This is a genomic window from Bradyrhizobium sp. 956_D2_N1_4, assembly GCF_052076025.1.
GTDB lineage: Bacteria > Pseudomonadota > Alphaproteobacteria > Rhizobiales > Xanthobacteraceae > Bradyrhizobium > Bradyrhizobium barranii.
Genome location: NZ_CP197237.1, coordinates 1322204 through 1379741, shown reverse-complemented (window position 1 = coordinate 1379741; position 57538 = coordinate 1322204). Strand labels below are relative to the sequence as shown.

The 57538-nt window shown below is 64.7% G+C and carries 49 protein-coding genes, 2 pseudogenes and 1 riboswitch (2 of these 52 cut by a window edge); of the genes and pseudogenes, 24 read left to right on the top strand and 27 right to left on the bottom strand.

What is annotated here, in order from left to right; all coding sequences use genetic code 11:
* The 5 genes from AB7535_RS06385 to AB7535_RS06365 all read left to right on the top strand — a co-directional run.
* Positions 1-2036, top strand: the 3' portion of a protein-coding gene (locus AB7535_RS06385) for an AIDA repeat-containing protein (protein ID WP_354112444.1). Its footprint begins 1126 nt before the window's first position; only the last 2036 of its 3162 coding nucleotides appear in the window; its start codon lies off the left edge, out of view; it ends in the stop codon at positions 2034-2036.
* 245 nt (positions 2037-2281) lie between these two features.
* Positions 2282-4480, top strand: a complete 2199-nt coding sequence (locus AB7535_RS06380; protein WP_085402748.1) for a type I secretion system permease/ATPase — start codon at positions 2282-2284, stop codon at positions 4478-4480.
* The gene (locus AB7535_RS06375) at positions 4467-5888 is read left to right on the top strand and encodes an HlyD family type I secretion periplasmic adaptor subunit (RefSeq protein WP_085402747.1); all 1422 of its coding nucleotides are present in this window, start codon (positions 4467-4469) and stop codon (positions 5886-5888) included. The genes AB7535_RS06380 and AB7535_RS06375 overlap by 14 nt, the downstream gene beginning before the upstream one ends.
* A gap of 133 nt (positions 5889-6021) precedes the next feature.
* Positions 6022-8562 carry an arylsulfatase gene (locus AB7535_RS06370; RefSeq protein WP_354112443.1) on the top strand — a complete coding sequence of 847 codons (2541 nt, stop codon included), beginning with the start codon at positions 6022-6024 and terminating at the stop codon, positions 8560-8562.
* On the top strand, positions 8559-8909 hold the full coding sequence (locus AB7535_RS06365; RefSeq protein WP_085402745.1) for a hypothetical protein: 351 nt from the start codon (positions 8559-8561) through the stop codon (positions 8907-8909). The genes AB7535_RS06370 and AB7535_RS06365 overlap by 4 nt, the downstream gene beginning before the upstream one ends.
* Before the next feature lie 84 nt (positions 8910-8993).
* Here AB7535_RS06365 and AB7535_RS06360 read toward each other — a convergent pair whose 3' ends face one another.
* The 12 genes from AB7535_RS06360 to AB7535_RS06305 form a co-directional block, all read right to left on the bottom strand.
* The gene (locus AB7535_RS06360; protein ID WP_063986547.1) at positions 8994-9674 is read right to left on the bottom strand and encodes a response regulator transcription factor; all 681 of its coding nucleotides are present in this window, start codon (positions 9672-9674) and stop codon (positions 8994-8996) included.
* Positions 9675-9948: 274 nt separating this feature from the next.
* Complete coding sequence (locus AB7535_RS06355) at positions 9949-11526, bottom strand: Do family serine endopeptidase (protein WP_028149896.1); 1578 nt, start codon at positions 11524-11526, stop codon at positions 9949-9951.
* A gap of 219 nt (positions 11527-11745) precedes the next feature.
* On the bottom strand, positions 11746-13089 hold the full coding sequence (locus AB7535_RS06350) for a methyl-accepting chemotaxis protein (RefSeq protein ID WP_085402744.1): 1344 nt from the start codon (positions 13087-13089) through the stop codon (positions 11746-11748).
* Between the two features lie 108 nt (positions 13090-13197).
* Positions 13198-13680 carry a cytochrome c-type biogenesis protein gene (locus AB7535_RS06345; RefSeq protein WP_135214846.1) on the bottom strand — a complete coding sequence of 161 codons (483 nt, stop codon included), beginning with the start codon at positions 13678-13680 and terminating at the stop codon, positions 13198-13200.
* 4 nt (positions 13681-13684) lie between these two features.
* Positions 13685-15664: a heme lyase CcmF/NrfE family subunit gene (locus AB7535_RS06340; protein WP_085402742.1), complete on the bottom strand. Its 1980-nt coding sequence runs from the start codon at positions 15662-15664 to the stop codon at positions 13685-13687.
* A complete protein-coding gene (gene ccmE / locus AB7535_RS06335; protein ID WP_085402741.1) occupies positions 15661-16170 on the bottom strand; it encodes a cytochrome c maturation protein CcmE in 510 nt (169 codons plus the stop codon). Before ccmE ends, AB7535_RS06340 begins: the two co-directional genes overlap by 4 nt.
* A 37-nt stretch (positions 16171-16207) precedes the next feature.
* Positions 16208-17317, bottom strand: a complete 1110-nt coding sequence (gene ccmI / locus AB7535_RS06330; protein ID WP_085402787.1) for a c-type cytochrome biogenesis protein CcmI — start codon at positions 17315-17317, stop codon at positions 16208-16210.
* 131 nt (positions 17318-17448) lie between these two features.
* Complete coding sequence (locus AB7535_RS06325) at positions 17449-17718, bottom strand: hypothetical protein (protein WP_085402740.1); 270 nt, start codon at positions 17716-17718, stop codon at positions 17449-17451.
* A 99-nt stretch (positions 17719-17817) separates the two neighbouring features.
* Positions 17818-19221 (bottom strand): hypothetical protein, encoded by a 1404-nt coding sequence (locus AB7535_RS06320; RefSeq protein WP_085402739.1) that lies wholly within the window; start codon positions 19219-19221, stop codon positions 17818-17820.
* 161 nt (positions 19222-19382) lie between these two features.
* Complete coding sequence (locus AB7535_RS06315) at positions 19383-20759, bottom strand: sensor histidine kinase (protein ID WP_085402738.1); 1377 nt, start codon at positions 20757-20759, stop codon at positions 19383-19385.
* A 92-nt stretch (positions 20760-20851) separates the two neighbouring features.
* Positions 20852-21526, bottom strand: coding sequence for a response regulator transcription factor (locus AB7535_RS06310; RefSeq protein ID WP_014496705.1), 675 nt, complete (start codon positions 21524-21526; stop codon positions 20852-20854).
* A 235-nt stretch (positions 21527-21761) separates the two neighbouring features.
* Positions 21762-21917: a hypothetical protein gene (locus AB7535_RS06305; protein ID WP_166351390.1), complete on the bottom strand. Its 156-nt coding sequence runs from the start codon at positions 21915-21917 to the stop codon at positions 21762-21764.
* A gap of 235 nt (positions 21918-22152) precedes the next feature.
* Here AB7535_RS06305 and ku point away from each other — a divergent pair, with 235 nt between their 5' ends.
* The 8 genes and pseudogenes from ku to AB7535_RS06265 all read left to right on the top strand — a co-directional run bounded on the left by ku (position 22153) and on the right by AB7535_RS06265 (position 31163).
* Positions 22153-23139 carry a non-homologous end joining protein Ku gene (ku, locus tag AB7535_RS06300; RefSeq protein ID WP_085402737.1) on the top strand — a complete coding sequence of 329 codons (987 nt, stop codon included), beginning with the start codon at positions 22153-22155 and terminating at the stop codon, positions 23137-23139.
* A gap of 60 nt (positions 23140-23199) precedes the next feature.
* Positions 23200-23436 (top strand): hypothetical protein, encoded by a 237-nt coding sequence (locus tag AB7535_RS06295; RefSeq protein WP_085402736.1) that lies wholly within the window; start codon positions 23200-23202, stop codon positions 23434-23436.
* A 198-nt stretch (positions 23437-23634) separates the two neighbouring features.
* A complete protein-coding gene (locus tag AB7535_RS06290; protein ID WP_085402735.1) occupies positions 23635-23820 on the top strand; it encodes a hypothetical protein in 186 nt (61 codons plus the stop codon).
* Between the two features lie 217 nt (positions 23821-24037).
* Positions 24038-24202 carry a Flp family type IVb pilin gene (locus AB7535_RS06285; protein WP_014496710.1) on the top strand — a complete coding sequence of 55 codons (165 nt, stop codon included), beginning with the start codon at positions 24038-24040 and terminating at the stop codon, positions 24200-24202.
* Between the two features lie 350 nt (positions 24203-24552).
* The gene (locus AB7535_RS06280; protein ID WP_085402734.1) at positions 24553-24987 is read left to right on the top strand and encodes a hypothetical protein; all 435 of its coding nucleotides are present in this window, start codon (positions 24553-24555) and stop codon (positions 24985-24987) included.
* A 191-nt stretch (positions 24988-25178) separates the two neighbouring features.
* A pseudogene (locus AB7535_RS06275) lies at positions 25179-26822 on the top strand (thiamine pyrophosphate-requiring protein); the annotation flags it as partial.
* A gap of 102 nt (positions 26823-26924) precedes the next feature.
* Complete coding sequence (locus tag AB7535_RS06270; protein WP_085402732.1) at positions 26925-29441, top strand: GAF domain-containing protein; 2517 nt, start codon at positions 26925-26927, stop codon at positions 29439-29441.
* Positions 29442-29462: 21 nt separating this feature from the next.
* Positions 29463-31163: an alpha/beta hydrolase gene (locus tag AB7535_RS06265; protein WP_085402731.1), complete on the top strand. Its 1701-nt coding sequence runs from the start codon at positions 29463-29465 to the stop codon at positions 31161-31163.
* Between the two features lie 3 nt (positions 31164-31166).
* Here AB7535_RS06265 and AB7535_RS06260 read toward each other — a convergent pair whose 3' ends face one another.
* Complete coding sequence (locus AB7535_RS06260) at positions 31167-32750, bottom strand: MDR family MFS transporter (protein ID WP_085402730.1); 1584 nt, start codon at positions 32748-32750, stop codon at positions 31167-31169.
* A 156-nt stretch (positions 32751-32906) separates the two neighbouring features.
* Complete coding sequence (locus AB7535_RS06255; protein WP_085402729.1) at positions 32907-33422, bottom strand: YcgN family cysteine cluster protein; 516 nt, start codon at positions 33420-33422, stop codon at positions 32907-32909.
* Between the two features lie 292 nt (positions 33423-33714).
* Here AB7535_RS06255 and AB7535_RS06250 point away from each other — a divergent pair, with 292 nt between their 5' ends.
* The 3 genes from AB7535_RS06250 to AB7535_RS06240 are packed head-to-tail and all read left to right on the top strand — an operon-like array spanning position 33715 to position 37169.
* Complete coding sequence (locus AB7535_RS06250) at positions 33715-36000, top strand: transglycosylase domain-containing protein (RefSeq protein ID WP_135214850.1); 2286 nt, start codon at positions 33715-33717, stop codon at positions 35998-36000.
* A gap of 9 nt (positions 36001-36009) precedes the next feature.
* Positions 36010-36588, top strand: coding sequence for a DUF1214 domain-containing protein (locus tag AB7535_RS06245; protein WP_028149914.1), 579 nt, complete (start codon positions 36010-36012; stop codon positions 36586-36588).
* Entirely contained in the window at positions 36585-37169 is a 585-nt protein-coding gene (locus AB7535_RS06240) for a DUF1254 domain-containing protein (RefSeq protein ID WP_063984559.1), read from the top strand. Before AB7535_RS06245 ends, AB7535_RS06240 begins: the two co-directional genes overlap by 4 nt.
* A gap of 347 nt (positions 37170-37516) precedes the next feature.
* On the opposite strand, the gene AB7535_RS06235 is transcribed toward AB7535_RS06240, so the two are convergent.
* On the bottom strand, positions 37517-38209 hold the full coding sequence (locus tag AB7535_RS06235) for a glutathione S-transferase family protein (RefSeq protein WP_439037243.1): 693 nt from the start codon (positions 38207-38209) through the stop codon (positions 37517-37519).
* Here AB7535_RS06235 and AB7535_RS06230 point away from each other — a divergent pair.
* Positions 38196-38408: a hypothetical protein gene (locus AB7535_RS06230; protein ID WP_161495875.1), complete on the top strand. Its 213-nt coding sequence runs from the start codon at positions 38196-38198 to the stop codon at positions 38406-38408. The two genes, AB7535_RS06235 and AB7535_RS06230, sit on opposite strands and share 14 nt — an antisense overlap.
* 206 nt (positions 38409-38614) lie before the next feature.
* On the top strand, positions 38615-39553 hold the full coding sequence (locus AB7535_RS06225; protein ID WP_085402726.1) for a transcriptional regulator GcvA: 939 nt from the start codon (positions 38615-38617) through the stop codon (positions 39551-39553).
* Positions 39554-39626: 73 nt separating this feature from the next.
* Here the strand turns inward: AB7535_RS06225 and AB7535_RS06220 are convergent, their stop codons facing one another.
* From AB7535_RS06220 to AB7535_RS06210, 3 genes are all read right to left on the bottom strand, one after another.
* Positions 39627-40373 (bottom strand): sulfite exporter TauE/SafE family protein, encoded by a 747-nt coding sequence (locus AB7535_RS06220; RefSeq protein WP_085402725.1) that lies wholly within the window; start codon positions 40371-40373, stop codon positions 39627-39629.
* Positions 40374-40502: 129 nt separating this feature from the next.
* Positions 40503-41099, bottom strand: a complete 597-nt coding sequence (locus AB7535_RS06215; RefSeq protein ID WP_085402724.1) for a superoxide dismutase — start codon at positions 41097-41099, stop codon at positions 40503-40505.
* 27 nt (positions 41100-41126) lie between these two features.
* Positions 41127-42023, bottom strand: coding sequence for a DUF1259 domain-containing protein (locus AB7535_RS06210; protein WP_085402723.1), 897 nt, complete (start codon positions 42021-42023; stop codon positions 41127-41129).
* A gap of 712 nt (positions 42024-42735) precedes the next feature.
* Here AB7535_RS06210 and AB7535_RS06205 point away from each other — a divergent pair.
* A complete protein-coding gene (locus tag AB7535_RS06205) occupies positions 42736-43518 on the top strand; it encodes a sulfite exporter TauE/SafE family protein (RefSeq protein WP_049831723.1) in 783 nt (260 codons plus the stop codon).
* Positions 43519-43525: 7 nt separating this feature from the next.
* On the opposite strand, the pseudogene AB7535_RS06200 reads toward AB7535_RS06205, so the two are convergent.
* The 5 genes and pseudogenes from AB7535_RS06200 to AB7535_RS06180 all read right to left on the bottom strand — a co-directional run bounded on the left by AB7535_RS06200 (position 43526) and on the right by AB7535_RS06180 (position 47974).
* Positions 43526-44699, bottom strand: a pseudogene (locus AB7535_RS06200) (MFS transporter).
* 28 nt (positions 44700-44727) lie between these two features.
* On the bottom strand, positions 44728-45948 hold the full coding sequence (locus AB7535_RS06195) for an MFS transporter (RefSeq protein WP_167768055.1): 1221 nt from the start codon (positions 45946-45948) through the stop codon (positions 44728-44730).
* A complete protein-coding gene (locus AB7535_RS06190; RefSeq protein ID WP_085402722.1) occupies positions 45945-47315 on the bottom strand; it encodes an NAD(P)-binding domain-containing protein in 1371 nt (456 codons plus the stop codon). Before AB7535_RS06190 ends, AB7535_RS06195 begins: the two co-directional genes overlap by 4 nt.
* Positions 47316-47365: 50 nt before the next feature.
* A complete protein-coding gene (locus AB7535_RS06185; RefSeq protein ID WP_085402786.1) occupies positions 47366-47683 on the bottom strand; it encodes an ArsR/SmtB family transcription factor in 318 nt (105 codons plus the stop codon).
* A gap of 90 nt (positions 47684-47773) precedes the next feature.
* Positions 47774-47974, bottom strand: coding sequence for a GDCCVxC domain-containing (seleno)protein (locus tag AB7535_RS06180; RefSeq protein ID WP_080586512.1), 201 nt, complete (start codon positions 47972-47974; stop codon positions 47774-47776).
* Positions 47975-48072: 98 nt separating this feature from the next.
* Between AB7535_RS06180 and AB7535_RS06175 the strand changes: the two genes are divergently transcribed.
* From AB7535_RS06175 to arsC, 4 genes are read left to right on the top strand one after another with little or no spacing between them, the layout of a single operon-like run.
* Positions 48073-48435: an ArsR/SmtB family transcription factor gene (locus AB7535_RS06175; protein WP_063984569.1), complete on the top strand. Its 363-nt coding sequence runs from the start codon at positions 48073-48075 to the stop codon at positions 48433-48435.
* Positions 48428-48955 carry an arsenate reductase ArsC gene (locus AB7535_RS06170; RefSeq protein WP_085402721.1) on the top strand — a complete coding sequence of 176 codons (528 nt, stop codon included), beginning with the start codon at positions 48428-48430 and terminating at the stop codon, positions 48953-48955. Before AB7535_RS06175 ends, AB7535_RS06170 begins: the two co-directional genes overlap by 8 nt.
* Complete coding sequence (locus tag AB7535_RS06165) at positions 48955-49656, top strand: aquaporin (protein WP_085402720.1); 702 nt, start codon at positions 48955-48957, stop codon at positions 49654-49656. Before AB7535_RS06170 ends, AB7535_RS06165 begins: the two co-directional genes overlap by 1 nt.
* Positions 49653-50072, top strand: a complete 420-nt coding sequence (arsC, locus tag AB7535_RS06160; RefSeq protein ID WP_071915639.1) for an arsenate reductase (glutaredoxin) — start codon at positions 49653-49655, stop codon at positions 50070-50072. Before AB7535_RS06165 ends, arsC begins: the two co-directional genes overlap by 4 nt.
* 80 nt (positions 50073-50152) lie before the next feature.
* Here the strand turns inward: arsC and AB7535_RS06155 are convergent, their stop codons facing one another.
* The 4 genes from AB7535_RS06155 to AB7535_RS06140 all read right to left on the bottom strand — a co-directional run bounded on the left by AB7535_RS06155 (position 50153) and on the right by AB7535_RS06140 (position 55698).
* Positions 50153-53323 (bottom strand): efflux RND transporter permease subunit, encoded by a 3171-nt coding sequence (locus AB7535_RS06155; protein ID WP_439037242.1) that lies wholly within the window; start codon positions 53321-53323, stop codon positions 50153-50155.
* Complete coding sequence (locus AB7535_RS06150) at positions 53320-54753, bottom strand: efflux RND transporter periplasmic adaptor subunit (RefSeq protein ID WP_085402718.1); 1434 nt, start codon at positions 54751-54753, stop codon at positions 53320-53322. Before AB7535_RS06150 ends, AB7535_RS06155 begins: the two co-directional genes overlap by 4 nt.
* 84 nt (positions 54754-54837) lie before the next feature.
* Positions 54838-55230: a FixH family protein gene (locus tag AB7535_RS06145; protein WP_085402717.1), complete on the bottom strand. Its 393-nt coding sequence runs from the start codon at positions 55228-55230 to the stop codon at positions 54838-54840.
* 102 nt (positions 55231-55332) lie between these two features.
* Positions 55333-55698 (bottom strand): hypothetical protein, encoded by a 366-nt coding sequence (locus AB7535_RS06140; RefSeq protein ID WP_085402716.1) that lies wholly within the window; start codon positions 55696-55698, stop codon positions 55333-55335.
* A gap of 231 nt (positions 55699-55929) precedes the next feature.
* A riboswitch (cobalamin riboswitch) is annotated at positions 55930-56137 on the top strand.
* Between the two features lie 200 nt (positions 56138-56337).
* Here AB7535_RS06140 and AB7535_RS06135 point away from each other — a divergent pair.
* Positions 56338-57538 carry the 5' portion of a TonB-dependent receptor gene (locus AB7535_RS06135; RefSeq protein WP_244623169.1) on the top strand. The gene runs 1148 nt beyond the window's last position, so the window shows 1201 of its 2349 coding nt (coding positions 1-1201); its start codon is at positions 56338-56340; its stop codon lies off the right edge, out of view.

The window sequence follows — 57538 nt, the reverse complement described above, 5'->3', positions numbered from 1 at the left end:
GCCAGACGCTTGGTGACAACTCCTCCTACGGCATCACCGCGCAGGTCTTCAACCTCTCGAACGCCCCGACCGCACCGACCATCGTGTCGGTCACCGATGACGTCTCGCCCAACAGCGGCGCGCTCGCCAACGGCGCCAGCACCAACGACACCAACCTGACGGTCCGCATCGCAACCGGCAGCAACTTTGCCGGCGACGTCGTGCAGCTGTTCGACGGCCAGACCGCGATCGGCTCGGCAGTCACGCTCTCGCTAGCCGACATCGCGCGCGGCTACGTCGACATCCAGACCGGCGTGCTCGGCAACGCGGCCCACGCCATCACTGCGAAGGTCACCGATACGACCGGCGCCGTGAGCGATGCCGCCTCCGCGATCAACGTGACCGTGGACACGGTTGCCCCGGCCGTCGGCGTCACCGGCGTGACGCTCGACACTGCCAACCTGCCCACCTTCACGGTGAGCGGCACCACCGAAGCCGGCCTTCTGGTCTCGGTCTACGACGGTGCGACCCTGGTCGGCACCACCACGGCTGGCGCCAACGGCTCCTGGAGCCTCGCCGGCCTGACGCTGGTGGAAGGCGCCAACAACCTGACCGCCAAGACCATCGATGCAGCCGGCAACGCCGGCACCTCGACCGTCTTCGCGGCGCCGACGCTGGTCTCGACCGGCGCGGTTTCGGTCACGGGCGCATCGACGACCTCGCAGGGCTATGTCGTGCTCGGTGACGGCACTCTCGATGTCGTCACCGGCGGTAACGTCTCCGGCCAGATCACGATCGGCAATGGCGGCGTCGTCGACGTCCTCAACGGCGCGACCACTGAGCATACCGACATCCGTAGCGGCGGCGTGCAGTACGACTACGGCACCGCGAACGATACCATTGTTCACGCGGGCGGCCAGCAGCACGTCTACTTCGGCGGCAGCGCGAACGGTTCGACCGTCGAGGCCGGCGGCTACCAGGACGTCTACTCGAACTCGACCGTCACCAACGTCAGCCTCAGCGGCAACCAGCAGGTGCTGGCGGGCGGAACGGCCATCGACACCACGGTCTATAGCGGCGGCTACCAGTATGTCGGCGATGGCGGCACCAGCGCCGGCACGCTGGTCAAAACCGGCGGCTTCCAATACATCGATGCCGGCGGGTCGGCCAGCGACACCGTGATCGACGGCGGCTTCCAGTATGTCGACGGCACGGCAACCGGTGGCTCGGTCGGTGGCGGCAACTCGCTGGGCGGCGGCGTCGCGACCGGTGTGACCGTCAAGAACGGCGGCGCGCAGCACGTCTACCACGGCGGCAGCGCGACCGGCACGATCGTTGCGGCTGGCGGCTTCCAGGACGTCTACCATGCCACCGTCTCCGGCACGAACCTCAGCGGCAACCAGCAGGTGCTGGACGGCGGCATCGCCGCGAACACCGTGATCGAGAACGGCGGCAATTCGTACATTGGCGCGGGCGGATCGGTGACGGCGACGACGGTCAACGGCGGCGGCCTGCTCTATGTCGACGCCGGCGGCTCGGCCGCGTCCACGACGATCAACGGCGGAGTCGGGTTCGTGATCGGAACGGCGTCCAACACGACGCTCAACAGCGGCGAACTCGACGTCGCAGGCACCGCCGACAACACCCACCTTGCGGGCGGGGTCGAGCATGTCTTCGCCGGAGGCGTCCAGAACGGCGTCGACTTCGCCGGCTCGGCTGCAACGTTGACGCTCGAGAACGCTTCCGGCCTGACCGGCACGGTGTCGAACTTCGAACTCGGCGACACGATCGACCTGCTCAACACGTCGGTCTCGTCGTTCACCTTCGACGGTACGACACTGACGCTCGCCACGAACTCGGGCAGCCACACCTACCAGTTCGCGGGCGTTCAGTCCGGCACCGAGCTCAACGTCACCGACGACGGCCACGGCGGATCGGCGATCTCGCTGTCCCTGCTGGTGCAGCAGTCGGCGAGCATCGTCCCGGACGCCGGCGAGAGCAGCCTCGTGCCTTCGGACACGACGCAGCAGCAGCCCACGCTGGCCAGCCACGGCTGATCGGCCAATACGATCTGCGCACCGGGGTCCCGCCCCGGTGCGTCATGCGATCGCGGCGGGAGGTCAACTTGCCTCCCGCCGTCCCGCATCCCGCCGCAGAACGCCAAATCCGACCGTTATGTGAGCGGTCCGACATAGTTATCAAACCGTAACATAGCCGCGTTAGCTATCGGCCGCCCTGCCGACCGGCGGGACCCCCGTCCGTGAAATCGTCCGGACCCGATGACCGCGGATATTTGCTTCCAATGAGCCCGAACGAGACCATTTCACGCGACCCGGCCGCCAAAGAGCAGCCGAAGGAGCCGCCGGTGCAGGCCGTGCCGAAGCCGCCGGCCGACCCCGGCCTGACCGCGCTCGTCATGATGCTCCAATTCCTCGGTGTGCCCGCCGAGCCGGAGCAGCTCCGCCATCAGCTCGGCGTCACCGTGATCGGCACCACCGAGATGCTGCGCTGTACCAGGCAGTTCAACATCAAGGCGCGCGTGGTGAAGACGAGCTGGGACCGGCTCGACAAGACGCCGCTGCCCGCCATCGTCCCCTTGCGCGACGGCGGCTTCCTGATCCTGGGCAAGGCCGGCGACGGCAAGGCCATCGTGCAATATCCGGGCTCGCCGCGGCCGCAGATGCTGACCAAGGCGCAGTTCGAGGTGCTCTGGGACGGCCGCATCGTGCTGATGACCAAGCGCGCCGGCCTCGCCGATCTGTCGCGGCGCTTCGACATCACCTGGTTCATGGGCGCGGTCAACCGCTATCGCGGCCTGCTCGGCGAAGTGCTGCTCGCCTCGTTCTTCCTCCAGATCTTCGCGCTGGTGTCGCCGCTGTTCTTCCAGGTGGTGATCGACAAGGTGCTGGTGCATCGCAGCCTCGGCACGCTGGATGTGCTGGTCGCAGGCATCGTCGCGATCTCGATCTTCGAGGTCGTGCTCGGCGCGCTCCGCACCTACCTGTTCTCGCACACGACCAACCGCATCGACGTCGAGCTCGGCGCGCGGCTGTTCCACCACCTGCTGGCGCTGCCGCTGTCCTATTTCCAGGCGCGGCGGGTCGGCGACACCGTCGCGCGGGTGCGCGAGCTGGAGAATTTGCGCAACTTCATCACCGGCTCGGCGCTGACGCTGGTGATCGACCTGTTCTTCACCTTCGTCTTCCTCGGCCTGATGGCGTTCTACTCGCCGCTGCTGACCGCGATCGTGCTGGCGTCGTTCCCGCTCTACATCGTCATCTCGGCCGGCGCCACGCCGCTGTTCCGCTACCGTCTCGACGAGAAGTTCAAGCGCGGCGCGGAGAACCAGTCGTTCCTTGTCGAGAGCGTCACCGGCGTCGAGACCTTGAAGGCGATGGCGGTCGAGCCGCAGATGCAGAAGCGCTGGGAAGAGCAGCTTGCCGGCTACGTCGCCTCGAGCTTTCGCGTGGTCAATCTCGGCAATGTTGCAAGCCAGGCCGTTCAGTTCGTCAGCAAGATCAACATGGCGATCCTGCTCTATTTCGGCGCCAAGCTGGTCATCGACGGTAACCTCACGGTCGGCGAGCTCGTCGCCTTCAACATGCTGTCGGGACGTGTCACCGCACCGGTGCTGCGGCTCGCCCAGCTCTGGCAGGATTTCCACCAGGCGCGGCTGTCGGTCGAGCGGCTCGGCGACATCCTCAACACCGTGCCCGAGCCGACCCATCGCCCGGGGCGCGCGGCGTTGCCTGCCATCCGTGGCGACATCACCTTCGAGCATGTCGGCTTCCGCTATCGCGTCGACGGACCGCAGATCCTGAGCGACATCACCCTGAAGATTCCGGCCGGCCAGATCGTCGGCATCGTCGGCACCTCCGGCTCCGGCAAGAGCACGCTCGGAAAACTGATCCAGCGGCTCTATCTCCCCGAGAGCGGCCGCGTGCTGGTCGACGGCAACGACCTTGCGGCGGTCGACCCGACCTGGCTGCGCCGGCAGGTCGGCGTCGTGCTGCAGGAGAACATGCTGTTCAACCGCTCGGTGCGCGACAACATTGCGCTGGCCGACCCCGCGCTGCCGATGGAGCGCGTCGTGGCCGCGGCAAAGCTCGCCGGCGCACACGATTTCATCCTCGAACTCCAGGATGGCTACGACACCGTCATCGGCGAGCGCGGCAGCACGCTGTCCGGCGGCCAGCGCCAGCGCATCGCGATCGCACGCGCGCTGACGACCAATCCGCGCGTTCTCATCTTCGACGAAGCAACGAGCGCGCTCGACTATGAAAGCGAGCGCATCATCCAGCACAACATGCGCGAGATCACGGCGGGCCGTACCGTTCTGATCATCGCCCACCGTCTGTCGACCGTGCGTACCGCGGACCGCATCATCACCGTGGAGCGTGGCCGTATCGTCGAGGACGGTTCGCACGACCAGCTGATCCGCAGCGGCGGCCGCTACGCCACGCTGCATCGTGTCCAGGCAGGCATCCATGAAGTCGGCTAAGGCGATGATGGCCTCGCTGCGCAGCCCGACGCGCACGCGCGACGAGCTGGCGTTCCTCCCCGCGGCGCTCGAGATCGTCGAGACCCCGCCTTCGCCGATCGGCCGCGCCATCTCCGCGTCGATCTCGGCGGTGTTTCTGATCGCGCTGGTGTGGGCCAGCATCGGCACGGTCGACATCATCGCGACCGCGACCGGCAAGATCGTCCCCGACGGCCGCACCAAGGTGATCCAGCCGTTCGAGACCGCGGTCGTGCGCGCCATCCACGTGCAGGACGGTCAGCGCGTCAAGGCCGGCGACCTCCTGATCGAGCTCGATCCCACCATGAGTCAGGCCGAGCTCGGCCATCTCCAGAGCGATCTGCTGGCGAGCGAGCTCGACATCGCACGTCTGCACGCCGCGCTTGCCGGCGGCGATCCAGCCAAATTCATCGCGCCCGCGCGCGCGACCTCCGATCAGATCCGCACCGCAAAGCGTTTCCTGGCCTCGCAGGCCGCCGAGCAGGCGTCCAAGATCACCTCGCTCGAATGGCAGGGCACGCAGAAGAAAGCGGAGCGTTCGACCAGCGAGGCCACGATCGGCAAGATCAGCGCGCTCATTCCCATCATGCAGCAGCGGGTCGATGTACGAAAATATCTCGTCGACCGCGAGTTCGGCTCCAAACTGCAATACCTCACGGAAACGCAGGACCTGGTCGCGCAACAGCAGGAATTGCTGGTCCAGAAGAGCCACTATGCCGAGGCGGATGCCGCCGTTGGAGGCATCGAGGAGACGCTGCGGCGCACCGAGGCGGAATATCAGCGCGGCCTGTTCGACGAGCTTGCGAAAGCCGAGCAGAAGGCGGCTGGCCTGCGCCAGGACATCGTCAAGGCCGAGCAGCGCACCAGCCTGCTCCGCCTTGCCGCGCAGGAGGACGGCATCGTCCAGCAGCTCGCCGTGCACTCGGTCGGCGGCGTGGTGACGCCGGCTCAGACGCTGATGGTGGTGGTGCCCACCAGCGGTGGCCTCGAGATCGAGGCGATGATCTCGAACCGCGACATCGGCTTCGTCAACCCCGGCGAGGACGCCGCGATCAAGGTCGACACCTTCAGCTTCACCCGCTACGGCCTGCGCCAGGGCAAGGTGCTCAGCGTCTCCCAGGACGCCATCGTCCGCCAGAAACCGCCGGAAAAGCCCGGCGACACGCCGGCCGGCACCGACACATCATCCAGTGAACCCAAGGGCCAGGAGCTGGTTTACTCCGCCCGCGTCTCGCTCGACCGCTCGCAAATGGACATCGACGGCCGCACCGTCAACCTCGCGCCCGGCATGGCCGTAACCGTCGAGATCAAGACCGGCACAAGGAAGATCATCAGCTATCTGGTGTCGCCGCTGATCCGGTATGGGCAGGAGAGCTTGCGGGAGCGGTGAGACGGCGGCGAATCCGGCGGAATGGTATCGGGATCTCTGGCCCAGCCCAACCGGCACATTTGACCTAAATCAAGCAGGTATCGGTTAGCGGTGACAGCCTCAACCCGCCAAATGGACTGCGGGAGGTCGGAATATGAAAATCCGTTGCCGCACCCTTGCGACCACAGCAAGTGTTCTCGCCCTCGGTTGCATCTCCGCGTCGGCTCAGCAGGTCACGGGTACCCCAGGCTCGCCCGCAGCCACGACGACAATTGACGGCAAGCTGCTTCCGCCGCCGCCTCCAGAATTCGGAGGGGTCATCAACGAGAGAGCCTCGGAGTCGAAGGCGTGGTGGGCACCGCGTGTCGTACCGCCGAAGGGCGCGCCCAATGTGTTGCTCATCATGACCGACGACCAGGGTTTCGGAGCGCCGAGCACCTTCGGCGGCGTTGTCCCCACGCCCGCGATGGATCGTATCGCTGCGCAGGGCCTGCGCTACACCAATTTTCATTCCACCTCGCTGTGCTCACCGACGCGGGCGGCGCTCATCACCGGCCGCAATCATCATTCGGTCGGCTTCGGAGTCGTCGGCGAAATATCGACGGGGTTCCCAGGTTACGACTCGATCATTCCGATCGAGAAGGGCACCATCGGCACCACCCTGAAGGCGAACGGGTACGCCACCTCGTGGTTCGGCAAGAACCATAACACGCCCTCATATCAATCGAGCCAGGCGGGGCCATTCAATCAATGGCCCAATGGCATGGGCTTCGAGTATTTCTATGGTTTTGTCGGCGGCGATGCCAGTCAGTGGCAACCGAATCTGTTCCGCAACACCACAGCGATTTATCCATTCCAGGACAATCCCAGCTGGAACCTGACGACCGCGATGGCCGACGAAGCCATCCAGCACGTGAAACAGCTCAAGGAGATCGCGCCCGACAAGCCGTTCTTCGTTTATTACGTGCCCGGCGGCACGCATGCGCCGCATCATCCGACGCCGGACTGGATCAAGAAGATCAGCGACATGCACCTGTTCGACCAAGGCTGGAACAAGCTGCGGGAGACGATCTTCGCCAACCAGAAGCGGTTGGGCATCATGCCCGACCACGCCAAGCTGACGCCATGGCCGAAGGAATTGCCGCAATGGGATTCTATCGGCGAGTTGGAGAAGAAGCTCTTCATCAAGCAGGCAGATGTCTATGGCGCCTACCTTGCCTACACCGACCATGAGATCGGCCGCGTCATTCAAGCCGTCGAAGACCTCGGAGAGCTCAACAACACGTTGATTATCTATATCGGCGGCGACAACGGCGCGAGTGCCGAAGGCATGATCAACGGTACGCCCAACGAGTTCACGACCTTCAATGGTGTCCCGGTGCCGGTGAAGGCTCAGTACCTCTGGTATCCGTTCTGGGGCTCGGACAAGACTTTCCCGCATTTTGCCGCGCCCTGGGCGTGGGCGATGGACACTCCATTCAAGTGGGTCAAGCAAGTGCCGTCGCATTTTGGCGGGACCGCCCAAGGCGTCGCCATGTCCTGGCCTGGCCATATCAACGATGTGGGAGGTATCCGTCGCCAATTCCATCACGTCATCGATATTGCTCCGACCATCCTCGAAGCAACCGGCATTTCGCAACCTGACACGATCGACGGTATCAAACAGAGCCCCATGGAAGGGGTGAGTATGGCGTACACATGGGACAAGGCGAACGCCAATGCCAAGACGACGCACACGACCCAATATTTCGAGATGCTCGGCAATCGCTCCATCTATCACGATGGGTGGGTGGCGGCCACGACGCCGATCACGCTTCCATGGGAGCTAAGCAGCGCGCCCCCGCCCGATGTGATCACGGGATACAAGTGGGAGCTCTATAACGTCCAGGAAGACCCCACCCAGTTCAATGATCTGGCCGCCAAAATGCCGGAGAAGGTCAAGGAGCTGCAAGCCGTCTTTGATGTCGAGGCGAAGAAGTACAACGTGCTCCCGCTCGATAACACGACGCTCGCGCGTTGGAATACGCCGCGCCCAAGCCTAACGGCCGGGCAGACGGTATTCACCTATTCGGGCGAACTGACCGGTGTGCCGGCTAGCGCCGCGCCGAGCATCCTCAACAAGTCCTATGCCATCACCGCCGAGGTTGAGATTCCCAACGGCGGCGCTGAAGGGATGATCGTCACCGAAGGCGGACGTTTCGGCGGCTACGGGCTGCTTCTGAGCAAGGGTGTGGCGGGCCTTCGGCGGGGTAAGCCCGTGTTCCTCTACAACCTGCTCAACCTCAAGCGCACGGTCTGGTCGGGACCGGAGTTGAGCGCGGGCAAGCACACCATCGTCTTCGACTTCAAGTCGGATGGGCCGGGATTGGGCAAGGGCGGTACAGGCGTACTTTCAGTGGATGGCAAAGAAGTAGACCGGAAATCCATAGAACACGGTACGCCGATCACGTTCCCCGAGGACGAGACCTTCGACGTCGGCCAGGACACCCGCACCGGGGTCGCGATGCTCGAGTATCGCTACGATCCTCCGTTCAAGTTCACGGGCAAGATCAACAAGCTGACGTTCAAGCTCGGACCTGAGTTGAAGGACCCGGCGCAAGCCAAGGCAGAACTTGGACCTATGCCGGCGCCGGAGCCGGATCCCATTGAAGAGTCGAAGTCTCAAAAGCCACCCGCGAACGTTGGGAAGAAATGAAAGGCGCATTGGCGTTCGCCGCCATCAGCGAAGCTGCAACGGGATTGGCGCTGTTGATCGCGCCGTCGCTGGTTGGCCAGTTGTTGCTGGGCGAGCAGCTTTCCGGTGTCGCAACGCCGGTCGCGCGTGTCGCCGGCATTGCGCTGATTGCCTTGGGGATCGCCTGTTGGCCGGGGTGGCCGCCACTGCCGGGCATGTTGATCTACAACGGAGCCATCACCCTATATTTGGCCTACCTCGGTTTCGCAGGTGGATTGAGCGGCGTCCTTCTGTGGCCGGCAGTCGTCCTTCATCTAATCCTGACCACGCTCTTGATGCGCGGCGGCTCGCAAAGCCGCGACCGCTGAATTTCTCATCGACCCCGCCGTTTCCGGGGAAGCTTCAAAATTCTTCTGGCTCAGTGCCTTGCGTATTGAAGAGTATCCAAAGCTTTAACGTATCCCATCCCGGATCATGTATCCGGCGCCGCGGATCGTGTGCAGCAGCGGCCGCTCAAAACCCTTGTCGATCTTGGAGCGCAGCCGCGAAATGTGCACGTCGATCACGTTGGTCTGCGGATCGAAATGGTAGTCCCAGACGTTCTCCAGCAGCATGGTGCGCGTCACCACCTGGCCGGCATGCTTCATGAGGTATTCGAGCAGGCGGAATTCGCGCGGCTGGAGCGTCAGCTCGTCCTTGCCGCGGGCGACGCGATGGGACAGCCGGTCGAGCTCGAGATCGCCGACGCGGTAGAGCGTGTCCTCGGCCGGACCGCCGCGGCGCCGTGACAGCACTTCGACCCGGGCCAGCAGCTCGGCAAAGGAATAAGGCTTCGGCAGATAGTCGTCGCCGCCGGCGCGCAGACCCTTGATGCGATCGTCGACCTGCCCGAGCGCGGAGAGAATCAGCACCGGCGACGAGTCGCCCTTGTCGCGCAACGCGCCGATCAGGGACAGGCCGTCACGCTTGGGCAGCATGCGGTCGACCACCAGCACGTCGTAATCGCCGCTCTCGGCCATGGCGAGGCCTTCCTCACCGTCGGCGGCGTGGTCGGCAATGTGTCCGACTTCACGAAACGCCTTCACGAGATAGTCGGCGGATTCGCGGTCGTCTTCGATGATGAGGAGGCGCATCGTGCGTTCGGCGGCGGTCAAGGGGGTCAACCTTCTCTGAACATGGCGCGAGCGGCAATCGCATGCAAGCCAAGCAAACGGGACTTGGGTAGGCAAAAAGGCGGGCGGTGAAGCTGGGGGGACCTCACCGCCCTAGGCCTTCCGACGGAGGGGGGCGTAATTCCACCGGAAGGTAGGCTGGGGGAGCGGGCCTTACGCTGCTCCCCCGAAGGGCGTCGGCGGCGGGGGCGACTGATGCCGGCGACACCCCTCATCTCGTAGACCTCCTGAAGGCTTAGCCCTTGGCGATGGGCACGGCGACGAAGCGCGACTGGCCGCCGCTCTTCACGCGCATCAGGACGCTGTTCTTGTTGTCGGTCCGCGCCGTGTTGATGGCGTCGCGGACTTCGCCGGCGGTGCTCACGCTCTTGCCGCCGACTTCGAGAATGACGTCGCCTTCCTTGAAGCCGCGTTCGGCCGCGGCGCTCTTCGGATCGACTTCGGTGACCACGACACCTTCCTTGCCGGCGCCAGCCACTGAGTCGGCGGGCGCGACGGTCATGCCGAGCTTGGGCACGTCGGTGCCACGGCTCGCACCCTTGCCGCTATCCTTGTCGGTGTCGGCCTTGGCCTCGATCGTGTTCGGCAGCTGGCCGAGGGTGAGGTTCACGACCTTGTCCTGGCCCTTGTGCAGCACGTTGAGCTTCACGGTCGCGCCGGGCGCCATGCCGCCGATGGTGCGGGCAAGCTCACGGGCATCCTTGACGGATTCACCGTTGACCGAGGTGATCACGTCACCGGACTCGATGCCGGCCTTGGCCGCCGGACCGTTCGCCTGCGGCTCAGCAACCAGCGCGCCTTCGGCCTTCTTCATGCCGAGGCTGTCGGCGATGTCGGAGGTGACAGGCTGGATCTGGACGCCGATCCAGCCGCGGCTGACCGAGCCCTTGTCCTTGAGCTGGGCCACCACGCTCTTCACGGTGCTCGCGGGAATCGAGAACGCGATGCCGACGCTGCCGCCGGAGGGCGAGTAGATCGCGGTATTGACGCCCATCACCTCGCCGTTGGTGTCGAAAGCGGGACCACCGGAATTGCCCTTGTTCACGGGCGCATCGATCTGGATGAAATCGTCATAGGGACCGTTGCCGATGTCGCGGCCGCTGGCCGACACGATGCCCGCAGTCACGGTACCGCCGAGGCCGAAGGGATTGCCGACCGCGAGCACCCAGTCGCCGATCCGCGGCTTGCTGTCGGCGAGCTTGGCGAACGGGAAGTTCGAGCTGCCCTCGACCTTGATGAGGGCGAGGTCAGTGCGCTGGTCGGTGCCGATCACCTTGGCTGTATAGGTCTTGCCGTCGTCGGTCGTGACCTCGACCTTGTCGGCGCCGTCGACCACGTGGTTGTTGGTCACGGCAAAACCGTCGGCGGAGATGAAGAAGCCGGAGCCCTGGCCCTGCACAACGCGGCCGCGGCCACCCTTCTGGCCCGGGAAACCATCCGGACCGCCGAAGCGGCGGAAGAAGCGCTCCATCGGCGAGCCCGGCTGGAACGGCGAGGAGGAATCATCGCCATCGTCGTTGCTCGCGGTCTTCTCCTTGATATTGACCTTCACCGAGATCACCGACGGTTTCACGCGCTCGACGATGTCGGCGAATCCGACCGGACGCTCAACCTTCCGGACCTCGTTGTTGACCTGCGCATGCGCCGGGCTGGAGAACAGCTCGCTCGGCGAGGTCGACGGGCTGAAGCCGTGGACGGCAATCCCGAGGCCAGCGACGACCGAAGCCATCAGCGCGATCCTGCGCGCGGAGAAAACCGACCGGCGGGGCGGCCGGTAGGACGGAAGGTTCGTGAGGTCGGGACGGTCGGTCATGCAGGAATCTCCAAGGCCTTGAATTCTTTCGGTGCCGGATGGCAGCACGTTACGGACATGAAGATGGGGGCTCCCGCCTTACCGTGCGCTGGCGGCGGGGTTAAACTTTTGTAATGAAGGGTCGCGCCGTTGCGGCAGTTTATCGCACGCCGAAAGTCGTGGCCTTACAGGAACTTAATCGAGTTCCCCTGACGAGCGTAGACCACGCCTTTGGCGAGATCAGCTCGCCCTCACGCTGACGATGAATTCGTCGACTTCACGCTTCAGGGTTTCGGCCTGCTGCGACAGATCGACGGCGGAATCGCGCGCTTCGGCCGCCATGCGGCCGGTCTCCGCCGACGTCGAGGTGATCTGGACGATGTGGTTGGAGACGTCCAGCGTTCCATGCGCGGCATCCTGCGCGCTGCGGGTGATGTCCTGCGTGGCGTTGCGCTGCTGGGCGGTGTCGACCTCGATGCCCGACATGATCGACGAGATCTCCGACAGCGTCTTCGAGATGCCGTCGATCGCGCCGCGCGTCTCCGCGGTGATGCCCTGGATGCTGGCGACGTGCGAGGTGATCTCCTCCGTCGCCTTGCTGGTCTGGTGCGCGAGGCTCTTCACTTCGGAGGCAACCACGGCAAAACCCTTGCCGGCGTCCCCTGCCCGCGCCGCCTCGATGGTGGCGTTGAGCGCCAGCAGGTTGGTCTGCGAGGCGATCGCCTGCACGAGCTGCACGACCTCGCCGATCTTGTCGGCGGCATCCGACAGCGTGTGGATGGTGTCGCGGCTCTTCTCGGCCTGCGTCGCCGCGCCTTCGGCACGCTGCGTCGCGTCGGTGACGCGGCGGCTGATCGTGCCGATCGAGTTCGTCATCTCCTCGGCCGAGCCCGCGACGATCTGCACGCTGGCGCTGGCGTGGTTCGCCGCGCTCGCGACCGCATTGGCCTTGGAGCTGGTGTCGTTGGCCGTCCGTGACAGCGTTTCGGCATTGCTCTTCAGGTGCGCGGCCGAGGACGCCACGCTGTCGACCACGCTGGCAACGAGATCGTTGAAGCGCTTGATCCGGGCGTCCAGGAATTTCGACCGCTCGGCCTGATGCTGCGCTTCGTGTAATTGCTGCTCGGTGAGGCGCCGCCGCTCCAAGCCGTTTGTCTTGAACACTTCCAGTGCACCGGCGAGCAGGCCGATCTCGTTGGTAACGCCGAGGCCCGGAACAGGCGTCTCGAATTTCTGATCGGCGACCTCACGCATGGCGTGCACAATCGCCGCCAGCGGATTGAGGATGCCGTTGCGCACAGCGAACCAGGTAGTGAGGCAGATCGCGACAGCGACCACCGTGATCACGCCGCAGGCGATCAGGAAATAGGAGAATGCCGCCTGCGCCTGCTGGTAGATCAGCATTGCATGCTCGCGCGCGGGGCCGCTCAGCGCGGCGAAATCCGACGACAGGCTGGTGATCTCGTTGTTGAGGTAGAGCACCGCGACGAAGCCGGTGCCGCCGCCGATGCCCAGCAGGAACAATAATGCAGCGACGACGGCGCCGATCAGGAAGCGGATCGTCAGATTGCTGTTCGTGAACATCGCTGAGGACTCAAAAATCTGGAATTGAATTTCGCGACAAGCTTCCAGACAAAGGTCAACAGAGCATGAAACACGCTGTGGCAGACGGCCTACGTATCATTACGTAGCCTAGGACGACTTCGTCTCGTCCGACATCAAGGCGGCGAGCTGCGACTCTTCATCCGCAGTGAGCGGCGGAGCTGGTAGGTCTGCACCGCTTCGCGCGCGCCGGCGGATTTGCAGCCAGAGCGCCAGGCCGCCGCTGATCAGCAGCAGCGGCGCGAGCAGCCACAACAGCATGGTCTGCCGCTCGAAGCGCGGCTTGAGCAGCACGAACTCGCCATAGCGCGCGACCAGGAAGTCGAGCACCTGCGAATTGCTGTCGCCGGCAGCGATCCGCTCGCGCACCAGCAGCCGCAAATCGCGCGCCAGCGGCGCGTCGGAATCGTCGATCGACTGGTTCTGGCAGACCATGCAGCGCAGCTCGCGCGACAAGTCGCGGGCGCGTGCCTCCTTCACGGGATCCGACATGATCTCGTCGGGCTGCACGGCGTGGGCGGCGGGCAAAGCCAGCAGCATGAGCGCAACGATCGTGACCATCATCCGCCGCATCGGATCACTCCGCCGGCTGAAGGCGCTGCTTGGCCCGCGCCGGCTTCGGTGCGCCGACCCGCAGGCGCCGGTCGGACAGCGACAGCATGCCGCCAAAGGCCATGAGCACCGGTCCCCACCAGATCAGCAGCACCAGCGGCTTGTGATAGATGCGCACCGCAATGGCGCCATCGGCAGTCGCGTCGCCGAGGGAAACGTAGAGCTGGCTCGCGCCGCGCGTCAGCAATGCGGCCTCGGTGGTCGAGGACCCGCGCGTCGTGAAGTTGCGCTTGGACGGCGTCATGACGCTGATCTTCTCACCGTCGCGGCTGACGTTGAACTCGGCGATCATCTCGCGGAAGTTCGGCCCCTGACGCTGGGACAGGCCGTCGAGCTTGAGATCATAGCCGGCGACGTGTGCAACGTCGTTCTGCTTCATGGTCGCGATATACTCGCTGTTCCAGGTGGTCTCGCAGACGATCCCGATCAGCGCGACGCCGAGGCCCGCATGGGCAAACACAGAACCCCAGGCCGAACGCGGCAGGCCGCGGGCCCGGTGCAGCGTCGTTGCGAACGGCAGGCGGAACAAACCGGTCCGTTCGGACAGATCGGTCACGGCACCGGCGATGACGAAGACTCCAAGCCCAATTGCCAATGGTGCCAGCGCACTGCCACCACGGGTCCAGGCCCAGACGATGGCGATCACAACGAGCGCGGCAACGCCCGCCGCAAGCAGCCGCTGGGTGACGCCGAGCAGATCGCCGCGCTTCCACGCCAGCATCGGCCCGAACGGCACCGCGAGCAGCAGCAACGCGAATAGCGGGGCGAAGGTGAGATTGTAGAAGGGCGCGCCGACCGATATCTTGAAGTCGAGCGCTTCCGTCGCCAGCGGATAGAGCGTGCCGAACAGCACGACCGCGCAGGCCACGCTGAGCAGAAGATTGTTCAACACCAGCGCGCCCTCGCGCGAGATCGGCGCGAACAGGCCGCCCTGCTTCAACGAGGTCGCGCGCGCTGCAAACAGCGAGAGGCTGCCGCCGATGAACAGGCAGAGGATCAGCAGAATGAACACGCCGCGCGTCGGATCGGTGGCAAAAGCGTGCACGGAGGTGATGACGCCCGAACGCACCAGGAAGGTGCCGAGCAGCGACAGCGAGAAGGTCAGGATCGACAGCAGGATGGTCCAGACCTTCAGCGCGTTGCGCTTCTCCATCACCAGCGCCGAGTGCAGCAGCGCCGTGCCGGCGAGCCACGGCATCAGCGAGGCGTTCTCGACCGGATCCCAGAACCACCAGCCGCCCCAGCCGAGCTCGTAATAGGCCCAGTACGACCCCATCGCGATGCCGAGGGTCAGGAAGATCCAGGCCACCAGCGTCCACGGCCGCACCCAGCGCGCCCAGGCCGCGTCGATCCGCCCCTCCATCAGCGCCGCGATGGCGAAGGAGAACGAGATCGAGAAGCCGACATAGCCGAGATAGAGCATCGGCGGATGCACGGCGAGGCCGATGTCCTGGAGCACCGGATTGAGATCGCGTCCCTCGATCGGCGGATTGGCGATGCGCAGGAACGGGTTCGATGTCACCAGGATGAAGAGATAGAAGGCGCTGGCGATCCAGGCCTGCACGGCCAGCACATGCGCGCGCAGCGACAGCGGCAGATTGTTACCGAAGGCGGCGACCATTCCGCCGAACAGCGCCAGGATCGACACCCACAGCAGCATCGAGCCTTCATGGTTCCCCCACACGCCGGTGATCTTGTAGATCAGCGGCTTCATCGAATGGGAGTTCTCGTAGACGTTGGCGACGGAGAAATCCGAGTTCACGTGAAGCATCACGAGCGCGATGAACGACGCACCGACGAACAGGAGTTGCGCCAGCGCGGCGGAGCGCGCCACGTTCATCAGCGCGGCATCGCGCAGACGCGCACCGATCAGCGGCACGATGGACTGGATCAGCGCCAGGCCGAGGGCCAGCACCAGCGCGTAGTGTCCGGATTCCGCGATCAACGCACTGCTCCCTGCGAGTTGCCCTGCGCGGTCGTCGCCGCGGGTTTGACGCTATCAGAAGCCTTGGCGCCGTAATCGTCCTTCCAATGCCCCTGCTTCTTCAGGGCATCGGCGACTTCCTTGGGCATGTAGGTCTCGTCGTGCTTGGCAAGCACGGTGTCGGCCTTGAACACGCCATTGGCGTCGAGCGCGCCTTCGGCCACCACGCCCTGCCCTTCACGGAACAGGTCGGGCAGGATGCCCTTGTAGGCGACCGGCAGCTTGGCGCCGCCATCGGCAACCTCGAAGGTCACGGCGAGATTATCGCCGCGCTGGAGCGAGCCGGGCTGCACTAGGCCGCCGAGACGAAACCGCTTGCCGGGCTCGACGTGCTTTTCGGCGACCATCGTCGGCGTCGAGAAGAACACGATGGAGTCGCGCAGAGCGTTGAGCACCAGCGCGGCTGCAAGCGCGAGCACCGCGAGGGAGCCGCCGATGATGGTCATACGTCGCTGCTTGCGCGTCATCGCGTATCCGTTCTCCGCTCGCCTCGTCCCGACATCGTCATCCGTCGAGCCCGAGAGTCTTGAGGCCTTCGTTGAGCTGGCGCAGCCGCGCGGCATCGTTGGCGACAGCCTGTCGGGCGTCGGTCGAAGCGCCCATTGCCCTGTCACGATCGCCCATCACGAGATAGGCGCGCACCAGGCGCAGCCAACCCTCGACATCATCGCCGTTCTGCTTCAGCCGGGTGGCCAGGCGTTCGACCATGCCGCGCACCATCGCGTTGCGATCGCCCTCGTTCATGTCCTTGGAGGCTGCGATCGTCTCGTCAGACAGCGCCGGCATCGTAGCGCCACCGCCGCCGACCCGCGCCAGCGAGGTCTGCACCAGAGGGCGCCACGGCGCATCCGCCGGCGCTTTCGCCAGCAGTGCGCGCCAGATGTTGGCGGCATCGTCCTTGCGGCCATCCTGCTCGGCGGCAAGCCCGAGGAAATAGTTCGCCTTGGGATCGTCCGCGTTCAGGCCATGCGCGCGCTCGAATTCGGTCTTGGCCTCGGCAGTCACCACGCCGCCGGCAGCAGCCGCGATCGCCTCGCCTAGATCGGCCCGGCGCTCCGAACTCTCGCCATTGTAGGTAAGCGAGTTGCGATAGGCGCGCACCGCATCGTCGAAGCGGCCGAGCCGCACCAGCACCGGCGCGAGCACGTTCCAGCCGCGCCCGTCGGTCGGATTCTTTTCCAGATGCTGCTCGACCTGCACGACGAGATTCTCGAGCGCCATGCCGGACCCGGCCCCGCGCTCCCGCTGCGCCAGGGGAAAGTCCTGGAGCCTGGGCGAGCCGAGCGGCATGTAGACGCCGATCGCAATGAGCGGCAGGCCGGCAAGCGCCAGCACAGCCGCCGCGCGGCGCCATTTGAGGCTCGATGTCGGTTCCGATACAGGCTCGCTCCCGGCCGCGGCAAGCAGCCTGCGGCTGATCTCGACACGTGCGGCCTCGGCTTCCGGCGCGGCGATCAGTCCTGCGGCGAGATCACGCTCGATCTCGGCCAGCTGGTCCTTGTAAACCGCGACCTCGCTCCCCTGATTTTGCGCGCGTCCGCTGCGGCCGAGCGGCAGAAGCACGGCGAAAATCGCCGCGACCGTCATCAGCGCGAACACGAACCATAGCGTCATCAGGCAAGCTTCCGGCGGCGCGCGAACCGCGCCCATAGGTGGCTTTACACCACGGCCGGACGATGCGGCAATTGACAATTGTCAATTCGGCGCGACCGCACACAGTCCCGAAACTGTGAAAATCCAACGGCTTAACGGATCTCGAAGTCCGCGCTTTGAGCGGCGTCCTCGCCGTGCCCGTTGAAGGCCCTCAGGAAGTATGTTCCCGGCTCGATTGCTTCAGGCAATCTGATGCGCAACGCCCCGACGGGAACGGTCGATGCGACCCTGGTGACGGTCTCAGGCAGTTGGCGGCCGCTTGCCTTCTCGATCAGCACCACCTTCGCGCCAACCATCAGCCTTTGGTATTTGGCGACAATGACGCGGTTTTCAATTTCGATGGAGCTGATAAGGGGTTTCATGCGCCCACAGATAGAAATTCCAAAATCTTGCACGGCGACCGTAGGGCCCGCCACCGGCACCGTCAACCACAAATTGTGATCACAAAAAAATGCGCTTGATCAGCTTGCCCGCGACGATTTGCGCTCGCCCGTGGCCGCGTTCTCTGCGGCGCGGCTCATCAGCGACGCGTAATCATCGCCGAACAGCACCTGGCAGAAGCGGATCGCGGCCTGCACCTGCTGCTGCCGATAGGTGCGGACCTTGTGATCGGCCGCTCGCAGCGACTGCACCAACTGCTCGGTCGAGCGTTCGACATATTGCTGGAGATCGGAATAGGTGCGCAACGTCACCTCGTTGATCGCAAGCTCGCTCGCGTAGTTGCGGCAGGTCGCGACGAAATCGATCAGCGCCGCGGTTTCCTCGACCTCGGTGCTGTCGATCCGCGCCCCCGGCGGAATGTCCTTCTCGGCGCGCTGGCGCAGGATGCGGCGAACGCGGCCGGGAACGCTGTCGATCTCCGATTGCAGCGCATTGGAGATGTCGGCCCGGATCGAGGTCAGCTGCTTGCCCCAGACGGAATCGTTGCGCAGATCGAGCTCCGTGCGAAGACCGCGCACGCCGTCATGCAGCGCCTTGAGATTGTCGGCGACGTTCTCGAAATGGCCGCGCTTGATGTCCATGCGCAGGATCGCGGCAACGCAGGACAAATCATGCAGGGCGATCGTGACGGCCACACCGTAGGGCGTGGCCGCGACGCGGATCTCGTCGTCGGACGCGGCAATCTTGATGGCGAGGCGGATGATCTGCCACGGCGCGGTCATCCGCTGCACGACCATCGACAGCGCGAAGGCCAGCATCTGCGGCGTCTGGAGCGCGGGGATGTTGAGTGTGGACGTCACAGATGCGATCTGGGCTTCGCCGAAGGTACGCAGGAAGCGCGGCAGCTTCTCGTTCAGCGTAGCGATGGCTTCCCGGACCTGAAGCACCGCTCCGATCGAATAGAGGTCCTCGATCACGTTGGGCGGGCCGACACGGGCGAGCGCGCGCGACTTGTCGCCGCCGCCGGGACCCGTCAACCCGAAGATGGCATCCGCGGCCACGGCCTGGAGCCTCGCCGCGAGGGCTTCGACCTGCCCTGCACTGTCTGAAGCCGGCATGCGCGCCAGCGCCGCCTCGAATTCGTTGACCTTGTCGGGGGCGCCATCGCGGCCGAGCCATTGCCAGATCGGATGCAATGAGGAGCGACGGATCTGGCCGACCCTGACAGGGGCGCCCGTCTCGACCAGGAACGGTTCCAGCACCTGGAACAACAGCCGCGACAGATCGTCCGTGCGCGGCGGCGCAGCCTCGTCGACTTCGGTCTTGCGGACGATCTTGCGCAGCTGCTCTAGCACGAGCGTCGCCACCGCCGTGTCCTGGCCGCGCTCGAGCGCGCGCTCGAACTCCCGCATCAGCAGCGCCTGCGACTGCGGCGGGAGCTGCGCGAGATATTCCCTCAGCCGCTCGATCGATGTCTGGCTCATGCGCCCGGGTGATGCACGATAAAATGGCAGACGTGGGATGCGTCCTGCGCGATCATAGATGGGGCCCACTTAAGAAGCCGTTTAGGAAGTCGCTCCGAAATAGCTCCGGTTTGGTCCGGATCGGTACCGGACCAGCCAAATAGTCGTGCCGGAACAAAGGATTATATTCCGGGGAGGACCAGCTCCGCCCGCAGGCCACCGGTCGGGGCGCCCGCGAGCGAGAGGCTGCCGCCATAGAGCGCGGCGAGGTCGGTCACGATGGACAGGCCGAGCCCCGAGCCGGGCTTGGACTCGTCGAGCCGCTGGCCGCGCCGGGAGACCTGGGCGCGCTCGGCCTCCGACAGGCCGCGGCCATCGTCGTCGACGATGATCCGCAGGCGCGGGCCGGCGCCCGTCTGGTGCGGCGCTTCCACCAGAACCTCGATGAAGACCTGCGAGGCCGCCCATTTGCAGGCATTGTCGACGAGATTGCCGACCATCTCCTCCAGATCTTGCCGCTCGCCGCGAAATTTTGCGGACGGATCGGCCTTGGCCTCGACCACGATGTCGCGATCGCGATGGATCTTCTCCATGGTCCGCCGCAGCGCCTCGATGACGGGCGCGACCTCCGTCACGGTCGCCACCACCGAGACGCGCGCCGCGATGCGCGCGCGCTCCAGATGATGGGCGAGCTGGTCGCGCATCACGTCCGCCTGCTCCATCACCTTGGCTGCGAACGGCTCGGTGGCGTGCGTGCCGGCCTCATTCACGATCACCGAGAGCGGCGTCTTGATCGCATGGGCGAGATTGCCGACATGGGTGCGCGCGCGCTCGACGATCTCGCGATTGGCATCGATCAGCGCGTTGGTCTCGCGCGCCAACGGCGCGATCTCGACCGGGAATTCACCTTCGAGCCGCTCCGCCCGCCCCGAGCGGATGTCGGCGATAGATTCCGAGATGCGCTTGAGCGGCGCAAGACCGAACCTCACCTGGAACACCGTGGTCAGCAGCAGCACGATGCCGAGCGCGGTGAAGGTGCCGCCGAGGTAGTAGTCGAAGCTCCGCGTCTCGTCGAAAATCTCGGTGTCGTCGCCGGCGACGCTGACCAGATATTTGCCGTCCGCGCCGAGATCGACCGGCCGCTCCACCATGCGGAGATTCTGTCCCTCCGGCCCGTCGACATAGGCGAGGCGAATGCCGGCGGCGGTGAGCTCGGTGCCCTGCTCCTCCAGCTTCGGCAGCTTCTTGTCCCAGAGCGAGCGCGACGAGCGCACCTCCGGCTTCTCGGTATCGGTCCGCGTGATCTGCCAGTACCAGCCCGACAGCGGCAGCTCGAACAGGGGCTCGCCGAGCGACTGGAACTGACGATCCGGCGGCTCGTCGGGGGTTGCGACCTCGGCGATGAGGGTGCGCAGATAGAGATTGAGCCGGCGGTCGAAGGCGCGCTCGGTGGCGCTCTTGTAGACCGACGACAGCACCACCCCGGTGATGGCCAGGATCACCACGAGCCACGCCGTCGCCGACAGGAACAGGCGATTGGCAAGCGAGCTAGCGGCCATCGGAAGGATCCCGGCAGGCGCAGGGGGGCGGGGCGTCGGACGTCATGACCGGACCAAGGCCCCTGTTCGGCCGGCCGTCAAGTCCTGACGCCTCAAGCGCCGGGAGCAGGCGGCGGGGTCAGGAGATAGCCGAGGCCGCGGACGGTCTGGATGATGTCGACGTCGAGCTTCTTGCGGATGCGGCCGACGAAAACCTCGATGGTGTTGGAGTCGCGGTCGAAGTCCTGGTCGTAGAGGTGCTCGACCAGCTCGGTGCGGGACACGACGCGCCCCGAATGGTGCATCAGGTAGGCCAGAAGCCGATATTCGTGCGAGGTCATCTTGACGGGATTGCCGGAGACGCTGACCCGCCCGGTCCTGGTGTCGAGCGTGACGGGGCCGCAACTCAATTCGCTCTGGGCATGGCCGGTGGAGCGGCGCAGCAGCGCGCGGATGCGCGCCAGCACCTCCTCCAGATGGAACGGCTTCGGCACGTAATCGTCGGCGCCGGCATCGAACCCCTGGACCTTGTCGCTCCAGCGGTCACGCGCGGTGAGGATCAGGACCGGCATGGTGCGGCCGTTGCGGCGCCAGGCTTCCAGCACCGAGATGCCGTCCTTCTTCGGCAGGCCGATGTCGAGCACAACGGCATCGTAGGGCTCATTATCGCCGAGATAATGCCCCTCCTCGCCGTCGAAGGCACGGTCGACGACGTAGCCGGCGTCGGTCAGCGCCTTGGTGAGCTGCCGATTGAGATCGGGGTCGTCCTCAACAACAAGCAGGCGCACGCTTCTCTCCAGAAATAGACTGCACAATCGATCGCCAGAGATGAGCAATTCCGGCGTGAACTGAATATGAACACGGGGAACCGGCCGCGTTACTTTTTGGTCATATAGAGCTTCTCAAGCGCCGACGCGACGGCGCCCGCCAGGCAGCCACCGGACGAGCCGGCGGGCGTGGCGGGCGCAATGTGCCGCGTTACGCGGCGAGTCGGAAGGTCCGAACCGTCCCGTCGATCGGCCGTCAGGTCCGGAAGAACACGAACCAGATGACGGCAAGGATCAGGATCGCGAGCCCGGTCGAGATGGTAAGCAGCGCCGCCACTGACGGCCCGGGTTCGCCCTGACGCGCCTCGGTGGCGGTTTCGACGATCTGATCGTGCTCTCGCGTGGCTGCCATAATGCCCTCAATCTCTGGATGTCGGCTGCGGTGGTCGCGACCTCCTCGCGGCCTGATGTCTTGAGCCAACGCGTGATTGGATATGATGTTCCGGTTTTTGCCGCTGCATCGGGCTGCAACCGCGCGCCGGGCGGCCGGTTAACGCAGTTGCAAGATTCCGCAATCCGCCTTGCTATGATTCGTTGTTCCCCGATGGTATCCTCGTCCTCTGTCCCCGTTGCGTTTGGAGTAGCCCATGGCCCCCCGCGCCAATTGGAAGGGTTTTCTGCGTCTGTCGCTCGTGACCTGCCCGGTCGCGCTGTATCCGGCCACTTCGGATACCGAGAAGGTCTCGTTCAACCAGATCAACCGCAAGACCGGCCACCGGATCAAGTACCTCAAGGTCGACGCCGAGACCGGCGACGAGGTGACCTCCGAGGACATCGTCAAGGGCTACAAGGTCGACACCGACACCTATATCGAGGTCACCAAGGACGAACTCGACGACATCGCGCTGGACTCCACGCACACGATCGAGATCGACGAGTTCGTGCCGAAGACCGATATCGACAGCCGCTATTTGATCCGCCCTTACTATCTCGTGCCTGACGGCAAGGTCGGCCACGACGCCTTCGCGGTGATCCGCGAGACCATCCGCAGCATGGACAAGGTCGCGATCGGCCGCGTCGTGCTGACCAACCGCGAGCACATCATCGCGCTGGAGCCGCTCGAGAGCGGCCTGATGGGCACGCTGCTCCGCTATCCCTACGAGGTCCGCAGCGAGAAGGAATATTTCGACGACATCCAGGACGTGAAGCTGACCAGGGACATGCTCGACCTTGCCAAGCACATCGTCGAAAAGAAATCCGGCGCGTTCGAGCCCGAGCTGTTCGAGGACCATTACGAGACGGCGCTGATCGACCTCATCAACAAGAAGCGCAGCGGTGCACCGATCGCGGCGAAGGCCGCGCCGAAGACCGGCGGCAACGTCATCAACCTGATGGACGCGCTGAAGAAGAGCATCGCCAGCGAGAAGGACATGGCGCCCGCGGCCAAGGCCGCCAAGGAGCCCGTCAGGGAGACCGTCAAGGGCAAGAAGCCGAAGAAGCGCGTCGAGGGCCAGCGCGAGATGCTGCTGCCGATCACCGGCAAGGGCGGCAAGACTGCAGCAGCCAAGGAAGCGCCGCCCAAGAAGGCCGACAAGCCGGTGCGCGCGCCGGCGCGGGCGAAGAAGGCCGGTTAGACGCAATCCGCGTCTGCCATCGCGCCGTGATGTCTCCCCTCGCCGATCGGCCGGCCTGACATGCCCTGGTCGACGGCGTTCGACGATCCTGTTCGCGTAAGCCACAAGCGCAAGCTGCTGACGCTGCAAGACGCGGCGGACTACATCATGCAGCTGCCTGAAGACTTGCAGCACGAGACGCACTGGCAGACCGCCATCGAGACCTTGATCAACGCAGCCGAGACAGGCGGCGGCTGGGTAATGTTCGCCCGCATCGCGATGTTGCGGGCGCTGAATGCGGACGGCCGCGGCCGATGAGCGCCTTGGTTGTCGTCCCTGGTAGTCATCCCGGGCAGGCATCCGTGCCGACCGTGACGAACAGGCTCAACAAACCGTTAATCGGCGCCCTCGTGTCCAGCACGACAGGGTATTCCTACGGGCGACAAAATTAACCGTTGGTTCCCCTTATGCGCAGCATGGTTCCGGCTCCGATCGAGCCAAGGTTCGCGTGCCCCCGTGCAGCAGGACGTCAGAAAGAACTACATCAGCATCGTGAACGACGCGCCTGATCACGAGCAGGCGGCGAGCACCGCGCCGCGGCCGCAGCCGCAGCCGGGCACGATGAAGGACTTCGTCGGCCGTCTCGCGACCGTGCTGAAGCGCCGCCTCCCCGCCGCACCGGGCCCGACCATCACGCCCTGACAGACACCGCGGCTTCCGCGCGTCCTTGCGGAGGGCGGTCGATTTGAATCCATTTGGATGGATCGATGGAACCTTAATTTAATGGATGCCATCGTATGTGACGGAGGCGCGGCCGCCCGGGCTTCATTCTTCCGTCGCGCAGAAAAATCTATTCGATCTATTTACCAGTCCGAAAACGACGCTGCCACACATTGGATCGGATGAAGAGGAGTTGGCAATGACTTTGCTTAGGTCTTTCCTTGCCGATGAGACTGGCGCAACCGCCATCGAATACGGCCTGATTGCCGCCGGCATTGCGCTGGCGATCGTGACCGTCGTGAACAACACGGGCAGCCAGCTCCTCAACAACAAGTTCAACTCGATCAGCTCGTCGCTGAAGTAACGGCCGCCTCGTAACGGCCGCCCTGGCCTGAGGCGACGTCCCTGCACGCGCCGGCTCGGGTGCGGCCGTCGGCGCATGCTCCTTCCGCGATCTCGTCATTGCGAGCGCAGCGAAGCAATCCAGAGTCCTCCCGCGGAGGAATTCTGGATTACCTCGCTGCGCTCGCAATGACGGTGGGTGGCCCGTAAAGCACTCAAAATCGTGTCCCGGACGCTACGCAACGTCCTTCAAGCAACCACATCCTCGCGCTCCCGCGCTTTGACGGCCTTTTGAGTCCTGATAGTCTTCGGCCCGGCGTGGTTCGACGGGCCATGCTCAATCATTGGGCCAGAGCGATTTGAAGGATTCGGATGAGAAGCGCGACGGTCTTGGCTCTCAGCCTCATGTTTGTCGGCGCCTGGTCGCACGACAGCGCGAGAGGACAGACTTCGGTCGCGCCTCCGGTTTCGCTTGCCCCGCCCAATGCATCGCCACCGCGCGCGAGCGCCAAAACTTCCAGAATTCCGCCGGCGACATCCGGCAGGGAGGCTTCGCCCCCTGTGATCGGCGGGCCTCCGCCGATGCCTAATCCGGCCGCCGACTACGATGGCTTCAGCGTAGGCACCGTCGACGACAATGACGCCTCAAGCCAGGTGACGCCGCCCGTGAGGTCACGCGCAGCAAAGGGCGCCAAGTCCAATTCCACGTCCAATCCCGATACAAATGGCCTCGGCGGCCAGTCATCGGTCGATCAGGAAGACGAGGCGCTGAAACGAAAGCTGACGATCTGCAAAAACTGCAAGTAGGACGTTTGTAGCCCGGATTGCGCTTCCGCCTTCGCTCTTCGAGCTACGGCGGACAAGTCGCCCTATCCAGGCTACGGCAGCTCGCTGCATGGCTGACCTACCGCGCCCGTCGCCCACCCGTGCTTTACCCTCCTGCAAATTCCTGATCCTCTCTCCCCAATCGGCCGGAGCAACCGGCCAAGCCTGAGGAGAGAGACGCCATGAAGCTCGGCACCGCCATTGCGGAAATCATGAAGCGCGAGGGGATCGAGATCCTCTGCGGCTATCCGGTCAACCATCTGATCGAGCACGCGGCCAAGGCCGAGATCCGGCCGGTGATGGTGCGGCAGGAGCGCGTCGGGGTGCACATGGCGGACGCGATCTCGCGGGTGACGTCGGGGCGATCGATCGGCGCGTTCTGCATGCAGCACGGGCCGGGCGCCGAAAACGCGATGGGCGGCGTTGCGCAATGCTACGGCGAATCCGTGCCCGTGCTGGTGCTGCCGATGGGCTATCAGCGCAGGCTTGCGCATATCGAGCCGAACTTCAATTCCAGCGAGGCGATGAAGGCGTTTTCGAAATCGTCCGAGCCGATCATCCTGGCTGCGGAGGTCACCAACATTTTTCGCCGTGCCTTCACCAAGCTCAAGAACGGCCGCGGCGGGCCCGTCATCGTCGAGATCCCCGCCGACATGTGGAACGAGGAGGTGCCGGAGCCGCTGAACTACACGCCGGTGCTGCGCACGCGCTACGGCGCCGATCCTGTTCATGTGAAGGAGGCAGCAGCTCTGCTCGTCAACGCGAAGCGTCCCGTGATCTATGCCGGCCAGGGCGTGCACTACGCGCAGGCCTGGCCGCAATTGAAGCGGCTCGCCGAGCGGCTCGCCATTCCCGTCACCACCAGTTTAGGGGGCAAATCATCGTTCCCGGAAACGCATCCGCTATCGCTCGGCTCGGGCGGCCTCGCGGTGCCGCGCGCGGTCCCCAAATTCCTCGCTGAGGCCGACGTCATCTTCGGCATCGGCTGCTCGTTCACGGAAACCAGTTTCGGCGTCGCGATGCCGAAGGGCAAGACCATCATCCACTCCACGCTCGATCCGAACCATCTCAACAAGGATGTGGAAGCCAAGGTCGGCCTCGTCGGCGATGCCGGCCTCGTGCTCGATGCGCTGCTGGAGGAGATCGGCAAGACCGTCACGAAGGATCGCGATGCATCAGCGGTCGCGGCCGAGATCGCCGCTTCGCACAAGGAGTGGCTGGCGAAATGGATGCCAAAACTCACCAGCAATGACGCGCCGCTCAGCCCCTATCGCGTGCTCTGGGACCTCCAGCACACCGTCGATATCAAGAACACCATCATCACCCACGATGCCGGCAGTCCGCGCGACCAGCTCTCGCCGTTCTGGAAGGCGGTCGAGCCCCTCACCTATCTCGGCTGGGGCAAGACGACGCAGCTCGGCTACGGCCTTGGGCTCGCGATGGGCGCAAAACTCGCAAAGCCCGACAAGCTCTGCATCAATGTCTGGGGCGACGCGGCCATCGGTTTCACCGGCATGGATTTCGAGACCGCGGTGCGCGAGCGCATCCCGATCATGTCGATCCTGCTGAACAATTTCTCGATGGCGATCGAACTGAAGGTGATGCCGATCTCGACCGAGAAATATCGCTCGACCGACATCTCCGGCGACTATGCCGCAATGGCGCGCGCCTTTGGCGGCCATGGCGAGCGGGTGACGCGGCCGGAGGACATCATCCCCGCGATCAAGCGCGGCATCCAGAAGACGAAGGAAGGCGTGCCGGTGCTGCTGGAGTTCATCACCAGCAAGGAGACCGAGGTGTCGCGGCCGGGCACGTGAGCCGTTTGCACCAAGGCGGGGGCACGGCGCTGGCTCCGGCCGCAGGAGATGTGATAATCGGGCTTGGTACCGCGTACGTCGCGGCGCTTAGCCGGATTATCAATGACCGCGCCTCCCCAGGACAAGGCCGCCGAGCTCGAACGGCAATTGCGATCCCAAGCGGGCGAGAATGCCCGCCTGCGAGCCGAGCTTGCCATTGCGCGCGACCGCCAGAACGCCAGCATGGAGATCCTGCGCACCATCGCCAACTCCTCGGGCGATGCGGAGAGCTCGCTGCAACAGATCGCGGAAGCGACCATGCATCTGTTCGGCGCGCCGAGCGCCACCATTCACATTGCGGAAGGCGACGGGTGGTCCAGGGTGATCCGGGTCGGCGACAGCTCCATGCGCGTCGGCGCCGGCGTGCCGCTCGCCCAGCTCAAGATCGGCGGCCGCAACATGCCCGGCACCATCGTGGCCGAGAACCGGCAGGTTCATGTTCCCGATCTCGACAATGTCGATCCGGCCATCGCCGACTGGCCCGGCATGCCTCACGCTCGCGCCGCCGGCACGCGTTCGATGTCCGGCTCGCCGCTGCGGCTTGAAGGCAAGGCGATCGGCGCGTTAATCGTCTACCGCGACCGCCTCGCGCCCTTCACCGATGATGAGATGGCGCTGCAACAGAGCTTTGCCGACCAGGCCGCGATCGCGATCGAGAACGCGCGCCTGTTCAACGAGACGCGGGAATCACTGGAACGGCAGACCGCGACCGCCGACATTCTGAAAGTGCTGGCGAGTTCGCCCTCCGACGTGCAGCCGGTGTTCGACGCCGTCGCCGCCAACGCCAACCGGCTGATCGGCGGCTTCTCCACCGCGGTGCTGCGCTATGTCGACGGCGCCGCGCACCTCGTGGCATTCACGCCGGGCGATCCGGCCGGCGACCGCGTGCTCCAGGCCTCGTTTCCGGTGCCGTTCGCGCAGTTCCCGGCGTACCAGCTCACGGCCCATGGTGAATCGGCGCAGCTGCCGGATACCGAGCTCGAGCCGGCGGCACGCGACATCGCGCGCGCCCGCGGCTTTCGCAGCATGCTGTTCACGCCGCTGATGAGCGAGGGCGAGGCCAAAGGCGTCATCATCGCCACGCGGCGGACGACCGGCGCATTCGCCGAGCATCATGTGCGGCTGCTGCAGACTTTCGCCGACCAGGCGGTGATCGCGGTCAAGAATGTCAGCCTGTTCAACGCCACCCGGGAAGCGCTGGAGCGGCAGACCGCGACCGCGGACATCCTCAAGGTGATCGCGGCCTCGCCCGCCGACGTCACGCCGGTGTTCCAGGCCATCTCCGACAGTGCCAAGGCGCTGGTCGGCGGACATTCCTCCACCGTCACCCGCGTCATCAACGGCATGCTGCATCTGGCCGCCTTCACCACCGACAACGAGGCCGGCAACGCGGAGCTGCGTAGCTCGTTCCCGGCGCCGCTTGCGGCATCCGGCATTCACAGCCGGGTGGCGACGAGTGGTGACTACGCCTTCCGTAGCGACATGCAGAACGAGCCCGACCTCACGGAGGCCATGCGGGAGCTGGCGCGGACGCGCGGCTATCGCAGCATCCTCGTGATTCCGATGTTGCGCGATGGCATTGCGATCGGAACCATCGGCGTGACGCGCCGCGAGGCCGGCCCTTTCCCGGACAAGGCGATCAGCCTGCTCAAGACCTTTGCCGACCAGGCCGTGATCGCGGTCGAGAACACCCGCCTGTTCAACGAAGTGCAGGACCGCACGCGGGAGCTCGCCAGATCGCTCGACGATTTGCGCGCGGCGCAAGACCGTCTGGTCCAGACCGAAAAGCTGGCCTCGCTCGGCCAGCTCACCGCCGGCATCGCGCACGAGATCAAGAACCCGCTCAACTTCGTCAACAATTTCGCCTCGCTCTCGGCCGAGCTGACCGACGAGCTGAACGAGGTGCTTGCGCCCGTCCCGCTCGCCGACGATCTGCGCGCGGAGGTGGACGAGCTGACCGGGCTGCTGAGGGACAATCTTGGAAAGGTCGTGCAGCACGGAAGGCGCGCCGATTCCATCGTCAAGAACATGCTGCTGCATTCGCGCGAGGGCGGCGGCGAGCATCGGCTCAGCGACATCAACGCGCTGGTCGAGGAGAGTCTCAACCTCGCCTATCACGGCGCGCGTGCCGAGAAGCCGCTCTTCGACGTGACGCTGAAGAGCGAGCTCGACCCGGCGGCAGGTTCGGCGGAGGTGTTTCCGCAGGAGATTTCCCGGGTGCTCTTGAACCTGATCTCGAACGGGTTCTATGCGGTGACCAGGCGCCAGATGGGCAGCGGCGCCGCCGGTTACGAGCCGGTGGTGATCGCCGCGACCCGCGACCGCGGCGACAGCATCGAGATCCGCATCCGCGACAACGGCACCGGCATTCCGGAAGACGTGAAGGCGAAGATGTTTAATCCGTTCTTCACCACCAAGCCGGCCGGCGAAGGTACCGGTCTCGGGCTGTCGATGAGCCACGACATCATCGTGAAGCAGCACGGCGGCACGATCGACGTCACGACAGAGCCCGGCGCGTTCACGGAGTTCACGATCCTGTTGCCGCGAAAGAGCAGCTTTCCGGACACGACCGGAGGATAGCGTGGCTCGGGAGGTGCTTTCATGAATCCAGCTCGGTTCATTCGGCGACAATTGCTGTCGCTGTCCGGCGTCGGCCTCATGCTGGGTGCGCTGTTCTTCGCTGCCGCGCTGACGCCGACGCTGATCCCGCGCAGCTATCTCACGCAAGGCGCCCTCGCCGGCGGTTGCTTTGCGATCGGCTATTTCGCCGGAATCCTGTGGCGCCGGCTGTGGCACTATCTCGAACTGCCCGAGCCTTCGGCGCGCGCAAGATCAGTTGCGAATGCGCTTGTCGCAGTCGGGTGCTTGCTCGTCGTCATCCTCGCCCTCGCGCGCACCGCCGAATGGCAGAACTCGATCCGCACCGTGATGAAGATGGCGCCGGTGGAGACCGCCCATCCGCTCAAGGTCTGCGCCATCGCCCTGATCACGTTCGTCGTGCTATTGGCGCTGGGGCGGCTGTTCGCGCTTGTCGCCCGCTTTCTCGCCGCGCGCACACGACGCCTCGTTCCGCGGAAGGTCGCGAACGTGATCGGCGTGCTCGTCGCAGCCCTGCTGTTCTGGTCGATCGCCAGCAATGTCCTGATCCGCACGGCGTTCAACGCACTCGATTCCTCCTTCCGCGAACTCGATGTTCTGTTCGAGCCGGAGCGGCCGCAGCCAACCGCAGCCGACCGGACGGGAAGCCCGGCATCGCTGGTGAAGTGGACGGAGCTCGGGCGCATGGGGCGCCGGTTCATCGCCTCAAGCCCGACCGCAGCCGAGATCAGCGCCGTCACGGAAAGGCCCGCGCAGAATCCCGTGCGCGTCTATGTGGGGCTCGGCAGCCGCAACACCGCGCAAGCGCGCGCCAGGCTCGCGCTCGAGGAGCTCAAGCGCCAGCACGGCTTCGACCGCAAAATCCTGATCGTCATCACGCCGACCGGCACTGGCTGGATCGATCCGGCCGCGATGGATACGGTCGAATATCTCCACCATGGCGATGTCGCGAGCGTCGCGATGCAGTACTCCTATCTCAACAGCCCGCTGTCGCTGCTGTTTCAGCCCGAATACGGCGCAGAGGCGTCGCGCGCGTTGTTCGCGGAGATCTACGGCTACTGGACGACGCTGCCGAAGGACAAGCGGCCGATGCTGTATTTGCACGGACTGAGCCTCGGCGCCATGAACTCGGAGAAATCCGCGGAGCTGTTCGAGACGATCGGGGATCCCATTGGCGGCGCGCTGTGGAGCGGGGCGCCATTCGAGAGCCGCATCTGGCGCTCGGTCACTGCGAACCGCAATCCGGGATCGCCGGCCTGGCTCCCGGAATTCCGCGACGGCCGCCTCGTCCGCTTCATGAACCAGAATGGACCGACGGTGCCGCCGGATACGCCCTGGGGGCCGATGCGCGTCGTCTATCTGCAATATGCCAGCGACGCGATCACCTTCTTCGCCTACCGCGACGCCTATCAGGCGCCGGACTGGATGAATGCACCGCGCGGGCCGGACGTGTCGCCGGAGCTGCGATGGTATCCTGTCGTGACGATGCTGCAGCTCGCCCTCGACATGGCGGTCGCGACCGCGACGCCGATGGGCTTTGGCCATGTCTACGCGCCCGAGCATTACGTCGATGCCTGGGTTGCGGTGACAGATGTGAATGATTGGTCCGCCGAAGCACTCGCGAAGCTCAAGGAACAGCTCGCGGCGAAGGCGCGAAAGACGAGCGCAGGTGATGCCGACGACGATCCCGATCGCGGCGGCTAACCCCTACTCCGCCATCTCCACCTGCTGCGTGACGGAGGGGCCGGCGAGTGGCCGCTCCTCCATCATGATCAGGCAGAGCGCGGCGGTGGTCATCAGCGCGGTGGCGGCGCCGAAGACGTAGCGGAAGGCGTGGCGCATGTCGTCGGCGGGAATTGCGATGGCACCCGCGGCGTGATGCTCGCCGGCCAGCGGAACGTCGGTGCCGAGCGCGATCAGCAGGATCGCCGCGAACGCTGCGACCGTGAACGAGGACATCAGCGAGCGGAAGAAGTTCATCGCGCCGGTGATGGTGCCGACTTGCGGGCGCGCGACCGAATTCTGCAGCGAGACCACGCAGACCGGAAAGGTCGTGCCGAGGCCGAGCGCAAACGCGGCCATCAGCATCAGCAAGCCCCACAGCGGCAAGGTGGTGACCGTGAGCGCGAGGCCACACAGCGCGGCCCAGGACGTGCCGATGATGGCAACGCGCTTGTAGTGTTTTGCGCGCGCCATGGTGCGGCCGGCAATCGCCGCGCCGCAGGTCGAGACCGCCGCGAGCGGAATCAATGCGAGCCCCGCCTCGCTGGCGCTGAGATGGTAGACCGACTCGTAATAGAGCGGCAGCTGCACGGTGAGGCCCGTGATCGCACCGAGCCCGCAGCCACCGGCCGTCATGGCGAAAGGCGCCACCGAACCCGTCAATAGCTTCAACGGCAGGAACGGCTCGTCGGCCCGCCGCGCGTGCCACACGAAGGTGACCGCGAGCGCGACAGCGCCGCCCACCATCGCAAGCACCGTCGGCGAGAGCCACGGATAACGCGTGCCGCCCCAGGTCAGCACCAGCATGAAGACGACCGCAGAGGCCATCAGCAGCACGCCGCCGAGCCAGTCGACCTTGCGCTTGCGGTGGAACACCGGGATCTTCTTCATCTTCGGCAGCAGCATCGCGATGGCGGCGGCCGCGAGCGGGAGATTGATCCAGAAGATCATCGACCAGTGCAGATGCTCGGCGAACACGCCGCCGATGACCGGGCCCAAAATGCCGCCGACCATCCAGACGCTGGAGAAATAGGCCTGGTACTGGCCGCGCTCGCGCGGGGAGACGACGTCGGAGATCACGGTCTGCACGACCGGCATGATGCCGCCGCCGCCGAGGCCCTGAAGGCCGCGCGCCAGGATCAGCATCGGCATGTTCGGCGCGATCGCGCACAGCACGGAGCCGGCGACGAACAGGCTGAGCGAAATGATGATCATCACGCGGCGGCCGTAGATATCGCTCAGCGTCCCGAACACCGGTGCGACCGCGGTCGAGGCGAGCAGATAGGCGGTGATGACCCAGGAGAGGTTGGAGACGTCGTTAAACTGGCGCCCGATGGTCGGCAGCGCGGTCGCGACGATGGTCTGGTCGAGCGCAGCCAGGAACATCGTCAGCATCAGGCTGATCACGATGGTCCGGACCTCGTCCTGCGACAACGGCGCCGGCGGCGCGAGCGAAGGCGCGTCGTCGACGCTCAAGACCTCGCTGGGAAGGCGGGACAGCTCTTCGGCAATGTCGTCAGGCAAAGCCTGAATGTCGGCAGAACTGCTCTGCCGGTCGAACTTGTTCATCTCGATCGGAAGCCGTGAGGAGGCGCAAACGCCGCGGAGGATTCGTTCTATGCAGGCAATGTAGAGAGGAAAGTTCTTCTCAGGCAGGCACCGCGGCGCATGGGTGCATCCCGCCGCGGGGTCATCGCGATGACGTGATTCGACGTCGCAGGCGGGTCAGTCCTTCGGACGTCGCTTCAGGCGTGCCCGTTTCGGCAGCTGCGCCGGCCATTGCACGATGTGGTCCTCGAGCTCCTCGTCCGGGATCTCCTCCTCGCTGCCCTCGACCCGGCCGCGGACGGAGACGCCGGCTTCATGAACGGTGTTGGGATCGCCCGAGACCAGCGGATGCCACCAATAGAGGTCGCGCCCTTCGGCGACCAGCTTGTAGCCGCAGCTCGGCGGCAGCCAGTTCAGGGTGCGGACATTGGCCGGGGTCAGGCGGACGCAATCGGGAACCTTGGCGGAGCGATTCCGATAGTCCTTGCAGCCGCAGGTCCCGGCATCGAGCAGCTTGCAGCCGACATGGGTGAAATAGATATCGCCGGTATCCTCGTCCTCGAGCTTGTTCAGGCAGCAGCGGCCGCAACCGTCGCACAGGCTCTCCCATTCGGCCGTCGACAGCTCTTCCAACGTCTTGGTTTTCCAGAAGAATCCTTCCTGGCCTGAAGGTCGTTTGGGAGCTGCGGTCATGCGCCTCAACAAGGGTTCGAAAGAGCTACGGCTCGTTCATCTACGGCGTGCGGCCGGGACGCTGCAAGCAACGCCCAATTGAGGCCCGTAATGAACCGGGGTCAATTAGGCCTGTTGTTCAAAATCGCGAGCCTGACCATTGGTTTATGGGCCCTGCTCGGCTAGAAGGAACAGCAAGTCCCCTCGGACGCGAAACCGGCGCCTTGGGTTTGCCGTAACATTCCCTCAAGACGTCTCGGTGCCGCCCGGCCGGGTGCCTGAACGCTGTCGAACCGAGCCTCAAGGGTTCTAGGTGGTCCAGAACACACCATCCAACTGGAAGAGCCGCATCCGGAATTTCTTTCTGGACCTCGACGCGCGCATCGATTCCTCGCTGTTCTCCTCCGCCAAGGGCATCCGCGAGCTCTACGAGCGCTACTCGACCTTCATGGACCGCTTCTATGTCGGGCGGTGGAAGCGCTGGGTGTTCATCGAGCCGCTGTCGGAGGCCGCGACACTGGGCCTCGGCGGCCTGGTGGTGATGCTCACCCTGGCCATCCCCGCCTTCCGCGAGACCGCGGACGAGGACTGGCTGAAGAAGTCCGACCTCGCGGTGTCGTTCCTCGATCGCTACGGCAACCCGATCGGCAGCCGCGGCATCAAGCACAACGACTCGATCCCGCTGGAAGACTTTCCGGACGTGCTGATCAAGGCGACGCTCGCCACCGAAGACCGCCGCTTCTACGAGCATTTCGGCATCGACATCGCCGGCACCGCGCGCGCGCTCGTCACCAACGCCCAGGCCGGCGGCGTCCGCCAGGGCGGCTCCTCGATCACCCAGCAGCTCGCCAAGAACCTGTTCTTGAGCAACGAGCGCACCATCGAGCGCAAGGTCAACGAGGCCTTCCTCGCGGTCTGGCTGGAATGGCGCCTGACCAAGAACGAGATTCTCAAGCTCTATCTCGACCGCGCCTATATGGGCGGCGGCACCTTCGGCGTCGACGGCGCAGCCCACTTCTACTTCAACAAATCCGCGCGCGACGTGACGCTGGCAGAAGCCGCGATGCTCGCCGGCCTGTTCAAGGCGCCGACCAAATACGCACCCCACATCAACCTGCCCGCGGCGCGTGCCCGCGCCAACGTCGTGCTCGACAATCTCGTCGATGCCGGCTTCATGACCGAGGGCCAGGTGTTCGGCGCCCGCCGCAACCCGGCCTTCGCGGTCGATCGCCGCGACGAGGCCTCGCCGAACTACTATCTCGACTACGCCTTCGACGAGATGCGCAAGCTGGTCGACACCTTCCCGAAGTCGTACACCGAGCGCGTCTTCGTGGTGCGCCTCGCGATCGACACCAACGTGCAGAAGGCCGCGGAAGACGCCATCGAGAACCAGCTGCGCCAGTTTGGCCGCGATTATCACGCGACCCAGGCCGCGACCGTCGTCTCCGACCTCGACGGCGGCATCCGCGCCATGGTCGGCGGCCGCGACTACGGCGCGAGCCAGTTCAACCGCGCCACCGACGCCTATCGCCAGCCAGGCTCGTCGTTCAAGCCTTACGTCTACACCACCGCGCTCCTCAACGGCTTCACGCCGAACTCGATCGTGGTCGACGGTCCGGTCTGCATCGGCAATTGGTGTCCGCAGAACTATGGCCATTCCTATTCCGGCTCGGTGACGCTGACGCAGGCGATCACGCGCTCGATCAACGTCGTGCCCGTCAAGCTGTCCATTGCCATCGGCCAGAAGGAACAGCCGAAGGCGCCGAACCCGGCCAAGCTCGGCCGCGCCAAGATCGTCGAGGTCGCCCGCCGCTTCGGCCTCAAGGCACCGCTGCCCGACACGCCGTCGCTGCCGATCGGCTCGGACGAAGTCACCGTGATCGAGCACGCCGTCGCCTACGCCACCTTCCCCAACCGCGGCAAGGCGGTGACGCCGCATTCGGTGCTGGAAGTGCGCACCGGTGCCGGTGATCCGGTCTGGCGCTGGGACCGCGACGGTCCGAAGCCGCGACAGGCGATCCCGGCCTCCGTTGCCGCCGACATGGCCGGCATGATGAGCCACGTCGTCAGCGAAGGCACCGCGCGCCGCGCCGCGCTCGACGGCATTCCGACCGCCGGCAAGACCGGCACGACCAATGCGTATCGCGACGCCTGGTTCGTCGGATACACCGGCAATTTCACCTGCGCGGTGTGGTACGGCAATGACGACTATTCGCCGACCAACCGCATGACCGGCGGCTCGCTGCCGGCGCAGACCTGGCACGACATCATGGTCACCGCGCATCAGGGCGTCGAGGTCCGGGAAATCCCCGGCATCGGCATGGGCCAGAAGCTGCCGCCGCAGCCGATGGCAGCGCAGGCCAATGCGGCACCGAAGGTGCTGGAGACCAAGCCCGGCCCGCCGCCCGTGCTGACCAAGCGCGGCGCCGACGTGCTGGTGCGCGTCGAGAAGCTGCTCGATGACGCCGCCAGGACCGCGACCAAGGCGGCTGCCGACGACGACAAGCTGGCCAAGCCGGCCTCGTCGACGAGCGCGCTCGCCTTCCCGCAGAACTATGCGGAAGAGAATGCGAATGCATCCGTCCCGCGCAAGAACTGATCGAAACCCGTGCGGCTGATCCTGATCACATTGACGGCCCTTCTGCTCGCGAGCGTGGTCGGCGTCGGCGCGACCTGGATGACGACGACGCGCGGCACCGAGATCGGCGCGCTGACCATCGGCCCCTGGACCGCCCGCCCGCGCACCGGCACCGCCGACGTCGATCCCTATTCGCGCGCCACCATCGTGCGCAATGGCGAGCTGCCGATCGGCACCGGTGACGGCGTCGCCTTCACGGCGACCGCCGACGAGAAGAAGAAGGCGCTCGACGGCCGCTGCGACGTCGTCGTCTCCGGCGTGACGCCGCCGGCGCGGTTCTGGACGCTGACGCTGTACGACCGCAAGGGCCACCTCGTCGCCAATTCGCTGCAGCGCTATGGCTTCACCAGCCAGGAGATCGTGCGGCAGTCCGACGGGACGTTCGAGATCCGCATCGCCTCGCGCTCGCGCGCCGGCAACTGGCTGCCGACCGGCGGCATCGAGCGTTACGCGCTGATGCTGCGCCTCTACGACACCCCTGTCGGCGTTGCGACGCGCACCCAGCGCGATGCGCCGATGCCCACGATCAAGACGGTGGGCTGCTCATGATCCGCCTGATGTTCACCATCGTCGCGGGCGTGGTGCTGGGCCTCGTGGTCCATCTCGTCAGCGTGCTGGCGCTGCCGCGGATCGCGACACAGGACGCCTATTCGCGGCTGACGCCGATGACGAAGCTCAACGCCGTGACGCAGCTTCCCCTCGCCGATCCCAACAATTCGCCGATGCCGTTCATGGACCCGGCCTTCGCGATCGCGATCTGCCGCTATGATCTCACCGGCGGGCCGCTCAAGCTTACGGTGCCGGTGAGCCAGGCCTACACCTCGGTGTCGTTCTACACCCGCAACGAGATCGCCTATTACGCCATCAACGACCGCTCCGCCGGCAAGAAGGTGATCGAGCTCGACCTCATGACCGAGCCGCAGCATAACGAGCTGCCCGAGGACGAAGAGATCACCGCGGCCGACCGCCTGATCATCGATTCCCCTGCTACCACCGGCCTGATCGTGATGAAGGCGCTCGCCGCCGAGCCCGGCCTGATGCAGCAGGCGCAAAACTCGCTTCAGGCTGCGACCTGCGCGCCGCAGACAGAAGCGCCGGCCAAGGCGGAAGCGCCGCGCGGGCGGCGCTGAAACGCGGCCATTTCGGCGCCCTCAAAACAAGAACTGAAAAACAACCCCATGCACAGTAGCGGGGGCGTTGAAACTGTTAGCTAATCTGAACGACCGATCAGCAGCAGCGCGACCTCAGCGGCGAGACCATTTTGGCCGCCTTTGACACGTCGGGCAAAACACTGGCATGATGGCAACATCGAAAGTTCGTAACACCCGCGGCGGAGCAATCCGCCGCGTTTTTTTCATGTCGTAGCACAGGTTGCCGTGATCTAAGGATCACCGTCGTCCCCCGCCGCTCGAAAACGCAATCCACTGCGTCGGGTACCTGGCGGAAAGTCCCTGCCCCCAGTGTCAGTCCACCTAGCTCAATATCTCGGGCGGTGCGAGTGCGCCCACTCGCGGGCATGCGCAATGGGCGCGCGCGGCGGCAGGATCGCGCGCAGCTTCTGCGTCGTCGGCAGGCTCTCCATGCGCTCCCGCCATAGACAGAACGCCGGATATTTCGGGTACATGGCCTTGCCTTCCTCCGTCAGGCTGAACGCAAAGGTGCTTGGCAACAGGTAGAAATCCGCGATCGAGAGTTCTGGACCGAGGAGGTAGTCCCAACCATCGGCGAGCTCGCGCTCGATGGCCACGAGTGCGTTCTCGACCTTCGGCAGTGCGTGCGCCACCACCTTCTCGTCGGATGCAATCCCGAGCTCGGGAAACACCAGCCGCTCGTGGGTCACATGGTAGATCATGTAGGGATAGACGTAGGAATCGACGACACCGATCCATTGATTCATGCGAGCCCGCGCGTGCGGGTTCTGCGGCGTCAGCCGTGCTCCCGCGAACACCTCGTCGATGTAGCCGACGATGGCGCGCGTCTCGTAGACGGTGAAGTCGCCGTGCCGGAAGATCGGAACGCGGTTGAACGGATGGAGCGCGAGATGCTCGCTCCTGCCCATCACGGGCTCGAGGTCCTCGAAGCGGTAGGCCACGTCCTTGTGGGTGAGGACGAGCCGCACGATGTTGACGAACGTGCTGCGGGGAAAGCCGTAAACGATGGTCTCGGACATCTTTTCTCCTCCCGGTTCGCTTGCCGTCGATCGGGCTCGATCAGCGCCAGAACGGCTTGTTCGCTTGCTCCAAGGCCTCTTCCCGAGTGAGCCCGAGATCGGCAAGGAGATGGGGATTGTCGGCAATCGCGCGAAGATCGTCGCGCTGATTTACCCGCTCGATGCGGGCAAGCCATCCGCCGATCAACGCCTGCCATGAATTTTGCTTATGATCCGCAGCCGTCGCGCTGCGTCGAACTCGCGCCGGAAAACCGCGATCGGCAATAGGTATTGACATTTATTGCCTCCAAATCCCATGATTTCGTGTCGTGGCCGCCTGCATAGGGCCGGCAGGGCAAAGTCCGCAAAGCATCGTTTCTCGGCCAGCCCCAATTTTTCTCATGAAGTCCCTCAGGAAGGTGCGTCATGCGCCCGCGTTTGCCACCGCTGAACGCACTAAAGGCCTTCGAAGCCGCAGCCCGCCACGAGAGCTTCACGCGGGCCGCCGAAGAGCTGTGCGTCACGCAAGGTGCGGTGAGCCATCAGGTCAAGGCGTTGGAAACGGAGCTCGCCATCAAGCTGTTCAGCCGCGAGCGCCAGCGCCTGATCATCACGGAAGCGGGCCGCGACTATCTCGCGGTGATACGCGATGCGCTGGATCGAATTGCCACCGGAACGGAGCGGCTGTTGCAGCGACAGAACGCAGGCGTGCTCACGGTCAGCACGTCCCCGGATTTTGCCGCCAAATGGCTGGTGCATCGCCTCGGCCATTTCGCGGAAGCGCATTCGGGAATCGATCTCCGCGTCTCGGCAACGATGCATCACGTCGATTTTGCGCGTGAGGAGGTCGATCTTGCGGTCCGCCATGGCGATGGAAACTGGCCGGGCCTCGATGCCACAAGGCTCTGCACGGAACGGCTCTTCGCCGTATGCAGTCCCAAGCTGCTGTCGGGACGCCGCCGCATCGGCGGGGTCGCGGATATCCTGAGATTTCCCCTGATCCACCTCGACAGCAGATCCGACTGGGCAGATTGGCTACGTGGCGTCGGCATTGACGACGCCGATGTCACGCATGGTCCGGTGCTCAATCGCGCCAGCATGGTCATCGATGCCGCAATCAACGGCCAGGGCATCGCCCTGGCCCGCACGACATTAGGCGCCTGGGACCTGATCAATGGACGGCTGGCGCTGCCCTTCCCGGAGTCGGTGCCATTGTCGAAGAGCTATTGGATCGTCTGCCCCAAGGCGACCGCGTCACTTCCGAAGATTGCGACATTTCGTGACTGGCTGCTCGCGGAGGCGTCGAGCGACCTGCGCCTGCTTAAATCCGTCACCGGAACACCAAAGGCAGCGAGGCGGCGATAAGGCCTCTTTCCGGCGATTTTCTCGTCCGCGGAGAATAGTCCGAGGTGGTAAGCCGCCGGGGATTCGGCTGATATCAACGCAGTCCGAACGACAGCACCGATGCGATCAGCGACAATCCCGCGAGCAGCAGAAGCGCCAGCACGGTCCTGCGGAAGTTCTCATCGTTGATCTTGCCGAACAATTTGAAACCGGACCAAAGGCCGGCGACCATGAAGGGAACGCCGAGCGCATAGAGCACCAGCGTCTCCCTGGTAATGGTACCGGCTACGGCCTGAGAGCTCGAGATGACAACGAACGCCACGAACAACACCGGCTGAAATACCGCGCGCTGCACGTCCTTGGGCCAGCCACGCCATTGGCAGGAAATCGTCGAGATGACGCCGCCGAGCCCTGTCAGGCCGCCAAGCAAGCCGTTGGAGACGCCAATGGCGATATCGGCCCCGACTCCGATCTTTACCGGAGCGAATACGGGCTTCGTCAGGCCGTAGATTGCGTAGAGCACCAGCAGGACCCCCACACCAAATCGGAGGTAGCTGGGGTTCAGGTAAGCGAGAATGCTGACGCCGATCGGGATGCCGATGACAGTTCCGAGCGCGAGCGGCCAAGCCTTCCGAAGGTCGAGGAGACGTCGCAGCTTGAAGATGCCGTAGCCCTGCGTGAGCAAGCCGTAGCCCGCGATCAAGGTAGCGGTCTGCATCGGCGTGATGATGTGCAGCCATACGCCCGACACCACGAGGCCCATGGCGAATCCGGAAAAGCCGCTGACGAAGCCGCCAGCGAGCGCGGCAAGAGCGAAGAGAGCGAAGACAGGTCCTTCCATAGCTCGTCTCCCCAAGAACAATGCAGGCGAGCACTTGGATGGATATCCATCTGATGGGGAGGTCGCGGGTCCCCGCAGTCGATCGCTCGTTTGGCAATACCTCGGCGTCCTATCCCCCTCCCGCCTCTTTCAGGATTCCCCGGCGTATCGATCGTACAATTTGGCGGCGTTCTCCCAGCGAATGGCCTCCATGTAGACGTCGACATAGCGGGCGGCGGCAGCGCCGAAATCCATGTGATAGGCGTGCTCATACATGTCGAGCACCAGCACCGGCCGACCGCCGGCGAGCGTTGTGGTATGATCTGCGGCCCATTGATTGATGAGCCACCCGTCACGGGGTGAATAGGCAAGGATCACCCACCCCGAGCCGCCGCCTTCGGCCTTGCCCATGGCTGCGAATTCCGTACGCCAGCGCTCGATGCTGCCAAAGTCGCGCGCAATCGCATCGGCGAGAGCGCCGCTCGGCCTCTCGGATCCACCAAGACCGTCGAAGTAGATCTCGTGCAGGATCATCGAGTTCGTTGCGATCAACTCCTCGCGCTTCAGGCCGTTGATGAGAAAGTTCGGCGCCTTGGCGAAATCGAGCTCTGCGAGCTGAGCGCCAATCGCGTTGAGCCGCTTCACGGCTCCGCCGTAGTTGTTCTCGTAGTGGCTGACGAGCACCTTTTCGGAGATGCCGCTGATCGACTTTGGATCGAACGGCATCGGCTTGGGTTCGTAACGCATCGGGCGTCTCCTCCCTCGATCTTTGGCTCAACTCTTCGTGCTGGCAGTCTTGTCCAAGGCCGCGCGCAAGCCTTCGGCGAGCTTCACAGCATCGTCGTTCGCCCAGAAGTGCATGAAGAAAAGCCGCGGCTGCTCATCCAGCATGTGGCTATGCAGCGCGGTCACCTCGATGCCGTGCGCGCGCAGCGCCAGAATGACAGGGTTGACCTCGTTGCCCGTCAGTACGAAGTCGCCCGTGATGGCCGCCTTCCCGCCCTCGGTCGGCTGGAAGTTGATACCGATCGCAACGCCCATTGGAGCGACGGGGGTCAATGGCATGCCGTCTTGCGTGATCGGATCACGTCGCTTCACGTTGAATTGGTAGACGCCTCCGTTGGCCTGTCCCTTGCTGCCGATAATCTGGTCGAGCTTCGCGGTGTCGAGGTCCACGGCCGGCGGCGGGCTCGCCGGCGCTGCGACGGTCAATGGAGTCTTGCTTTCGGCGAGTGCATCGTGGATCGCAGCGGCGAGCTTGACCGGGTCCCCGTGCCCGGCAACATGCATGTAGAACGTCGCCGGACTCGCGCGCAGCAGATGATTGTGGATGGCCGTGATCTCGAGGCCGTTCGCGATCATCTTCGCCATCACAGGATTGATCTCGGTTTCGAGCAGCACGAGGTCGCCCATGACCATGGCGCCGCCGTGCCCAGGCTTGAACGCAACCCAGCCGCCGAGCGCCAGCGCCGGCTTGATCGTCACCCCGTCCAGCGTCACGGAGAGATCGCTGCGGGGAAAGCCGTAGCGGTGGACGTCGTCCGAAACGGCGGGCTTGCGGCCCAGCGTCTCGTCAACCTTCTGCCAGTCGATGTTCTGCGCTTGAGCCGTCGAGACCGAGCCAAGGAGGCAGGCGCCGAGACCGATGAACGCGAAGAGTGTGTTTCTCATTGATGTGCTCCTAGGTCTTGAAGCAGCTGCGGCTAATCACGCCCCGAGATCGATCGCATCGGTCCATCAAGCGGGAGGCCCAATCCTGGACGTCGCGCGAGCGTCGCCCGGCGCCGGGTATCAGGCGGGGGTCGGCTGAGACGTCCCCGTCAATGCGCGCATCGATAAGCGCCGGCGTATTCGCCGTGCCGATCAGTCTAGATAATCTGCCGGAAGAAATGGGGATGTATGATGCTGACATGCTGCGCCCTTGGTGATTAAGGACGCGATACTTGGGCATGTCGCCTCACGGGGAGATCGCACATCCCCGTAGCGGCGAATTAAAACCCGGATGGCCGAACTGTCAACCTGCTTAAGTCGGGGAATGCAGAAGTCATCGGAGGCACGTCACGAGGATTGCGCCGACGGTTTGGAACCTTTGGCACGTCGAGCAAAAGACCGGCATACCGGCAGCATCTAAAGTTCGTAACACCCGCGCGGAGCAATCCGTCGCGGTTTTTTTCATGTCGGAGCAAAGCGAGCCATGATCGAAGGATCGTCATCGTCTCCTGCCGCTCGAAGCCGATTGGACGTAAGTTTGCAACGCCCAAGATTCTAGACTAGCCTGTTCTTCAGCCCCACGCCCTGCCGTAAGCAGGTGTGAAGCTCCCCGCCACGACGGATTACGGGCAAGTCTAGTTTCGCGCACCAGCGCATTTTTTCCGTCGTGACCATGCGAAACAATTCCGCCGCGTTCGGCTCGGGCGCAATCATCGGTACCTTGGGCGGCCTCATCGGCCTCGGGGGCGCCGAATTTCGTCTGCCGCTACTCATCAGCTTGTTCAGGTTTCGCGGTCTTGAAGCCGTGGTCCTCAACAAGGCGACGAGCCTGATCGTGGTGGCCAGCGCGCTGCCATTTCGTGCCCGCGCCGTTCCCTTTGCCGAAATATATGCGCATTGGCCGGTCATCCTGAATCTGCTGGCGGGCAGCCTTGTTGGCGCCTATGCCGGAGCATCCTGGGCGACGCGCCTCAAGTCCGAAACGCTCTACAAGGTCATAGCCGTCTTGTTGCTGCTGATCGCAGGTGTGCTTCTGTTCGCACACAGCACTGCGGCAGCACCCGCCCCGGCGCTGACTGGCATGTACCTGATTATCGCGGGCGTAGCGGCAGGCTTCGTGATTGGCATCGTGGCGTCGTTGCTCGGCGTTGCCGGTGGAGAGTTCCTGATCCCCACCCTGATCCTGCTGTTCGGCGCGGACGTCAAGCTGGCAGGCAGCCTCTCACTCGCGGTAAGCCTTCCGACGATGCTGGTGGGCTTCGCGCGCTATAGCCGCGATCAGAATTTTTCAGTGCTCCGCGCCAACTGGCAGTTCATGCTTGCAATGGCGATCGGATCGATCGTCGGTACATTCATCGGCGGCTTGCTGCTCGGCGTTGTCCCGAATTCGATTCTTTTGCCGGGATTGGCTGCGATCCTGGTCATCTCAGCCGTGGAGATATGGCGGCACGAGTAGAGCTGGCTCAGCCGTGATGCGTTCGATCCATCCGCGCCCAGAGCAGCGCGAACGGACCGAGCGCAATGCCGGCCGCAAGAACGACGAACGCCAGCAGCCAGGCCGGTCGCGCTCTGTGGGCCGCCGGCGGCGTCGAGCGCGGCGCCGGTTCCCCAGGCTCCGACCGCCGACAGACCGAAGCCGACCGTCGAATGCAAGGCCAGGGTCGCGCCGCGATGTTCGGAAATCGCAGCGGCAGACATGCCGGCAGTCAACGCACCTGAATCGGCGGGCACGGTCAGGCCATAGGCGAGCAGCAGCAGTGCGAGCACCCATGCCGGCGCCGTCGCGCTGAGCCCGATGATAAGTGCGACACAGGCCGATGCGATCATGACGACCGTGATCGCCCGATGGCGGCCGAATTTCAGCGCGGCCTCGTTGCCGAGGATGCTTGCGGGCATCGAGATCACCGCGAAGCAGAAGCTCAGCACGACGGGACTCAACCAAGACGGCGCGCCCTGGTGCGCAACGACGAACGTCCAGAACCCGACCAGCCAGGTGCGGATGCCGTAAAGCTCGAAGCAGTGCGCGCCGTAGCCGAGGATGTAACCGAGCGCCTCGCGGTTGGCGAAGACGGGCGCGAAGTTGAGCAGACGCCCCGCCTTCGGCGCGGGCCGCTGCTCCCGCATCAGAAGGCACGCGATGACCATGGCGACGGGGCCGAAGCCAGTGACGAGGAAGGCGATCCGCCAACCCCAGCGGTCGGCGATCAGTTGCGCGACCAGGAACGAGAGGCCGACGCCGACGGAGAAGCTCGACGTATAGAGAGTAACGGCGCGCGAGGTGTCGCCGGCGGGAAGCCGGTCCGTCAGCGCCTTCAATCCCGGCATGTAGGCGCCGGCAAAACCAAGTCCTGCAAGGGACCAGATCGCGGTCGCCGACCAGAACCCTTGCGCGAAGATTCCGAACGCTGCGGTCGCGAGCCCGCTGACGATCGAGCCCCAGAGCAGGACAATCCGCGCGTCGATCCGGTCGGTCAACGTCGTCAGCACGGGCACCGCGAGCATGTAGCCGAATGCATAACCGCTTGCCATCAAGCCGCCTTCGGCCGCCGACAGTCCCCACTCAGGCATCAGGTGCTGCGCCAGATTTGCGGACAACGTCACATGCGGCAACAGGTTGCCGACCTGCCCTATGCACATCACCGCAATCAGAGACCGGCCGCCGAGCTTACGAATTTTGTTCTCCCACCTGAAGCGGCGCTGAGTTTGCCCGCTCCGTACGAAGCAGCAAGAGAGCGAAGAAGGCCGAGACCGAGACGAGCGCGCTGATCCACAGCGCACTGCTGCCGAAGTGCTCCACCATCAGCCCCAGTGCGAGCGGCGCGGCGGCACCCGTCAGTCTAGAAGGCAGCGAGATCATGCCGACCCGCTTGCCGAATCCGGCCGGCCCAAACAGCGCCAATGGAAGCGTCCCACGGGCAATGGTGATGATGCCGTTGCCCGCTCCGTACAGCACCGTGAAGGTCGACGCGAGCAAGGGTCCGCCCATCACCAGCGCAACGACGCCGATCGGATTCATCAGCATGGCCAGCCTCGCCGACAGCAGCGGGTGAAACCGGGCGAGCCATCCTGCTTCCAGCAGACGCGCGCCGACTTGTGCAGGCCCGACCAGCGCGCCCGCGAGCAGGGCCTGAGCCGGTGTCGCGCCGAACGCAACCAGCATGGTCGGCAGAATGGCCGAGATGCCCGAACTGACGAAGCTAGCTGCCGCGAACATGTAAGCCAGCAGCACCATCGCGAAGGTCTCGCTCTGGCGTCCGGATTGCTGGATTGCACCCGGCCCCGGTCGAGCCTGCTGGTCCAATGGGACGGCGCGCGGCAGCGAGAGATTGAGCGGCAACGCAACAGCGATATGGATCGCCGCCCATATCTGACAGGCGACGCGCCAGCCGTACTCCGACGCGAGCCAGGTCGTGAGGGGCCAGCCGAGCGTGCTGGCGAAACCGGCGATCAGCGTGATGCCGGTGATGGTTCGTCGTGCATTGGTACCGTAGATGCGCGCAAGCGTCGCAAAGGCCGCCTCATAGAGGCCCATCCCCATGCCGATCCCCAGCAGCGCCCAGGCCGCAATCAGCACCGCCATGCCATGGGCCACGGACAGCAGGAGCAAGCCTGCCACAAACACGAGGTTCGAGATTGCGAGCAGGCTGCGCCCGCCAAACGTATCGATGGCATGCCCCACGCGCGGGCCGAGCAGGCCAGAGATGACGAGCGCTCCCGACAGCGCGCCGAACACGTAAGTCGGCGCGAGACCGAGATCGCGCGCAATCGGCGCAGCCAGGATGGCCGGGAGATAATAGCTCGACGCCCATGCAACCGTTTGCGCGGTGCCGAGCGCGGCGACGACGCCGAGCGGGCCTCGGGCTTGGCCCGCGAGAACTCGCTTCATGAACAACCACACCCCGAACCGCCGGCCTTCTTGGCTGTTTCGTCGGCAGAACAGCAGGCGGACAAATCCTCCTTCGCCGGCCCGCCGCAACATCCCGATGCGGTCCCGGCGGCCTCGACACCGCCACGTGTGCAGACGCCGGTCTCCGGCAGCACAAGCTCCACCCTCGCCGCCGCCTCCTTGTCGCCAGCGAGATCGGCCGCAATCGAGCGAACCTGCTCATAACCCGTCATCATCAGGAAGGTCGGAGCGCGGCCGTAGGACTTCATGCCAGCCATGAAGAAGCCCGCTTCATCATGCGCGAGCTCGCGCGCGCCGTGTGGACGCACCGTCCCGCAGCTATGCTCGTTGGGATCGATCAGCGGCGCCAGAGCGACCGGTGCCTCGATGGCGGGATCGAGCCGCAGACGCAGTTCAGACAGAAAGGAGAAGTCTGGACGGAAACCCGTCGACACGATCAGTTCGTCCACGACCACGCTTCGCCCACCGCAACAGGACCCTGCCGCGATCTTGAGGCGACCTTCGGAGTCCGAGAGGTGCGTGACGCCGAATTCGGTTTCGACCTTGATCTTCCCGGAGGCCACAAGTGCGGCGAAGGCACTGCCGAGTTCGCCGCGTGCCGCGAGTTTATCGTTACGGCCGCCGCCAAAAGCCTTCGCGGGATCGGCGCCGCGCAACAGCCAGACAGGCTGCGTACCCGGCACTTCGCCGGCGAGATACACGAGATCAATGAGAGTACCAACCGCGGAGTGGCCCGCGCCCAAGACAGCAACGGTCTTGCCAGCATATCTGGAACGAGCGACACCCCGGACATCCGGCATGCCATAGGCGACACGGTCGCCGTATTCGGGCTCGCCGATCGCCGGCAAGCCATTGCGGCCGGCCGGATTGGGGGAGAACCATGTGCCTGAGGTATCGATCACGGCATCTGCACGCAGAACCTCGGGCCCCCTGCCGTTCTGGTAGCGGATTTCAAAAGGCGCCTGCTCGCGCCCCCTGGTCTTCGCCTTGTCGAAGCCGACGCGGCTGATGGCCGAGACGCGGCTGGAGGTCCGGATCACATCGCGCAGCGACGTTCGCGTCGCAAGCGGCGTCAGGTATCGATCGAGCAGTTCGCCGCCGGTCGGATAGGATTGCGGGTCCGGCGAATTCCATCCCGTCGGTGCAAGCAAGCGCGCGGCGGCCTTGTCGACATTGTACTCCCACGGCGAGAAGAGCTGGACCTGCTGCCACTGGCGGACGGCGTGTCCGGCTTCGGGTCCGGCCTCGAGCACAATGGGAGACATGCCGCGCTCGAGCACGTGCGCGGCCGCAGCCAGGCCGACCGGTCCTGCCCCGATAATGGCAACTGTCTTTCCGCCGCTCATTTCGCTACTCCGATTGTTCTAGAATCATCGAATAATTCGGCACAAAAAAATCAGGCCGCCGTCTTGGCATCCTTGCATTCGGTTTCGTCCGCACAGCACTCCGACACCAGGAAATCCACCAGGCCCCGCATCCCGTCGTAGTTCGCGTGGCAGACCAGGGTCGTGGATTCGCGGACCTGACTAATCAGCCCGACCGCAACCAGAGACTTGATGTGATGAGATAGCGTCGATGCCGGGATCTTCAGCTTGTCCTGCAAGCGGCCGACGGGCATGCCCGATCGGCCAGCGCGGACCAGGGCCCGATAGATCTGAAGCCGTGTCCGGTTACCCAGGGCTTCCAAGCGTGCTGCTGCGTCGTCGATCTTCATGACCATAAGATGCGCCGATCCGCCCTCGCCGTCAACCATATTTCTAGAATATTGGAAATATGGGAGAGACCGCCCCCCGGCGGGGCGGCTTCAGCAGCACTTTCCGTTCTGCTGGATCGGCGGACAAGGGACCGATCCGTACGAACAGAAGACGCAGCAATCGCCGCTCGTCGGCTTGAGCCGGGTCCCGCATCCCTTGCAATCGTAGAAGAACTGACAGGCGTCGGTCGGCATGGTTTCGGCTGACGCGTGATGACAGACCGGACACGTAATGACCGATTGGGTTTGCATTGCCGGCTTTCCTCGATCGCAAGACAGGATGCATTCTAAACGCGCCCAGTTCGGAAATTCAATTGACGCTTTATCATCATTTCTATAAATCTGGATATATGGAAACTGAAGAAGCAGTCCTCGCGCTCGCCGCCCTGTCACAATCGACCCGTCTGGAGGCCTTCCGGACGCTGGTCCGACACGAGCCCGATGGCCTTGCGGCCGGCGACCTCGCACGTCTGCTGGAAGTCCCCCCGAATACGCTTTCGGCTCATCTCTCGATCCTGACGCGTGCCCGCCTCGTCACCTCCGAGCGACACAGCCGTTCGATCGTCTATCGCGCCAACCTTGCGGAGTTCAGGGACGTCGCGGTTTTCCTGCTTCGGGATTGCTGCGGCGGCCGGCCCGAGGTTTGCGAACCGGTCGTCGAGAGCCTTCAAGCCTGCTGCTCGCCAAAGCGAAAGGAGCGAAGCCGTGCCTGACCAGATGTACAATGTTTTGTTCCTGTGCACCGGCAATTCGGCGCGCTCGGTCCTCGCCGAGTCGATCCTTCGCAAGGACGGAGCCGCCCGCTTTCAGTCCTTCTCCGCCGGCAGCACCCCGAAAGGGACGGTCCACCCGCTCGCGCTGCGCACGCTGGAAAGCATGGACTACCCCGCCGACGGAATGCGCTCGAAGAGCTGGCTGGAGTTCGCCGCTTCCGATGCGCCGGTGATGGATTTCGTCTTCACCGTTTGTGACGATGCGGCCGGTGAATCCTGCCCCATCTGGCCGGGACAGCCGATGACCGCACATTGGGGTATCGAGGACCCCGCCGCAGCCGAAGGTACCGATCTGGAGAAACAGGCAGCGTTCGTCACCGCATTCCGCTACCTCAAGAATCGGATCGACACCTTTGTGAGCCTGCCGCTCAGGAGCATCGACAAGCTCTCCCTCGGCACCAAGCTGCGCGAGATCGGACGCTCCCAGGGCGCAACACATTCAACGCCGAAGGCCGGCTGATGGACAATTTCGATCTTCCACGGCGCCTCGCAGCCGAAGCGCTCGGCACCGGCATTCTCGTCGCCACCGTCGTCGGCTCCGGCATCATGGCCGAGACGCTGACCAAGGACGTGGCGCTGGCGCTTCTGTGCAATACCCTGCCGACCGGAGCCATTCTGGTTGTCCTGATCACCGTGCTCGGTCCGATCTCCGGCGCGCATTTCAATCCCGCGGTGACCCTCGTCTTCGCCGGCAAGCGCGAGCTTCCGGTCAACGAAGCCGTGCTCTACGCGGTCGCGCAGATCGCCGGCGGCATCGCGGGAACGATGGCCGCGCATCTGATGTTCGGACTTCCCCTGCTCGATCTCTCGACGAAGGTTCGAACGGGCGGGCCGCAATGGTTCGCCGAAGCGGTCGCCGCCTTCGGTCTGGTCGCGACGATCCTGGCCGGCATCCGATTTCAGCGGACCGCGGTTCCCTGGCTGGTGGGCCTCTACATCACGGCAGCCTATTGGTTCACGGCCTCCACGTCGTTTGCAAATCCGGCGGTGGCCATCGCGCGGTCGCTGACGAACACGTTCTCGGGCATTCGTCCGACCGACCTGCCCGGATTCATCCTTGCGGAGCTCTGCGGAGCATTCGCCGGCATGCTGTTGATGAACTGGCTGCTCGGACAGTCGAAGTCGCGCGGCCCTGTCCCAATTGCGGAGACGACCCGATGAACGTTACGATCTACCACAACCCCGATTGCGGCACCTCGCGCAACACGCTGGCGATGATCCGGCAGAGCGGCGCGGAGCCCACTGTCATCGAATATCTCAAGACCCCGCCATCGCGCGAGACGCTCAAGCAGCTGATTGCAGCGATGGGCATTCCGGTTCGCGCATTGCTGCGCGAGAAGGGCACGCCGTACAAGGAACTCGGCCTCGCCGACCCCAAATGGACCGACGACCAGTTGATCGACCAGATGCTCGCGCATCCCATTCTCATCAACCGCCCGATCGTCGTGACCTCGAAGGGCACGCGCTTGTGCCGCCCTTCCGAAGCCGTCGTCGATCTCCTCGACAATCCGGTCGGCCGGTTCACGAAGGAAGATGGCGAGGTGGTCGAAGCGCGCCAGGCAACTCACCGCCCCTAACGCTCCTCAGTCGAAATCCGCCGCGGTTTTTTTCACGCCGGAGCGGCGGTCGCCATGAAAGACGATCTCCGCTGGCCCGCCTATTCGGCGGCTTGCGACGCGCGCACGGTCCATTCGTCGGCAGGAGCCGATCGCTCGCCCGATGGAAGCCCCCGTCCCTTCACCAAGCCGAAAATTGCGGGGATCACGACCAGCGTCAGCAGTGTCGATGACGTCATGCCGCCGATCATCGGCACCGCAATGCGCTGCATGATCTCCGATCCGGCCCCGGTGCTCCACATGATCGGCAGCAGACCGGCCATGATGGCAACCACCGTCATCATCTTGGGCCGCACGCGCTCGACCGCGCCCACCATGATGGCGTCGTGGAGATCCCGGCGCGTCAGTGGCCTCCCTTCGGCGCTGCACCTGGCTTTCACCTCGGCCAGCGCATGGTCAAGGTAGATCAGCATGACGACACCCGTCTCGGCGGCGACGCCTGCGAGCGCGATGAAGCCGACCGCGACGGCGACGGACAGGTTGAAGCCGAGCCACCACATCATCCAGATGCCGCCGACCAGCGCGAACGGCAGTGACAGCATCACGATCAGGGTCTCGGTCATCGCCCGGAAGTTCAGGTACAGCAGCAGGAAGATGATCGTGAGCGTCACGGGCACGACGATCTTCAGACGGGCGGCGGCGCGCTGCAGATATTCGTACTGGCCGCTCCACACGACGTAGGTGCCGGCGGGAAACCGGATGCTCTCCGTCACGGCGCGTTGCGCGTCAGCGACGTAGCTTCCGATGTCGCGATCCCGGATGTCGACGTAAATGTAGGTCGCAAGCTGGCCGTTCTCCGTCCGGATCGACGTCGGCCCGCGCGCGGGCTCGACCTTCGCCACCTCGCCGAGCGGCACGGCGCCGCCCGACGGCATCGGCACCAGGATGTCGCTGGCGATGGCCTTGGGGTTGTCGCGAAGGTCGCGCGGATAGCGCATGTTCACGGTGAACCGCTGCCGTCCCTCCACGGTCGTCGTGACCGTCTGACCGCCGAGCGCGGCCGCGATGGTGTCCTGGACGTCCTGGATCAGGATGCCGTAACGGGCGAGCGCCTCACGGTCGGGAACGATCTCGAGATAATAGCCGCCGATGCCGCGCTCGGCGTAGGCCGACGAGGTGCCGGGTACGGTCTTGATGACGCGTTCGATCTGCTTCGCGAGTTGGTCGATCTCGGCGAGGTCATTGCCCATGACCTTGACGCCGACCGGCGTGCGGATTCCGGTCGAGAGCATGTCGATACGTGCCTTGATCGGCATGGTCCAGGCATTGGAGACACCCGGAAACTGCAACGCCTTGTCCATCTCGGCGATGAGACTGTCGACGGTTACGCCGGAACGCCACTGCTCCTTCGGCTTCAGGTTGACGATCGTCTCAAACATCTCGGTCGGAGCGGGATCGGTCGCAGTAGCGGCTCGTCCCGCCTTGCCGTAGACCGAAGCGACCTCCGGAAACGACTTGATGATGCGGTCCTGCATCTGCATCAGCTCGGCCGCCTTGGTGACCGAAATGCCGGGCAGCGTCGTTGGCATGTAGAGCAGCGTTCCCTCGTTCAGCGCCGGCATGAACTCGGTGCCAAGCTGGCGCGCCGGCCAGATCGTCACCGCAAGCACGACGAGCGAAGCCAGGATGACCAGCGTCTTGGCGCGCAGAACCCCCTTGATCACGGGACGGTAGATCCAGATCGGGACGCGATTGATGACGTTCCTGCTCTCGGGGACGATCCTGCCGCGGACGAAGATCACCATCAGCGCCGGCACCAGGGTGACGGACAGCAACGCCGCGGCGGCCATCGAGAAGGTCTTCGTGAACGCCAGCGGGCTGAACAATCGGCCCTCCTGCGATTCCAGCGTGAAGATCGGCATGAACGACACGGTGATGATCAACAGGCTGAAGAAGAGCGCGGGGCCGACTTCGGATGCCGCGTCGATCAGAACCTGCACGCGCGACTGATCGGGCCTCGCCCGTTCCAGGTGCTTGTGTGCGTTCTCGATCATGACGATGGCGGCGTCCACCATGGCGCCGATCGCAATCGCGATACCGCCGAGGCTCATGATGTTCGACCCCAGCCCGAGCAGCTTCATGGCGCCAAACGCCATCAACACGCCGACCGGCAACATCAGGATCGCGACGAGTGCGCTGCGGACATGCAGAAGGAACACGATGCAGACGAGCCCGACGACGATGCTCTCCTCGAACAGGGTATGCTTGAGGGTATCGATGGCCGCGTAGATCAGGTTCGACCGGTCGTAGACCGGCACGATCTCGACCGATTTCGGCAGGCTGCTCGCGATCTCCCTGAAGCGCTTCTTGACGTTTTCGATGACGTCGAGGGCATTGACGCCGAACCGCTGCAGCACGATGCCGCTCGCAACCTCGCCCTCGCCATTCAATTCGGCGATGCCGCGCCGCTCGTCGGGCCCGAGCTCGACGCTGGCGACGTCCCGCAACAACACCGGCGTGCCGTTGCTCGTCTTCAGCACGATGTTGCCGAGATCGTTGATGCTCTTGATGTAGCCCTTGCCGCGGATGACGTATTCGAACTCGGAGAGCTCGACGGTGCGGCCGCCGACGTCGGCGTTGCTGGCGCGGATCGCCTCACGTATTTTCTGCATGCTGATGCCGCGGTCGCGCATCCGCTGCGGGTCGAGGACCACGTTGTACTGCTTGACGAAGCCGCCGACGCTGGCGACCTCGGCGACGCCTTCGGCCTTGGCCAGCGCGAATTTCAGATTCCAGTCCTGGATCGTGCGCGTGTCCGCCAGGTTCAATTCCTTCGATACCACGGCGTATTGGTAGACCCAGCCGACGCCGGTCGCGTCGGGTCCGATGGTCGGGGTGACGCCGGCGGGAAGCCTGGACGCCGCGCCGTTCAGGAATTCCATGACGCGCGACCTCGCCCAATAGATGTCGGTGCCGTCCTCGAAGATCACGTAGACGAAGGAAACGCCGAAGAACGAGAAGCCGCGTACGACCTTCGATTTCGGCACCGTGAGCATCGCCGTCGTCAGCGGATAGGTGACCTGATCCTCGATCACCTGCGGCGCCTGGCCGGGATACTCGGTGTAGACGATGACCTGCGTATCCGAGAGATCCGGGATCGCATCCAGCGGAAGGTGAACCAGGGCATAGAGGCCGGCGGCGGCCGCGAAGCCGGTCCCGAACAGCACGAGCAGCAGATTGCGCGCCGACCAGGCGATGATGCGGGCGATCATTTGTGATCTCCCGTTGCATTGCCAGGGCCGGCGTCGGTGGCCTGGGATGCCGCCTCGCCAAACCCCTTCAGCGCCGCCTTCAGGTTGCTTTCCGCATCGATCAGGAAGTTGGCGGAGGTCACCACCGCCTCGCCGTCCGCGAGACCATGGCGCACCTCGACATAGCCGCCGCCGCGACGGCCGAGCTTGACTTCCCGCGGTTCGAAACGCCCTTCCCCCTTGTCGACGAGGACGGCCTGCCGGCTGCCGGTGTCGAGCACCGCGCTGTCCTGTATCGCCAGGACGGGCGCGGCATCGGCCGTGTCGATATCGGCATCGACGTACATGTCGGGCAGCAGCACCGCGTCCGGATTGGCAAGCTCGATCCTGATGCGAACGGTTCGCGTGTCGCGGTTCACCTGCGGATAGACGACGGCGATTGTCCCGGTGAAGGTTCGGCCGGGGAAACTGCGCGCGCGCACCGCGACTGACTGCCCCACCGCGATGTTGCCGAGATCGCGCTCGGCCACGTCGACCAGCGCCCAGACCACCGAGGTGTCCGCGATCCGGAACAGGACGTCGCCGGGATTGGCCCGCATGCCTTCGATCGCGTTGCGTTCGAGCACGACCCCGTCGCGCGACGCAGACCAGCGTATGGCCACGGGCGCGGTGTGCGTCTTGTCCATCTCCGCGATGACGGACTCGGGAACGTCGAGATTGACCAGCCGCTGCCGCGAGCCGCGGCCGTACATCTCGACACCGCCGACCGTCCTGGAGGTGATCGTCGCGAGATATTCCGCCGCCGCGGACGCCACCGCCGAACTGTAGATTTCCATCAGCGGCTGGCCGGCCTTCACGCGCGTGCCGGTCGTCACGTCGGCGACCTTCTGCACGAAGCTCTCGGCGCGCATCGCGATCACCGACACGCGGCGTTCATCGAGCTGGATCGTGCCGGGCGCCTTCACCGAGACCCGGATCGGGCGCCGCGCGACGGGCTCGGACTTCACGCCCGCGCGCTGGATCTTGCCGGGCGACAGCTTCACCGTGCCGTCGTCGGTGTCGTCGCCTTCGTAAACGGCGACATAGTCCATCCCCATCGGATCCTTCTTTGGGACGGGCGACGTGTCGGGCAGCCCCATCGGATTGCGGTAGTAGAGGATTTTTCGCGGCGAAGCCGCTTGCGCCTTCGGTAGCGCCGGCGCGACGGCCGCTCCATCGTCGTCGTAGACCGGCACATAGTCCCGCCCGCGGTCGTCCTTCTTCTGACCCGCAGACCAGAGCGGCGCACCGCTTGGATCGCGGTAGTAAAGCGGCGTTCGCTCCGCGCCAGCCGCAGCCGATGATATGTCGGCCTCAGCGAGCCAGCCCGCACCGTTCGAATGCCAGTAGTAGCCGGCCAGGACCAGGCCACCGCCCAGCGCAAGAGCCGTCAGGAGACGCAGCGTTTTCATATGGTGTATCCGCGCGCCCGGGAGCGCGCGTCCGTGTGAAGGAAAAAGGGGAATGTCGGGCGCCGCCGGGCAGCGCCCGAACGCTCACTTGACCGCCGTGACGATCACCTTGCCGGTGACGGTCTCCGGTTCGCCCTGCACCTTCACGGACAGCGTCATCTGGTAGCGTCCAGCCATCGGCAGGTCCGTCTTGAAGGCGTACACACCCGGCTCCCTGGACGGCAGCGGCGCGACCGCCGATTCCATCTCGGCCATCCCGTCCGGGGCCATGTCGAGGCGGCTTTTGAAGATGACTGCGTCCGGTATCGGCTTGCCGGTCTGCTTGTTCGTCAGGCGAACGGCGAGCGTGACGTCTTCGCCCTTCTTCATCTGCGGAGTGACGGGCTCGAAGGCGTAGTCGCCCGCGCCCGCCATCGCGGCGGAAGCGGCAAGCGAAAGGGTGGCGGCGAGAGCCGCGGTGCTGATTTTGGAAAGCATTGTCCTGTCCTCATGAATTGATCTTTCGCCGTGGCGCGTGAAGCGCGCACGTCAGTCGTCGTCGCGAGCAGGCACGCCGCTCGCGTCTCGGGCTTTGCGAGATCAGATTCGAGGAGGTCGGAAAGGAGGACTGCCGCCGCGGAAGGAAACGACCTGATCCGGGGGAATAGCCATCGTGCTGGCCATGACGGCGAGACGTTCGAACGCCACGGGCCTGACATCACCGAGCGCGATGATCCCACCGACGCAGCAGAAGCCCATCCCGCACTTGTAGCCGCCGCTATGGGAGCCCGTTCCCTTCATGTCGGGACAACAATCGTCCATCGACATGTCGGCGTCGCCGCTCATGTGCATGGCCGTCTGCATGCCATCCGACGACATTGCGAGGTTCGCCGCGGACGCGCCAACCGGCAGCATCGCCAAGGATATGGCGATGGCGACTGCCAGGATGGTACGGACGAACTGCATCAATATCGACTTACCTTGTCGGGCCGGAACTCGGCCTCAGTAGCATACTCGGACACCAAAGGCAGTTATTGATCGTGGTCAAGCGTTCGTTACCCAGGCTCGTCCGGAGGCCGGGTTGGACGTTTCGACGCGGTCCTTCGGACTATCGTGCAAAACAGCAACACAAGGCCACCATCGACCGACCGGCCCGTCCAGCAGCCCGCGCGGATGTTGACGCGCTCATCCCCTGATGCCAGTTTCGTGATCGGTAGTGTCCGCAAGGACTCTTCAAGGGAATGCGGTGCGTCCACCTCAGTGGGCAATTCCGCGGCTGCCCCCGCAACTGTAGGCGGATAGCCGACGACCAAACGAACCACTGGAGCCCCGCTTGGGCCTCTGGGAAGGTGGTCGAAGGCGATGACCCGCGAGCCAGGAAACCTGCTACCAGCCATGGTCACGCGCGAACGCATTGGGCGGGGTGCCCTGATGTCGGACAAGTAGCCGGTGCATCCGCCGCCTGGGGCGAAGGTGGATGACTAAGGCAACCGCGGTGACGGTTTGTTTGCGTCGCCGCAGAGCGTTGTCGTGCAAAATCTTCATTTCCGTGCTGGCGCAAGGCCAGCGTTATCGCGTGCTTTCCTGATTACTCTGCTCTCGTCGGTGTCCTTGTCGTCCGCGGCGCTCGCGCAAAGCGCGGCGCAGGACAACCGCTCCCGGGAGGTCGGCCCGGTGATCGTGTCGCCGCCTGCGCCGCGACAGGCTCCTGCCGTCAGCCCCGGCACTCAGAAGCAGCGCGCGGCCCGGCGCGCCGCGGGACGCAATCGTGGCGCCCCTGCTGTCGCCGTTCCGGCCGCGCAAGCTCCGAGCGGGCCGGTACAGACGCCGCTCAATACGGCAGCCGTCACCGACGTCGGCTCCCGGCTCGGCATCACGGCGCGCGAGATGCCGGCGACCGTCGAGGTCATCGGTCAACAGACGATGCAGAACCTGGGCATCCGGACCACGACCGACGTCGCCAAGGCTGCAGTCGGCGTCACCGGCGGCGATGCGCCCGGCGCGCCCGCCATCTTCTCGATGCGTGGCTTTTCCGGCGACCAGATCTCCACGCTCTACAACGGAATCCCGATCGGGCCGTCGACCATGACCGGCCGTCCCATGGACGTGGCTGGTCTCCAGCAGGTCGAGATCATCAAGGGACCGGACTCGCTGGTGGCGGGCCTCGGTGCGACCGGCGGCGCCATCAACTACGTGAACAAGGCGCCGCACACCGGACCAATCGTCAACGACGCCTTCACTTCCTACGATTCCTTCAACGGCTATCGCGCCGGTTACGGATCGGGCGGCAGCACGCTGATCAACGGCCTCGACTACCGCTTCGACATCAGCCATTTCAACAACAAGGGCTTTATCGACGACACCTATTCGAAGCTCAGCAACGTCTCGGGCCAGCTGAACTATCGCGTCAACGAGAACCTGAGGATCTGGGGCGCGACCGAATACAGGCAGGACAACGACCGCTTCTACTGGGGGACGCCGCTGGTGCCGGCGAACGCGCCGGGCATCGTGCCGACGTATGGCGTCGTCTCCGGCCTCTGGAGCAACTATTACCTCGGCGGCGGCACGCCGGTCCCGGTCACCATCGACGCGCGCACGCTGACCACGAACTACAACGTGCTCGACAATCACAGCGGCGCCAACGAGCTCTGGCTGCGCAGCGGCTTTCAATGGGACATCACCAACAACATCTCGCTGAAGAGCCTGGTCTATGGCTATGACGCCCACCGGCACTGGTTCAACAACGAGATCTCGTCGTTTGACCAGACCGTAGGCAATTTCGCAGGCGCGCAGAGCATCTACCGCG

What these genes read in the sequence shown, in the direction of transcription:
- ku (WP_085402737.1), top strand. Translation starts at nt 22,153, where the DNA reads ATGGCCCCCCGCGCCAATTGGAAGGGTTTTCTGCGTCTGTCGCTCGTG.
- AB7535_RS06205 (WP_049831723.1), top strand. Translation starts at nt 42,736, where the DNA reads ATGCGAAACAATTCCGCCGCGTTCGGCTCGGGCGCAATCATCGGTACC.
- AB7535_RS06195 (WP_167768055.1), bottom strand. Translation starts at nt 45,948, where the DNA reads ATGAAGCGAGTTCTCGCGGGCCAAGCCCGAGGCCCGCTCGGCGTCGTC.
- AB7535_RS06175 (WP_063984569.1), top strand. Translation starts at nt 48,073, where the DNA reads ATGGAAACTGAAGAAGCAGTCCTCGCGCTCGCCGCCCTGTCACAATCG.
- AB7535_RS06155 (WP_439037242.1), bottom strand. Translation starts at nt 53,323, where the DNA reads ATGATCGCCCGCATCATCGCCTGGTCGGCGCGCAATCTGCTGCTCGTG.
- AB7535_RS06215 (WP_085402724.1), bottom strand. Translation starts at nt 41,099, where the DNA reads ATGCGTTACGAACCCAAGCCGATGCCGTTCGATCCAAAGTCGATCAGC.
- AB7535_RS06380 (WP_085402748.1), top strand. Translation starts at nt 2,282, where the DNA reads ATGAGCCCGAACGAGACCATTTCACGCGACCCGGCCGCCAAAGAGCAG.
- AB7535_RS06190 (WP_085402722.1), bottom strand. Translation starts at nt 47,315, where the DNA reads ATGAGCGGCGGAAAGACAGTTGCCATTATCGGGGCAGGACCGGTCGGC.
- AB7535_RS06255 (WP_085402729.1), bottom strand. Translation starts at nt 33,422, where the DNA reads ATGACCGCAGCTCCCAAACGACCTTCAGGCCAGGAAGGATTCTTCTGG.
- AB7535_RS06185 (WP_085402786.1), bottom strand. Translation starts at nt 47,683, where the DNA reads ATGAAGATCGACGACGCAGCAGCACGCTTGGAAGCCCTGGGTAACCGG.
- arsC (WP_071915639.1), top strand. Translation starts at nt 49,653, where the DNA reads ATGAACGTTACGATCTACCACAACCCCGATTGCGGCACCTCGCGCAAC.
- AB7535_RS06180 (WP_080586512.1), bottom strand. Translation starts at nt 47,974, where the DNA reads ATGCAAACCCAATCGGTCATTACGTGTCCGGTCTGTCATCACGCGTCA.
- AB7535_RS06295 (WP_085402736.1), top strand. Translation starts at nt 23,200, where the DNA reads ATGCCCTGGTCGACGGCGTTCGACGATCCTGTTCGCGTAAGCCACAAG.
- AB7535_RS06145 (WP_085402717.1), bottom strand. Translation starts at nt 55,230, where the DNA reads ATGCTTTCCAAAATCAGCACCGCGGCTCTCGCCGCCACCCTTTCGCTT.
- AB7535_RS06285 (WP_014496710.1), top strand. Translation starts at nt 24,038, where the DNA reads ATGACTTTGCTTAGGTCTTTCCTTGCCGATGAGACTGGCGCAACCGCC.
- AB7535_RS06365 (WP_085402745.1), top strand. Translation starts at nt 8,559, where the DNA reads ATGAAAGGCGCATTGGCGTTCGCCGCCATCAGCGAAGCTGCAACGGGA.
- AB7535_RS06150 (WP_085402718.1), bottom strand. Translation starts at nt 54,753, where the DNA reads ATGAAAACGCTGCGTCTCCTGACGGCTCTTGCGCTGGGCGGTGGCCTG.
- AB7535_RS06225 (WP_085402726.1), top strand. Translation starts at nt 38,615, where the DNA reads ATGCGCCCGCGTTTGCCACCGCTGAACGCACTAAAGGCCTTCGAAGCC.
- AB7535_RS06350 (WP_085402744.1), bottom strand. Translation starts at nt 13,089, where the DNA reads ATGTTCACGAACAGCAATCTGACGATCCGCTTCCTGATCGGCGCCGTC.
- ccmI (WP_085402787.1), bottom strand. Translation starts at nt 17,317, where the DNA reads ATGACGCTATGGTTCGTGTTCGCGCTGATGACGGTCGCGGCGATTTTC.
- AB7535_RS06270 (WP_085402732.1), top strand. Translation starts at nt 26,925, where the DNA reads ATGACCGCGCCTCCCCAGGACAAGGCCGCCGAGCTCGAACGGCAATTG.
- AB7535_RS06230 (WP_161495875.1), top strand. Translation starts at nt 38,196, where the DNA reads ATGGTCTCGGACATCTTTTCTCCTCCCGGTTCGCTTGCCGTCGATCGG.
- AB7535_RS06375 (WP_085402747.1), top strand. Translation starts at nt 4,467, where the DNA reads ATGAAGTCGGCTAAGGCGATGATGGCCTCGCTGCGCAGCCCGACGCGC.
- AB7535_RS06345 (WP_135214846.1), bottom strand. Translation starts at nt 13,680, where the DNA reads ATGCGGCGGATGATGGTCACGATCGTTGCGCTCATGCTGCTGGCTTTG.
- AB7535_RS06220 (WP_085402725.1), bottom strand. Translation starts at nt 40,373, where the DNA reads ATGGAAGGACCTGTCTTCGCTCTCTTCGCTCTTGCCGCGCTCGCTGGC.
- AB7535_RS06315 (WP_085402738.1), bottom strand. Translation starts at nt 20,759, where the DNA reads ATGGCCGCTAGCTCGCTTGCCAATCGCCTGTTCCTGTCGGCGACGGCG.
- AB7535_RS06360 (WP_063986547.1), bottom strand. Translation starts at nt 9,674, where the DNA reads ATGCGCCTCCTCATCATCGAAGACGACCGCGAATCCGCCGACTATCTC.
- AB7535_RS06325 (WP_085402740.1), bottom strand. Translation starts at nt 17,718, where the DNA reads ATGAAACCCCTTATCAGCTCCATCGAAATTGAAAACCGCGTCATTGTC.
- AB7535_RS06235 (WP_439037243.1), bottom strand. Translation starts at nt 38,209, where the DNA reads ATGTCCGAGACCATCGTTTACGGCTTTCCCCGCAGCACGTTCGTCAAC.
- AB7535_RS06370 (WP_354112443.1), top strand. Translation starts at nt 6,022, where the DNA reads ATGAAAATCCGTTGCCGCACCCTTGCGACCACAGCAAGTGTTCTCGCC.
- AB7535_RS06280 (WP_085402734.1), top strand. Translation starts at nt 24,553, where the DNA reads ATGAGAAGCGCGACGGTCTTGGCTCTCAGCCTCATGTTTGTCGGCGCC.
- AB7535_RS06355 (WP_028149896.1), bottom strand. Translation starts at nt 11,526, where the DNA reads ATGACCGACCGTCCCGACCTCACGAACCTTCCGTCCTACCGGCCGCCC.
- AB7535_RS06260 (WP_085402730.1), bottom strand. Translation starts at nt 32,750, where the DNA reads ATGAACAAGTTCGACCGGCAGAGCAGTTCTGCCGACATTCAGGCTTTG.
- AB7535_RS06305 (WP_166351390.1), bottom strand. Translation starts at nt 21,917, where the DNA reads ATGGCAGCCACGCGAGAGCACGATCAGATCGTCGAAACCGCCACCGAG.
- AB7535_RS06165 (WP_085402720.1), top strand. Translation starts at nt 48,955, where the DNA reads ATGGACAATTTCGATCTTCCACGGCGCCTCGCAGCCGAAGCGCTCGGC.
- AB7535_RS06265 (WP_085402731.1), top strand. Translation starts at nt 29,463, where the DNA reads ATGAATCCAGCTCGGTTCATTCGGCGACAATTGCTGTCGCTGTCCGGC.
- AB7535_RS06140 (WP_085402716.1), bottom strand. Translation starts at nt 55,698, where the DNA reads ATGCAGTTCGTCCGTACCATCCTGGCAGTCGCCATCGCCATATCCTTG.
- AB7535_RS06320 (WP_085402739.1), bottom strand. Translation starts at nt 19,221, where the DNA reads ATGAGCCAGACATCGATCGAGCGGCTGAGGGAATATCTCGCGCAGCTC.
- AB7535_RS06240 (WP_063984559.1), top strand. Translation starts at nt 36,585, where the DNA reads ATGATCCGCCTGATGTTCACCATCGTCGCGGGCGTGGTGCTGGGCCTC.
- ccmE (WP_085402741.1), bottom strand. Translation starts at nt 16,170, where the DNA reads ATGACGCGCAAGCAGCGACGTATGACCATCATCGGCGGCTCCCTCGCG.
- AB7535_RS06210 (WP_085402723.1), bottom strand. Translation starts at nt 42,023, where the DNA reads ATGAGAAACACACTCTTCGCGTTCATCGGTCTCGGCGCCTGCCTCCTT.